At 62.6% G+C, this 55,521-nt stretch carries 57 protein-coding genes (2 of these 57 only partly in view); 33 read left to right on the top strand and 24 right to left on the bottom strand.

Features of this window, described 5'->3' with window-relative positions; genetic code table 11:
• A protein-coding gene (locus FHS49_RS10880) for a lipopolysaccharide biosynthesis protein (RefSeq protein WP_184018298.1) crosses the window boundary here: on the bottom strand, positions 1 to 163 show its 5' end (the start). 1,382 nt of this gene lie to the left of the window's left edge; 163 of the gene's 1,545 nt are visible here — the first part of the coding sequence; the start codon lies at positions 161 to 163; its stop codon lies beyond the left edge, outside the window.
• On the bottom strand, positions 160 to 1,332 hold the full coding sequence (locus tag FHS49_RS10875) for a glycosyl transferase (RefSeq protein WP_184018297.1): 1,173 nt from the start codon (positions 1,330 to 1,332) through the stop codon (positions 160 to 162). The genes FHS49_RS10880 and FHS49_RS10875 overlap by 4 nt, the downstream gene beginning before the upstream one ends.
• Before the next feature lie 61 nt (positions 1,333 to 1,393).
• Between FHS49_RS10875 and FHS49_RS10870 the strand changes: the two genes are divergently transcribed.
• A complete protein-coding gene (locus tag FHS49_RS10870; RefSeq protein ID WP_184018296.1) occupies positions 1,394 to 2,143 on the top strand; it encodes a phosphocholine cytidylyltransferase family protein in 750 nt (249 codons plus the stop codon).
• On the opposite strand, the gene FHS49_RS10865 is transcribed toward FHS49_RS10870, so the two are convergent.
• The gene (locus FHS49_RS10865) at positions 2,128 to 2,559 is read right to left on the bottom strand and encodes an HIT family protein (RefSeq protein WP_184018294.1); all 432 of its coding nucleotides are present in this window, start codon (positions 2,557 to 2,559) and stop codon (positions 2,128 to 2,130) included. The two genes, FHS49_RS10870 and FHS49_RS10865, sit on opposite strands and share 16 nt — an antisense overlap.
• The gene (locus tag FHS49_RS10860; protein ID WP_184018292.1) at positions 2,556 to 3,698 is read right to left on the bottom strand and encodes a CDP-alcohol phosphatidyltransferase family protein; all 1,143 of its coding nucleotides are present in this window, start codon (positions 3,696 to 3,698) and stop codon (positions 2,556 to 2,558) included. Before FHS49_RS10860 ends, FHS49_RS10865 begins: the two co-directional genes overlap by 4 nt.
• Before the next feature lie 91 nt (positions 3,699 to 3,789).
• Between FHS49_RS10860 and FHS49_RS10855 the strand changes: the two genes are divergently transcribed.
• The 13 genes from FHS49_RS10855 to FHS49_RS10795 all read left to right on the top strand — a co-directional run bounded on the left by FHS49_RS10855 (position 3,790) and on the right by FHS49_RS10795 (position 18,114).
• Positions 3,790 to 4,584, top strand: a complete 795-nt coding sequence (locus FHS49_RS10855; RefSeq protein WP_184018290.1) for an NTP transferase domain-containing protein — start codon at positions 3,790 to 3,792, stop codon at positions 4,582 to 4,584.
• An 83-nt stretch (positions 4,585 to 4,667) separates the two neighbouring features.
• Positions 4,668 to 5,453 carry a succinate dehydrogenase iron-sulfur subunit gene (locus tag FHS49_RS10850; RefSeq protein WP_184018287.1) on the top strand — a complete coding sequence of 262 codons (786 nt, stop codon included), beginning with the start codon at positions 4,668 to 4,670 and terminating at the stop codon, positions 5,451 to 5,453.
• Between the two features lie 35 nt (positions 5,454 to 5,488).
• Positions 5,489 to 5,941 carry a PaaI family thioesterase gene (locus FHS49_RS10845; RefSeq protein WP_184018285.1) on the top strand — a complete coding sequence of 151 codons (453 nt, stop codon included), beginning with the start codon at positions 5,489 to 5,491 and terminating at the stop codon, positions 5,939 to 5,941.
• 109 nt (positions 5,942 to 6,050) lie between these two features.
• A complete protein-coding gene (zapE, locus tag FHS49_RS10840) occupies positions 6,051 to 7,163 on the top strand; it encodes a cell division protein ZapE (RefSeq protein WP_184018283.1) in 1,113 nt (370 codons plus the stop codon).
• 164 nt (positions 7,164 to 7,327) lie between these two features.
• Entirely contained in the window at positions 7,328 to 8,404 is a 1,077-nt protein-coding gene (locus tag FHS49_RS10835) for a glycosyltransferase family 2 protein (protein ID WP_246350576.1), read from the top strand.
• A 208-nt stretch (positions 8,405 to 8,612) separates the two neighbouring features.
• Complete coding sequence (gene mdh / locus FHS49_RS10830; protein WP_184018279.1) at positions 8,613 to 9,575, top strand: malate dehydrogenase; 963 nt, start codon at positions 8,613 to 8,615, stop codon at positions 9,573 to 9,575.
• A gap of 68 nt (positions 9,576 to 9,643) precedes the next feature.
• Entirely contained in the window at positions 9,644 to 10,528 is an 885-nt protein-coding gene (gene sucD, locus FHS49_RS10825) for a succinate--CoA ligase subunit alpha (RefSeq protein WP_184018276.1), read from the top strand.
• A 54-nt stretch (positions 10,529 to 10,582) separates the two neighbouring features.
• Complete coding sequence (locus FHS49_RS10820) at positions 10,583 to 13,507, top strand: 2-oxoglutarate dehydrogenase E1 component (protein WP_184018274.1); 2,925 nt, start codon at positions 10,583 to 10,585, stop codon at positions 13,505 to 13,507.
• An 8-nt stretch (positions 13,508 to 13,515) separates the two neighbouring features.
• A complete protein-coding gene (odhB, locus tag FHS49_RS10815) occupies positions 13,516 to 14,772 on the top strand; it encodes a 2-oxoglutarate dehydrogenase complex dihydrolipoyllysine-residue succinyltransferase (RefSeq protein ID WP_184018272.1) in 1,257 nt (418 codons plus the stop codon).
• Positions 14,773 to 14,786: 14 nt separating this feature from the next.
• Positions 14,787 to 15,275 (top strand): YfbM family protein, encoded by a 489-nt coding sequence (locus FHS49_RS10810; RefSeq protein ID WP_184018270.1) that lies wholly within the window; start codon positions 14,787 to 14,789, stop codon positions 15,273 to 15,275.
• A gap of 26 nt (positions 15,276 to 15,301) precedes the next feature.
• Complete coding sequence (lpdA, locus tag FHS49_RS10805; protein ID WP_184018268.1) at positions 15,302 to 16,702, top strand: dihydrolipoyl dehydrogenase; 1,401 nt, start codon at positions 15,302 to 15,304, stop codon at positions 16,700 to 16,702.
• Between the two features lie 109 nt (positions 16,703 to 16,811).
• Positions 16,812 to 17,450: a hypothetical protein gene (locus FHS49_RS10800; RefSeq protein WP_184018266.1), complete on the top strand. Its 639-nt coding sequence runs from the start codon at positions 16,812 to 16,814 to the stop codon at positions 17,448 to 17,450.
• Positions 17,451 to 17,493: 43 nt separating this feature from the next.
• A complete protein-coding gene (locus FHS49_RS10795; RefSeq protein ID WP_184018264.1) occupies positions 17,494 to 18,114 on the top strand; it encodes a trimeric intracellular cation channel family protein in 621 nt (206 codons plus the stop codon).
• Between the two features lie 13 nt (positions 18,115 to 18,127).
• Here FHS49_RS10795 and FHS49_RS10790 read toward each other — a convergent pair whose 3' ends face one another.
• The 4 genes from FHS49_RS10790 to sppA all read right to left on the bottom strand — a co-directional run bounded on the left by FHS49_RS10790 (position 18,128) and on the right by sppA (position 21,257).
• On the bottom strand, positions 18,128 to 18,406 hold the full coding sequence (locus FHS49_RS10790) for a type II toxin-antitoxin system RelE/ParE family toxin (RefSeq protein ID WP_184018261.1): 279 nt from the start codon (positions 18,404 to 18,406) through the stop codon (positions 18,128 to 18,130).
• Entirely contained in the window at positions 18,403 to 18,672 is a 270-nt protein-coding gene (locus tag FHS49_RS10785; RefSeq protein ID WP_184018259.1) for a CopG family ribbon-helix-helix protein, read from the bottom strand. Before FHS49_RS10785 ends, FHS49_RS10790 begins: the two co-directional genes overlap by 4 nt.
• Positions 18,673 to 18,816: 144 nt before the next feature.
• Complete coding sequence (locus FHS49_RS10780; protein ID WP_184018257.1) at positions 18,817 to 19,377, bottom strand: GNAT family N-acetyltransferase; 561 nt, start codon at positions 19,375 to 19,377, stop codon at positions 18,817 to 18,819.
• On the bottom strand, positions 19,374 to 21,257 hold the full coding sequence (sppA, locus tag FHS49_RS10775; RefSeq protein WP_184018254.1) for a signal peptide peptidase SppA: 1,884 nt from the start codon (positions 21,255 to 21,257) through the stop codon (positions 19,374 to 19,376). Before sppA ends, FHS49_RS10780 begins: the two co-directional genes overlap by 4 nt.
• 301 nt (positions 21,258 to 21,558) lie before the next feature.
• Between sppA and groES the strand changes: the two genes are divergently transcribed.
• Entirely contained in the window at positions 21,559 to 21,846 is a 288-nt protein-coding gene (gene groES / locus FHS49_RS10770; protein ID WP_184018251.1) for a co-chaperone GroES, read from the top strand.
• Positions 21,847 to 21,889: 43 nt separating this feature from the next.
• A complete protein-coding gene (groL, locus tag FHS49_RS10765; protein ID WP_184018249.1) occupies positions 21,890 to 23,533 on the top strand; it encodes a chaperonin GroEL in 1,644 nt (547 codons plus the stop codon).
• 211 nt (positions 23,534 to 23,744) lie between these two features.
• Here the strand turns inward: groL and FHS49_RS10760 are convergent, their stop codons facing one another.
• Both FHS49_RS10760 and FHS49_RS10755 read right to left on the bottom strand, forming a co-directional pair.
• On the bottom strand, positions 23,745 to 23,930 hold the full coding sequence (locus FHS49_RS10760) for a hypothetical protein (protein WP_184018247.1): 186 nt from the start codon (positions 23,928 to 23,930) through the stop codon (positions 23,745 to 23,747).
• Positions 23,930 to 24,241, bottom strand: coding sequence for a hypothetical protein (locus FHS49_RS10755; protein ID WP_184018245.1), 312 nt, complete (start codon positions 24,239 to 24,241; stop codon positions 23,930 to 23,932). The genes FHS49_RS10760 and FHS49_RS10755 overlap by 1 nt, the downstream gene beginning before the upstream one ends.
• Positions 24,242 to 24,367: 126 nt before the next feature.
• Between FHS49_RS10755 and FHS49_RS10750 the strand changes: the two genes are divergently transcribed.
• From FHS49_RS10750 to metH, 4 genes are all read left to right on the top strand, one after another.
• On the top strand, positions 24,368 to 25,330 hold the full coding sequence (locus tag FHS49_RS10750; protein WP_184018243.1) for an ArsR/SmtB family transcription factor: 963 nt from the start codon (positions 24,368 to 24,370) through the stop codon (positions 25,328 to 25,330).
• Positions 25,327 to 26,268, top strand: a complete 942-nt coding sequence (gene metF / locus FHS49_RS10745) for a methylenetetrahydrofolate reductase (protein WP_184018241.1) — start codon at positions 25,327 to 25,329, stop codon at positions 26,266 to 26,268. Before FHS49_RS10750 ends, metF begins: the two co-directional genes overlap by 4 nt.
• A 97-nt stretch (positions 26,269 to 26,365) precedes the next feature.
• A complete protein-coding gene (locus FHS49_RS10740; RefSeq protein WP_184018239.1) occupies positions 26,366 to 27,424 on the top strand; it encodes a homocysteine S-methyltransferase family protein in 1,059 nt (352 codons plus the stop codon).
• A 127-nt stretch (positions 27,425 to 27,551) separates the two neighbouring features.
• Positions 27,552 to 30,161, top strand: coding sequence for a methionine synthase (gene metH / locus FHS49_RS10735; RefSeq protein WP_184018237.1), 2,610 nt, complete (start codon positions 27,552 to 27,554; stop codon positions 30,159 to 30,161).
• A gap of 134 nt (positions 30,162 to 30,295) precedes the next feature.
• On the opposite strand, the gene FHS49_RS10730 is transcribed toward metH, so the two are convergent.
• A complete protein-coding gene (locus tag FHS49_RS10730; protein WP_184018235.1) occupies positions 30,296 to 30,439 on the bottom strand; it encodes a hypothetical protein in 144 nt (47 codons plus the stop codon).
• Positions 30,440 to 30,534: 95 nt separating this feature from the next.
• Between FHS49_RS10730 and FHS49_RS10725 the strand changes: the two genes are divergently transcribed.
• Positions 30,535 to 31,470 (top strand): right-handed parallel beta-helix repeat-containing protein, encoded by a 936-nt coding sequence (locus tag FHS49_RS10725; RefSeq protein WP_184018233.1) that lies wholly within the window; start codon positions 30,535 to 30,537, stop codon positions 31,468 to 31,470.
• Positions 31,471 to 31,573: 103 nt separating this feature from the next.
• Here FHS49_RS10725 and FHS49_RS10720 read toward each other — a convergent pair whose 3' ends face one another.
• Positions 31,574 to 33,175 carry an alkaline phosphatase family protein gene (locus FHS49_RS10720; protein ID WP_184018635.1) on the bottom strand — a complete coding sequence of 534 codons (1,602 nt, stop codon included), beginning with the start codon at positions 33,173 to 33,175 and terminating at the stop codon, positions 31,574 to 31,576.
• A 109-nt stretch (positions 33,176 to 33,284) separates the two neighbouring features.
• Here FHS49_RS10720 and FHS49_RS10715 point away from each other — a divergent pair, with 109 nt between their 5' ends.
• Together FHS49_RS10715 and FHS49_RS10710 are read left to right on the top strand one after the other, a co-directional pair.
• Positions 33,285 to 35,339: a protein-disulfide reductase DsbD family protein gene (locus tag FHS49_RS10715; RefSeq protein WP_184018634.1), complete on the top strand. Its 2,055-nt coding sequence runs from the start codon at positions 33,285 to 33,287 to the stop codon at positions 35,337 to 35,339.
• Positions 35,340 to 35,364: 25 nt separating this feature from the next.
• Complete coding sequence (locus tag FHS49_RS10710) at positions 35,365 to 35,985, top strand: redoxin domain-containing protein (protein WP_184018231.1); 621 nt, start codon at positions 35,365 to 35,367, stop codon at positions 35,983 to 35,985.
• 148 nt (positions 35,986 to 36,133) lie between these two features.
• Here the strand turns inward: FHS49_RS10710 and FHS49_RS10705 are convergent, their stop codons facing one another.
• Together FHS49_RS10705 and FHS49_RS10700 are read right to left on the bottom strand one after the other, a co-directional pair.
• Entirely contained in the window at positions 36,134 to 37,744 is a 1,611-nt protein-coding gene (locus FHS49_RS10705) for an amidohydrolase (protein ID WP_246350572.1), read from the bottom strand.
• A 134-nt stretch (positions 37,745 to 37,878) separates the two neighbouring features.
• Positions 37,879 to 38,745, bottom strand: coding sequence for an NAD(P)-dependent oxidoreductase (locus FHS49_RS10700; RefSeq protein WP_184018227.1), 867 nt, complete (start codon positions 38,743 to 38,745; stop codon positions 37,879 to 37,881).
• Between the two features lie 56 nt (positions 38,746 to 38,801).
• Between FHS49_RS10700 and FHS49_RS10695 the strand changes: the two genes are divergently transcribed.
• Complete coding sequence (locus FHS49_RS10695; RefSeq protein WP_184018225.1) at positions 38,802 to 40,052, top strand: threonine ammonia-lyase; 1,251 nt, start codon at positions 38,802 to 38,804, stop codon at positions 40,050 to 40,052.
• A 105-nt stretch (positions 40,053 to 40,157) separates the two neighbouring features.
• Here the strand turns inward: FHS49_RS10695 and FHS49_RS10690 are convergent, their stop codons facing one another.
• Positions 40,158 to 40,967, bottom strand: a complete 810-nt coding sequence (locus FHS49_RS10690; protein ID WP_184018223.1) for a hypothetical protein — start codon at positions 40,965 to 40,967, stop codon at positions 40,158 to 40,160.
• 248 nt (positions 40,968 to 41,215) lie between these two features.
• On the opposite strand from FHS49_RS10690, the gene FHS49_RS10685 reads away from it, so the two are divergent.
• The gene (locus FHS49_RS10685; RefSeq protein ID WP_184018221.1) at positions 41,216 to 41,998 is read left to right on the top strand and encodes an arginyltransferase; all 783 of its coding nucleotides are present in this window, start codon (positions 41,216 to 41,218) and stop codon (positions 41,996 to 41,998) included.
• 91 nt (positions 41,999 to 42,089) lie between these two features.
• On the opposite strand, the gene FHS49_RS10680 is transcribed toward FHS49_RS10685, so the two are convergent.
• From FHS49_RS10680 to FHS49_RS10645, 8 genes are all read right to left on the bottom strand, one after another.
• Positions 42,090 to 42,695, bottom strand: coding sequence for a PEPxxWA-CTERM sorting domain-containing protein (locus FHS49_RS10680; protein WP_184018219.1), 606 nt, complete (start codon positions 42,693 to 42,695; stop codon positions 42,090 to 42,092).
• Positions 42,696 to 42,872: 177 nt separating this feature from the next.
• Complete coding sequence (locus tag FHS49_RS10675) at positions 42,873 to 43,409, bottom strand: thermonuclease family protein (RefSeq protein WP_184018217.1); 537 nt, start codon at positions 43,407 to 43,409, stop codon at positions 42,873 to 42,875.
• 113 nt (positions 43,410 to 43,522) lie between these two features.
• Positions 43,523 to 44,272, bottom strand: a complete 750-nt coding sequence (locus FHS49_RS10670; RefSeq protein ID WP_184018215.1) for a proteasome-type protease — start codon at positions 44,270 to 44,272, stop codon at positions 43,523 to 43,525.
• Between the two features lie 10 nt (positions 44,273 to 44,282).
• Entirely contained in the window at positions 44,283 to 45,107 is an 825-nt protein-coding gene (locus FHS49_RS10665; RefSeq protein WP_184018213.1) for a transglutaminase family protein, read from the bottom strand.
• Positions 45,108 to 45,256: 149 nt separating this feature from the next.
• Positions 45,257 to 46,192: an alpha-E domain-containing protein gene (locus FHS49_RS10660; protein WP_184018632.1), complete on the bottom strand. Its 936-nt coding sequence runs from the start codon at positions 46,190 to 46,192 to the stop codon at positions 45,257 to 45,259.
• 2 nt (positions 46,193 to 46,194) lie between these two features.
• A complete protein-coding gene (locus FHS49_RS10655) occupies positions 46,195 to 47,652 on the bottom strand; it encodes a circularly permuted type 2 ATP-grasp protein (protein ID WP_184018211.1) in 1,458 nt (485 codons plus the stop codon).
• 191 nt (positions 47,653 to 47,843) lie between these two features.
• Positions 47,844 to 48,563, bottom strand: coding sequence for a response regulator transcription factor CtrA (ctrA, locus tag FHS49_RS10650; RefSeq protein WP_184018209.1), 720 nt, complete (start codon positions 48,561 to 48,563; stop codon positions 47,844 to 47,846).
• 149 nt (positions 48,564 to 48,712) lie between these two features.
• Positions 48,713 to 49,633 carry a LysR family transcriptional regulator gene (locus FHS49_RS10645; protein WP_184018207.1) on the bottom strand — a complete coding sequence of 307 codons (921 nt, stop codon included), beginning with the start codon at positions 49,631 to 49,633 and terminating at the stop codon, positions 48,713 to 48,715.
• A 104-nt stretch (positions 49,634 to 49,737) separates the two neighbouring features.
• Between FHS49_RS10645 and FHS49_RS10640 the strand changes: the two genes are divergently transcribed.
• The 7 genes from FHS49_RS10640 (at position 49,738) to FHS49_RS10610 (ending at position 54,489) form a co-directional block, all read left to right on the top strand.
• Positions 49,738 to 50,436, top strand: a complete 699-nt coding sequence (locus FHS49_RS10640) for a pirin family protein (RefSeq protein WP_184018205.1) — start codon at positions 49,738 to 49,740, stop codon at positions 50,434 to 50,436.
• Between the two features lie 120 nt (positions 50,437 to 50,556).
• Positions 50,557 to 51,156, top strand: a complete 600-nt coding sequence (gene wrbA, locus FHS49_RS10635) for an NAD(P)H:quinone oxidoreductase (protein ID WP_184018630.1) — start codon at positions 50,557 to 50,559, stop codon at positions 51,154 to 51,156.
• Between the two features lie 61 nt (positions 51,157 to 51,217).
• Complete coding sequence (locus tag FHS49_RS10630) at positions 51,218 to 51,958, top strand: hypothetical protein (protein ID WP_184018203.1); 741 nt, start codon at positions 51,218 to 51,220, stop codon at positions 51,956 to 51,958.
• Positions 51,959 to 52,105: 147 nt separating this feature from the next.
• On the top strand, positions 52,106 to 52,819 hold the full coding sequence (locus FHS49_RS10625) for an RluA family pseudouridine synthase (protein WP_184018201.1): 714 nt from the start codon (positions 52,106 to 52,108) through the stop codon (positions 52,817 to 52,819).
• Entirely contained in the window at positions 52,806 to 53,222 is a 417-nt protein-coding gene (arfB, locus tag FHS49_RS10620; protein ID WP_184018199.1) for an alternative ribosome rescue aminoacyl-tRNA hydrolase ArfB, read from the top strand. Before FHS49_RS10625 ends, arfB begins: the two co-directional genes overlap by 14 nt.
• 125 nt (positions 53,223 to 53,347) lie before the next feature.
• Positions 53,348 to 53,836, top strand: coding sequence for a GAF domain-containing protein (locus FHS49_RS10615; protein WP_184018197.1), 489 nt, complete (start codon positions 53,348 to 53,350; stop codon positions 53,834 to 53,836).
• Positions 53,837 to 53,985: 149 nt separating this feature from the next.
• Positions 53,986 to 54,489, top strand: a complete 504-nt coding sequence (locus tag FHS49_RS10610) for a hypothetical protein (RefSeq protein ID WP_184018195.1) — start codon at positions 53,986 to 53,988, stop codon at positions 54,487 to 54,489.
• A 9-nt stretch (positions 54,490 to 54,498) separates the two neighbouring features.
• Here the strand turns inward: FHS49_RS10610 and FHS49_RS10605 are convergent, their stop codons facing one another.
• Positions 54,499 to 54,954: a universal stress protein gene (locus FHS49_RS10605; protein WP_184018193.1), complete on the bottom strand. Its 456-nt coding sequence runs from the start codon at positions 54,952 to 54,954 to the stop codon at positions 54,499 to 54,501.
• Positions 54,955 to 55,089: 135 nt separating this feature from the next.
• Here FHS49_RS10605 and FHS49_RS10600 point away from each other — a divergent pair, with 135 nt between their 5' ends.
• Positions 55,090 to 55,521, top strand: the 5' portion of a protein-coding gene (locus tag FHS49_RS10600) for a pyruvate dehydrogenase complex dihydrolipoamide acetyltransferase (protein WP_184018191.1). 876 nt of this gene lie beyond the right edge of the window; only the first 432 of its 1,308 coding nucleotides appear in the window; it begins with the start codon at positions 55,090 to 55,092; its stop codon lies beyond the right edge, outside the window.

Raw genomic sequence — 55,521 nt, 5'->3', positions numbered from 1 at the left:
GCCCGAAACTCGCCAGCCCGAACAGCCACACATAAAGCGGCTGGGAGACCACTTCGATCACCGCACCCATGCGCGCGAGCAATGTGGTGCCAAGCCCCCGCGCGAAATCGCGATTGGTCACTTTGTCCGAAGCTGGGTCGGGCAGTGCTGTATCGTCGCTCATGCAGACGCCTTGGCGCGGATGCGCGCGAGCGCGGCAAGCACTTGATCCGCCGCGCGATCGGGCACGCCGGCGTCGATCGGGCCGAGCTTGCCCTCGGTCTCCGCCTGTTGCAGCGCCCGGTAGCGTGCATGGCGTTCGTCGGCATGGGCGATGGCATCCACGATCTGATCCGGCGTGGTGCACACGTCGCCCAGCGTCCACATCTGATAATCCGGATTGCCGCGCCAGTTCACACCATGGGCGTCGGCGAAGAGGCACGGGCGCGGGCGATGGAGGAATTCATAGACCTGACTGCTGACATCGCCGAGATAAATATCGGCAAGCCGGGTATAGGTCATGTCCCCCAATTTTGAAGAATCGAAGTCGAAGACGATATTGGGCGCGGCCGGACGGTTTCGCCAACGCGCGCGCTCCGCCGCATCCATGCGATCGTAGAGCCGGGCGTGGGGGGCGATGATCAGATTGAACCGGCCATCCACAGCGATCCGGTCGATCAGCGCTTCGGCCATCGACCAGGAAGACAGCCGCGTATCGAAATGCGGATTGAAGAGCACGATCGGCTTGTCATCGGCAAAGGGATTGGCGGGCGGCGGCGCATCGGGGCCGGTAAGCACCGCCAGTTTGATCGATCCCGCGATCGTGCAGTTTTCAGCGGTGGCCAGCCCCTGCGCCAGCGTCCGCTGGTAAATGAGCGGACCGGCCACGAGCACATGATCGAATAAGGCAATGCGCGGATCGAAGCCCTTGGCGCGATCGCCGGCACCATGCGGGAAGTGGATCATCACCGGGCGGCGACCGGGCAGGCGCTTGAGCAAGGTGGAGGTGCGTTCGGCCGCGAACAGCGCATCATGGGTCAGCAGCTTGCGCCGCGTGGTCAGCAATTCGATCGGCTTGGCCCCGCGATTGCCGCCGAGCAGGCGGCGCAGCGCCTTGGCCCAGCGGGGCAGCACCATGGGCACCACCGGGATTCTGGGTGCGGTTTCGGCGTCGAGCTGCGCAAACATGGCGGCCAGCGCCTTGGCATCCCCGACGCTGACATAAGCGGTGATCGCGACGTCCGGTCGCCGCGCCAGCGCCAGCGCCAGCGGCGCGATATGCAGCATCTGGTGAATCCCGCCGACAAACAGGAATCCGATATCTGCCGATTGGGATTGTTGTCCGCGTGTCATTTGCCTAAGCCCTATAGCTGTTTCAGGCCACGCGCCAGATTTTCAAGCACAAGCACCGGACATGATAGAAAAAGCCATTATTCTCAGTGCCGGGCAGGGTTCGCGGCTGCTGCCGCTGACGGCCGAACGCCCCAAATGCCTCATCGATTTTTCGGGCCGATCGCTGCTCGCATGGCAGGTGGAGATGCTGGCCGCGCGCGGCGTGCGCCGGATCGATGTGGTGACCGGTTTCATGGCCGATCTGGTGGAGGCGGAACTGGAGCGCCTGAAGCGGCCAGGGCTAGAGCTGAACGCGTGCTTCAATCCGTTCTACAAGGTGGCCGATAATCTGGGCTCCTGCTGGATCGTCCGCGCGGCGATGGAGGGAGATTTCCTGATCCTCAATGGTGATACGCTGATTTCCGATGCGATCGTCGCGCGCGCGCTGGGTGCCGAGGGCTGGCCGATCACGGTGACCATCGATGTGAAGCCGGGCTATGACAGCGATGACATGAAGGTGAGCCGCGTGGGGGATCGGCTGGCGGCGATCGGCAAGACGCTGACCGCGGCGCAGGCAAATGCCGAATCGATCGGCTTCCTGGCCTTCCGTGGCGAGGGTGGCGGGCTGTTTCGCGCTATGGTGGAAAGCTATATGCGCACGCCGGTTGGCGTGGAGCATTGGTATCTCAAGATCATCGACGCGCTGGCCCCCGGCGGGAAGGTCGGCACGGTTTCGATCGAAGGGCTCGATTGGGCCGAGGTCGATTTCCTGAATGACATCGAAATCGCGACGATGCTGACTGACCGCTGGCGCGATCAGGCGGGGAAATAGCCCTTCAGCCAATCGGCGAAGGCAGCGATCTGCGCGTCATCCAGCGCCACCGCCTCGCCCAATGCGGGCGGCTTGGGCCAGCCGGCATCGACGAAGGCAATGCCCTCACGCGATCGCACGCCTTCATAGCGCGGGATCACATGGAAATGGACATGGCGGTCGACCATCATCAGCATCAGGTAATTGATCTTCTGATAGCGCATCGCCCCCGCCAGCGCGGTTTCGATATCATGCGTGACGCTCGCCAGTTCGGCGAAGGCGGCGGGATCGAGATCGCCGAACGCAGCAGCTTCGGATTTGGCCGCCAGCACGAGTGAACCGAGCGTGGGCTGGGCCGGGCGGAGCAGCACCATCCAATGCGTATATTCGCGGACCAGCGTGGCGGGATGGCCGAATTTGCGGATCGTATCGTTCATGCCGGTGCCTGCAGCCAGCTTCGGATATTCGCGCCACGCGCACGCTGCAGATAGGCCTGGCCCAGACGGACGGCATGGACGAGCAGGGAGATCAACGTCCACCAAGCCACGGCGATCAGGCCGAGATCGGGTCTTCCAAAGGCTGTTGCGGCAAAGAGGATGATCATGTTGGGATTGCGCCGTGCCGTGATCAGGCGGAATTGCGAATCGAACTTCTCCCACACATGGACGTGCATCCCGAAGCTGGAGATGAAGGCACCTTCCACGAAGCGCTGAACCACATAGCCGCCGACGATGGCGATCATCGCAAACCAGAATTGTTCGGGGCTGAGCGCCAGGCCCCAATAAGCGAGCCCCACAGCCCAAGCATACCACCAGAAGGGGGGATGGACGAGATCGATGCCATGATCGAACACATTGCCCCACCAGGATGAGGTGATCGTGCAGCGCGCCAGCTTTCCGTCCACGGTGTCCAGCACCATGAACACCAGCCCCATCGCCATGCCTGCCCAATAATGGCCATAGCCAAAGGCGAAGGTGGCCAGCACGCACAGGATCGCGCCGACCGCGGTGACCATATTGGGCGTAATGCCCAAGCGCGCGGCGATGCGCGTGATCACCAACGCCCATTCGGGCCAGAGATATTTGGTGAGAATATCGGTCACGCCCTTATACGCACCGAAATAGCTGGCGCGTTCGAGCGGACGGACCGTGTCTGCGTCCAGCCGGTCGAGGAAAGGCGTCTCGCGTTTGCGCAGTTCCTTATTCTCCAGCACGGGGCCGCTTTCATAAGCGGTCACATCGAGGCTGGATGTGGCGGGCAGGGGCGTCTTGTTGCGCATCGCGCCAGCTACCGCGCGGGCCTCATCCTCCGTGCGGGCGTAAGCGAGCACGGGGACGCCTCCGTTGGAGAGCGCTTTGCCGGGATGCGCCGCGATATGGCGCAGCCAGCCCGGATCGAAAGCGAAGCCGGCATTGACGAGGACGCAGGGAGGCGCGGGCGCTTCGCTATCCTGCCAGCCCAATGCGGCGGCGGCGGCGATGCGCCGGGTGCGTTCCTGGGTATCGAGACCCCATAGCTTCACCGGATTGGTGCCGATCACCGCAATATCCGGGCGTTTGTCTGTATCGTTGGTCATGGAGGGCCGGCCTACAGGAAAGCCGGGCTCCGCGACAAGGCCTGCGCGGCGCGGCTGGCGATTTCCTGCGGCTTGGTCTAGCGCGGCAACGATGCAGACCATCGCGCCCGTCACCGCCCTTGTCGCCGCCGGCCGCCGCCCCGGCCTGGATCCGTTTGCCGCCGAATTCGGCGTGCTGGACAAGGCGCTGATCGAAATCGACGGGCAACCGATGCTGGCGCATGTGCTGAAAACGCTGCTGGCGCATAAGGCGATCGGCGATATCGTGATCCTGGCGCAGGAACCCGATCTGCTGTCAGCGCATCCGGCGATCGGTGCCATCGTGGCGGACAGGCGGATTTCCTTTCTCTCCGGCGGCGATTCGGTGAGCCGTTCGGTGGCGGCTGGTATCGCGCCCGGCACATTCCCCTATCTGATGACGACGGCGGACAATCCTTTGCTGAATGGCGCGATGATTGATTTCTTCCTGGCCACCGCGCGTGAGGCCCAGGCTGATGTCGCCGCGGCCGTGGTAAGCGAAGCCGTCTTTCGCATCCGGTTCCCCGACGCCCGGCGGACCTGGCTGCGTTTTGCCCGCGGTGCGTATTCGGGCAGCAACCTCTTCTGGTTCGGCGGGGCAGCGGCCAATCGTGTGCTGGAGGTGTGGCAGACGATCGAGCAGGATCGCAAGAAGGGCCGCGCCGTGATCCGCGCTTTCGGTTTGCCGATTCTCATCGGCGCAGGATTGCGGTTGCTCACGCTCAAACGCGCGCTGCGCCGGGCGGGGCGGCGGCTGGGCGTTCATGTGGTCGCCGTCGAGCTTCCCTTCCCCGAAGCCTGCATCGACGTCGACAAGCGCGCAGACCATGAGATCGCGACCGCGTTGCTCCGGGAACGGGCGCGTTAGGATTTTCTGATATAAGGGACTTTCATCAAGGGGGCCGATTGACTATCGGCTTTCCGGTACACAAATCCGCGGGAACCATATTCATGGCCGAATTCACGCTGCCGAAGAATAGCAAGATCAAGCCCAAGGGCAATGTCCACAAGGCAGCCGAAGGCGCAACCAATGTGCGCCCGTTCAAGGTCTATCGCTATGATCCCGATTCGGGCGAAAATCCGCGTTATGATACGTTCGAGGTCGATCTGGACGAATGCGGGCCGATGGTGCTCGATGCGCTGATCAAGATGAAGAGCGAGCAGGATCCCTCGCTCACCTTCCGTCGCTCCTGCCGCGAGGGCATTTGCGGCTCCTGTTCGATGAATATCGACGGACGCAATACACTGGCCTGCACCCATGCGATCGAGGATTGCAGCAAGGAAGTGCAGATCACGCCGCTGCCGCACATGGATGTGATCAAGGATCTCGTCCCCGATTTCACGCATTTCTACGCGCAATATTCGTCGATCAAGCCTTGGCTGCAAACCGTGACGCCGCCGCCCTCGGGCAAGGAGCGCCTGCAGTCGCCGGAAGATCGCAGCAAGCTGGACGGGCTTTACGAGTGCATCCTGTGCGCCTGCTGCTCCACATCCTGCCCCAGCTATTGGTGGAATTCGGATAAGTTCCTCGGCCCGGCGATCCTGCTCCAGGCCTATCGCTGGCTGGCCGACAGCCGCGACGAGATGACCGGCGAGCGGCTCGACGAGCTGGAAGATCCCTTCCGCCTGTATCGCTGCCACACGATCATGAACTGCGCGAACGTCTGCCCCAAGGGTCTGAACCCGGCCCGGGCGATTGCCGAAGTGAAGAAGATGGTGGTCGAACGCGCGGTGTGATGCCGCGCCGCGCTGGATGGCAAGGTGATTTCAACATGAGCGCGGCCAGATTTCTGAGCGAACCGGATCCGGAAAATCCGGGCTGGCATACATGGGCGTTGAGCGACTCGACGCGGTTCAACAGCGTGCTTGGCAAGATGATCCTGCGCCTGGACCCTGATGGCCAGGCGCGGATCAGGATGTTTCCCGCGCACATCCACTCGAACCTGTCCAACAATGTGCATGGCGGCACGACGCTGGCGTTCATCGACGTCTCGCTCTTCGCGGCCTCGCGGCTGTTCGGTCTGATTGATCCGGGCACATCGGTGACGCTCGATCTTTCGACGCACTTCATCGGTGCGGGCAAAGTGGATGAGCCGCTTGACGCCGTGGTGGAGCTGTTACGGGAAACCGGACGATTGCTGTTTCTGCGCGGGTTGATCGTGCAGGGCGATCACACGGTGGCGAGCTTCGCCGGCACGATCCGCAAGCCGGGCAAAGCCGCATGATGGCAAAAACCCCGTTTGGGCTGAGCCTGTCGAAGCCTTTTCTCCTGACCGGTTCAGAAACAAAAAAAAATGGGGGTTTCGACAGGCTCAACCCGAACGGAATGGTGCGATGACGCGCGTTATCGATCGCTATCAGGCGCTCGTCGCCAGAGGGGAATTGCGGGAAGATGCCGAGCAGCGCTGCGCGGCGCAGCGCCTGGATGAACTGGCGGACAAGCTGCAGGCCGTGCCCAAGCGGGGCAGCCTGCTCTGGCGGCTGACGCAGGCCAAGCCGGTGCCGCAACGCGGCGTCTATATCTGGGGCGGCGTGGGGCGCGGCAAATCCATGCTGATGGATCTGTTTTACGACACGGTGAAGATCGAGCGGAAACGCCGCGTGCATTTCCACGAATTCATGCTGGAGGTTCATGCGCGCCTGCGCGAGGTGCGCAAGACCGAGGTGAGCAATCCGATCCTGCCGGTGGCCGAGGCGCTGGTGGGCGAGGCGCGCCTGCTGGCGTTTGACGAAATGGTGGTGAACAACAGCGCGGATGCCATGATCATGTCGCGGCTGTTCACCGCGATGATGGAGCGCGGTCTGACGGTGGTCGCCACGTCGAACCGCGCGCCCAAGGAACTCTACAAGGACGGGCTGAACCGCGAGCATTTCCTGCCCTTCATCGCGCTGATCGAACGCGATCTGGACGTGCTCACGCTGAACGGCCCGGTCGATTACCGGCTTCACAGGCTGGGTGGCATGGCGACCTGGCATACGCCGCTGGGCGAAGAGTCCACCGCGGCGATCCGCGAAGCCTTTTTCCGGCTGACCGATTATCCACCCGAAGACAGCGCCCATGTGCCGTCTGAAGATATCGAAATCCCCGGCGGGCGGACGATCCATGTGCCCAAGAGCCTGAAGGGCGTGGCAGTGTTTTCGTTCAAGCGACTGTGCGCGGAAGCGCGCGGCGCGGCCGATTATCTGGCGATCACGCGGCGCTATCATACCGTGATCATCGCCGGGATTCCCCGGCTCGGCCCCGAAAATCGCAACGAAGCCGCGCGTTTTGTCACGCTGATCGATGCGCTGTACGAACATAAGGTGAAGCTGCTCGCCAACGCCGCCGCGGCACCGGCGGAGCTGTATGAAAAAGGCGATGGCGCCTTCGAATTCGAGCGCACCGTGAGCCGCCTGATGGAAATGCAGTCCGAAAGCTATCTCGCATTGGGACATGGCGAGGATTAAGGTTTACGAGATATTTATTCCCTGCAATTATTGCGGCGCAGCATCTGCCAGGGGGCGGGATTGCCGGCATTTGGGGATAATGGACGATGGACACGCAATCGACGTCGTTGGACGTTGCGCCCCACATATTTGCGGCATCATCGAGCGAAGCTGCCGCGCCGGAAATGTCGATCGTTATCCCGACATACAATGAAAAGCAGAATATCCGCGTCATGCTCGCTGCGGTGGAGCAGGCACTGCCTGCCACCCGCTGGGAATTGGTGTTCGTGGACGACAATTCCCCGGACGGGACGGCGGATGAGGTGCGGCGTCTGGCGCAATCCGATCCGCGCGTACGCGTTGTGCATCGTTATGGGCGTCGGGGGCTGTCCAGCGCGTGCGTGGAAGGCGTAATGGCGACCGCGTCGCCCTATATCGCGATCATGGACGCCGACATGCAGCATGACGAGGCAATTCTGGGCCAGATGCTGCATCGGCTGAAGACCGAAGACGTCGATATCGTGGTCGGCAGCCGCTATGTCGAGGGCGGCGGTTTTGGCGAATGGAGCAAGACGCGCCTGTGGATGAGCAAGCTGGCGACGGCGATGGCCACGCGGCTGACGCGCACGCCGATCGGCGATCCGATGAGCGGCTTCATGATGTTCGATCGCGCCGCGTTCATGCGTTCATTGCCGCAGCTTTCTTCGGTGGGCTTCAAGATCCTGCTGGATATCGCGGCTAGTGCACCGGTGCCGCTCAAGGTGGCGGAGGTGCCCTATGTTTTCCGCAATCGCCAGTTCGGCGAGAGCAAGCTCGATTCGCTCGTGCTGTGGGAATATTTCCAGCTTCTGCTCGACAAGATGTTCGGCCGCTATATTCCCGTCCGCTTCCTCAGCTTCGTTCTGGTCGGCGGGTTCGGCGTGTTCGTGCATTTCGCTGTGCTGACAGCCATGTTCAAGGGCTTCGATACCAGCTTTTCCGAAGCGCAGACGGTGGCAACGATCATCGCCATCTCGAACAACTTTTTCCTGAACAATCTTCTCACCTATCGTGATCAGCGGCTGCGCGGCCGATCCATGGTCATGGGCTGGGTCACGTTCAATCTCGTGTGCGCCACGGGGGCTGCGGCGAATGTGGGCGTGGCGGATTGGCTGTTCACGCATAAATCCTATTGGGTGCTCTCCGCGCTGGCCGGGATCAGCGTCAGCGTGGTTTGGAATTATGTTATGTCGTCCTTCTTCACCTGGCGGCGCAAAAGTTGATGGCGGTGAGGCCCGCGGGGTCTATCGGGAAAGGCTTCCCATCCGCCGCTATCGCGACTGCGAATTAGTCGCAAAGATAATCGCTTTTCCGGGCATTTGGGCGGTTGCCCTGCCCGGTTTATGGGCCTAAGCGGACGCCAATCTGTATCGAGCGCGGCAGACTTTCTTGCGTGGCCGCCTTATTTTGCCGGTGAGGAGAATATACGACATGGCCCGTAAGAAGATTGCGCTGATCGGCGCAGGCAATATCGGTGGAACGCTGGCGCATCTCGCGGCGCTCAAGGGTCTGGGCGATATCGTCCTGTTCGACGTGGTGGAAGGCGTGCCGCAGGGCAAGGCGCTCGATCTGTCTCAGTGCGGTCCGGTCGAGGGCTTCGACTCCACGATCACCGGCTCGAATGATTATGCCGACATCGCCGGCGCAGACGTGATCATCGTCACCGCAGGCGTCGCCCGCAAGCCCGGCATGAGCCGCGACGATCTGCTCGGCATCAACCTCAAGGTCATGAAGGCCGTGGGCGAGGGCATCAAGGCCAACGCGCCCGACGCCTTCGTGATCTGCATCACCAACCCGCTCGATGCGATGGTCTGGGCGCTGCGCGAATTCTCCGGCCTGCCGCATAACAAGGTCGTTGGCATGGCCGGCGTGCTGGACAGCGCGCGTTTCAGCCACTTTCTGGCGGACGAGTTCAAGGTGTCGGTCAAGGAAGTCACCAGCTTCGTGCTGGGCGGCCATGGCGACACGATGGTGCCCGTGGTCGAATATTCGACCGTGGCCGGCATCCCCATCCCCGATCTGATCAAGATGGGCCGTTCCACCAAGGAGCGGATCGACGCGATCGTGCAGCGCACGCGCTCGGGCGGCGGCGAGATCGTCGGCCTGCTCAAGACCGGTTCGGCTTTCTATGCGCCCGCCACCAGCGGCATCGCAATGGCCGAAGCCTATCTGTTCGACAAGAAGCGCGTGCTGCCCTGCGCCGCTTATGTCGAAGGCAAATATGGCGTTGACGGCCTTTATGTCGGCGTGCCCGTGGTAATTGGTGCCGGCGGCGTCGAGGAAATCCTCGAAATCAGCCTGGACGATGAAGCCAAGGGCAATCTTCAGGTGTCGGTCGATGCGGTGAAGGAACTGCTGGTGGCCTGCAAGGCGATCGACGAAACCCTGAAATAATCTTGCCGATCCCGTCCGCGGCAGAACGCTGCCGGGCGGGATGACAATCATAGGACTAAGGCGGATTTATGAGCATTCTCATCAACAAGAACACCAAGGTTCTCACGCAGGGCATGACCGGCGCGACCGGCACTTTTCATACCGAACAGGCGCTGGCTTATGGCACGCAGATGGTGGGCGGTGTCACGCCGGGCAAGGGCGGCACCACGCATATCGGCCTGCCCGTGTTCAATACCGTGCACGAGGCCGTGCAACTCACGGGCGCCGACGCGACCGTGGTCTATGTGCCGCCCCCCTTTGCCGCGGACTCGATCCTGGAAGCGATCGACGCCGAAGTGCCGCTGATCGTGTGCATCACCGAAGGCATTCCGGTGCTCGACATGGTGAAGGTGAAGCGCGCGCTTTCCGGCTCCAAATCGCGGCTGATAGGCCCGAACTGCCCCGGCGTGCTGACCCCCAATGAGTGCAAGATCGGCATCATGCCCGGCAGCATCTTTTCCAAGGGCTCGGTCGGCGTGGTCTCTCGCTCGGGCACGCTGACCTATGAGGCGGTGTTTCAGACGACGCAGCAGGGTCTGGGCCAGACGACCGCCGTCGGCATCGGCGGCGATCCGGTCAATGGCACCAATTTCATCGACGTGCTCGAGCTGTTCCTGGCCGATGATGCGACCCAGTCGATCATCATGATCGGCGAAATCGGCGGCTCTGCGGAAGAAGAAGCGGCACAATTCCTGCGCGATGAAGCCAAGCGCGGCCGCAAGAAGCCGATGGCCGGCTTCATTGCGGGCCGCACGGCGCCCCCGGGCCGCCGCATGGGCCATGCCGGCGCGATCGTCTCCGGCGGTCAGGGTGGTGCGGAAGACAAGATTGCAGCCATGGAGGCCGCGGGCATCAAGGTTGCCGCCAGCCCCTCCGAACTCGGCACCACGCTTGCCGCGGTGCTCAAGGGCTGAGTTAGATTAAGCCCCTTCGCCTATAAAGGGTGAAGGGGCATCGAGGACAGTGACATGGGTTTTGAAGGCCAGGATTTCGACGATATCGCCAGTGGCGTAAGCCCTGGCTTCGTGGAGGGCCTTTACAAGGTGTTCCAGGTGAGCCCCGAAAAGGTGGAGCCCGCCTGGCGGAGCTGGTTCGAAGGCCTGGATGTGTCCGCATCCGGCCCGAGCTGGGCCAAGGCCAATTGGCCCGCGAAAGATACCGATGCGCTGACCGCGGCGCTCGATCCTACGCAGATGAGCATCGAGCCCAAGCCCGATGCGAAAAAGCCCGCAGCCGCGACGCCGGCCGTGACATCGGTGGATGTGGCGCAGGCGGCGGGCGATGCGATCCGTGCGCAGATGCTGGTGCGCACCTATCGGGTGCGCGGGCATCTGGCCGCCAATCTCGATCCGCTCGGCCTGTCCCAGCATGAATTGCCGGCCGATCTGACGCCGGAATATCATGGCTTTTCCGCCAATGATCTCGATCGTAAGGTGTATCTCGGCGGCACGCTAGGTCTGGAAAGCGCCACGGTGCGCGAGCTGGTCGATATCCTGCGCGCCAATTATTGCGGCAATGTCGGCCTCGAATATATGCACATCGCCGATATCGATGAGCGCCAGTTTCTGCAGGCACGTATGGAAGGCAAGGACAAGGCCATCCAATTCTCGCCGGAGGGCAAGAAGGCCATCCTCACCAAGGTGATGCAGGGCGAGCAATATGAGAAATTCCTCGGCCGGAAATATGTCGGCACGAAGCGTTTCGGCCTGGATGGCGGCGAATCCATGCTGCCCGCGCTTGAAGCGGTCATCAAATATGGCGGCCAGCTTGGCGTGCGCGAGATCGTTTACGGCATGGCGCATCGCGGCCGCCTGAACGTGCTGGCGAACGTGCTGGCAAAGCCGTTCCGCGTGATCTTCCACGAATTTTCCGGCGGCTCTTCCAATCCCGATGATGTCGGCGGTTCGGGCGACGTGAAATATCATCTCGGCACCTCAACCGATCGCGAGTTCGACGGCACCAGCGTGCATATGTCGCTGCTGCCCAATCCATCGCACCTCGAAACGGTGGATCCCATCGTTTTGGGCAAGGTGCGTGCGCAGCAATCGATCCGCGGTGATCTGGGCGAGCATGAACAGGTTCTGCCCGTGCTCATCCATGGCGATGCGGCGTTTGCGGGGCAGGGGATCGTGTGGGAATGCCTCGGCTTTTCGGGCATCCGCGGCTACAATACCGGCGGCTGCATCCATTTCGTGATCAACAACCAGATCGGCTTCACCACCAGCCCGCAATTCGCGCGCTCGTCGCCTTATCCAAGCGATGTGGCCAAGGGCGTTCAGGCGCCGATCCTCCATGTGAATGGCGATGATCCCGAGGCCGTGACCTTCGCGTGCAAGCTCGCGATCGAATTCCGCCAGTGCTTCAAACGCGATATCGTGATCGACATGTGGTGCTATCGCCGCTTCGGCCACAATGAGGGCGATGAGCCAAGCTTCACCCAGCCGCTGATGTATGCCCAGATCCGCCAGCATCCGCCGGTGAGCGCCATCTATGGCGAGCGGCTGATCGCGGAAGGCGTGATCGATCAGAATTGGCTCGATACGACCACCAAGGGTTTTGTCGATCTGCTCGAAGAAGAATTCGAGAGCGCCAAGGGCTATAAAGCGAACAAGGCGGACTGGTTCGCTGGACGCTGGAGCGGGCTGCATATGCCGGCCGATCCCGAAGGCGGGCGTCGCGCGGTGGAATCGGGCATCGACAAGAAATTGTTCGATAGCCTGGGTCGCACGCTGACGACGGTTCCGGGCGATCTGGAAATCCACAAGACGCTGGGCCGCATCATCGATGCCAAGCGCGAGATGTTTACGTCGGGCGTCAATTTCGATTGGGCCACCGGCGAGGCACTGGCTTACGGATCCTTGGTCTCCGAAGGCTATGGCGTGCGCCTGTCCGGCCAGGATTCGGGGCGCGGCACTTTCAGTCAGCGCCACGCCGTCTGGGTCGATCAGCGCACCGAGAATAAATATATCCCGCTGACCACCGTGCCGCATGGCAAGTTCGAGGTGCTCGACAGCCCCTTGTCTGAATATGGCGTGCTGGGCTTCGAATATGGTTTCGCCATGGCCGAACCCAAGACGCTGGTGCTGTGGGAAGCGCAGTTCGGCGATTTCGCCAATGGCGCGCAGATCGTGATCGATCAGTATATCGCGGCGGGCGAGGCGAAATGGCTGCGCGCCAACGGCCTCGTGATGCTGCTGCCGCATGGCTATGAAGGGCAGGGACCGGAGCATAGCTCGGCGCGGCTCGAACGCTATCTGCAGCTTTGCGCGCAGGATAATCTTCAGGTGTGCAACATCACCACGCCGGCGAACTATTTCCATGTTCTCCGCCGTCAGATGCTGCGCCCGTTCCGCAAGCCGCTCATCATCATGACGCCCAAATCGCTGCTGCGCCACAAATTGGCGGTCTCCAAGACCGAAGATTTCCTGGGCGATACGCATTTCATGCGCATCCTTTCGGATACCAATGCGCCCGCGGACAAGGATGTGAAGCGGCTCGTGCTGTGTTCGGGCAAGGTGGCCTATGATCTGATCGAAGCGCGCGATGCCGCAGGCGACAAGAACACCGCGATCGTCCGCATCGAGCAGATCTATCCCTTCCCCGGCGATGCGCTCGCCACGCGCATCGCGCGCATGACAAACCTCGAAAACGTGGTTTGGGCACAGGAAGAGCCAAAGAATAACGGATCGTGGTTCTTCGTCGAACCGCTGATCGAACAGAGCCTGGCCGAAGCGGGCGCGAAGCCGAAGCGGGCGCGCTATGCGGGCCGCGCGGCATCCGCTTCGCCCGCCACCGGGCTTGCGAAGCGACATGTTGCCGAACAGGGCGCGCTGATCGCCGATGCGCTCGGCCACAGCGTCCGTCAAGAAATCCGGCGCCAGAAAAAGGGTTGAGAAACGACATGGCTACCGAAGTAACAGTCCCCGTTCTGGGTGAATCGATCTCCGAAGCGACGATTGGTGAATGGCTGAAAAAGCCGGGTGAAGCGGTGAAGGCCGACGAGCCCATCGTCAGCCTTGAAACCGACAAGGTCGCGATCGAGGTGCCGTCTCCGGTGGCCGGCGTGATGGGTGAGCAGATTGCCAAGCCCGGTGACACCGTGAATGTCGGCGCGCTCATCGCGTTGATCGAAACCGGCGGTGCGGCGGCTGCGCCTGCGGCAGCCCCGGCGGCGAAGGCGGAGGCCGCTGCAACCGTACCGGCGCAGAGCGCTCCGGTGGCTGCGCCAGCGCCGGCTGCACCCGCACCGGTCGCAAGCGGCGATCAGGTCATGACGCTGTCGCCATCCGTCCGTCGTCTCGTGCTCGAATACGGTCTCGATCCTTCGTCGATCAAGGGCAGCGGTCGTGATGGCCGGCTCACCAAGGAAGACGTGCTGGCGGCCGCCAAGAACCAGCCTGCTGCCGCGCCGGCACCGGCCGCGCTGCCGACCACCGAAGATTCGGTGCCCTCGGCTGAGCGCAAGGAAGAGCGCGTGCGCATGACGCGCCTGCGGCAGACCATCGCCAAGCGGCTGAAGGAAGCGCAGGATACGGCTGCGATCCTCACGACCTTTAACGATGTGGACATGACCGAAGTCATGGCCGCGCGCGCGAAGTATAAGGATCTGTTCGAAAAGAAGCATGGCGTGCGTCTGGGCTTCATGGGATTTTTCGTGAAGGCCGCCGTGATGGCGCTGAAGGACATTCCTTCGGTCAACGCCTCGATCGAGGGCGATGAGATCATCTACCGCGATTATGCCGATATCTCGGTCGCGGTGTCAGCGCCCAACGGTCTGGTGGTTCCCGTCATCCGCGATGCGCAGAAATTGAGCGTGGCGGGCATCGAAAAGACGATTGGCGATTTCGGCAAACGCGCCAAGGATGGCACGCTGAAGATGGAAGAGATGAAGGGCGGCACCTTCACCATCTCCAACGGCGGCGTGTTCGGATCGCTCATGTCCACCCCGATCATCAATCCGCCGCAGTCCGCGGTGCTCGGCCTTCACCGGATCGACGAACGCCCCGTGGTGCGCGATGGCCAGATCGTGATCCGTCCGATGATGTATCTGGCGCTCAGCTACGATCACCGCCTGATCGACGGTCGCGAAGCGGTGACCTTCCTCGTCGCGCTCAAGAATGCGATCGAGGATCCGACGCGGCTCTTGATCGATCTTTAGTTAATCCGGTGAGCATGATTCTCTACCTGCGGCGTGCTGATGCGGTCGAAGCCCTTGCATCTGCATCAGAGGAGGATTTTGCTGATTTCATATTTGATGAAATTGCTGGATCCGCGGGTGATCTGATCCATTTCGACAAGGCTTGGCACGCTCTGCACTTTGTTTTTGCCGGGTCCGAAGCTGCAACCGGCACATCTCTTGGCTTGTTGATGAATGAGTGGCCTGAGTTTGGCGTGGACGGAGGATATGGCGCGCCGCGCTTGGCCCCGCCTGCAGCAGTAAAGGCATTTGCGGACGCGTTGGCCGGTCTTTCCGATGAGGAGCTTAAAAGTCGCTATGACCCCGCTGCAATGGAGAGAGCGGACGTCTATATAGCCGACATGCTTGTCGAGGATGGTCTGGAGGACGGATGGGGCTATGTGGCGCAGGGGTTGCCGGCGCTCCGAGCCTTTATCAAGAAATGCGTTGAACATAATTCCTCGGTAATCCTGTATCTTTCATGAGCGCGGCCCCAGCGGAGCAAAATTAAATGGCTGAATATGATTTCGACGTTCTGGTGATCGGTTCCGGCCCGGGCGGCTATGTGGCGGCGATCCGCGCGGCGCAGCTCGGCCTCAAGACCGCGTGCGCCGAGAGCCGCGAGACGCTGGGCGGCACTTGCCTCAATGTCGGCTGCATTCCGTCCAAGGCGCTGCTGAACGCCTCCGAATTGTTCCACGAAGCCAGCTCCGGTCTGCTGGAAAAGCATGGCATCAAGATCAAGGGCGTCGAACTCGATCTGGCCGCGATGTTGGCGGACAAGGACGAGGCCGTAAAGGGATTGACCGGCGGCATCGAATATCTGTTCAAGAAGAACAAGATCGAATGGCTGAAGGGCCTGGCGACCTTTGTCGACGCGCATACCGTCGAAGTGGCCGGCAAGAAGACGACCGCGAAGAACATCGTGATCGCTACGGGTTCGTCCGTGACGCCGCTTCCGGGTGTCGAGATCGACAATGCCAAGGGCATCATCGTCGATTCCACCGGCGGGATCGCGCTGCAAAAGGTGCCCGGCCATATGGTCGTGATCGGCGGCGGCGTGATCGGGCTTGAGCTTGGCTCGGTCTGGATGCGCCTGAGCGCGAAGGTCACCGTGGTCGAATATCTCGATCAGATCCTGCCCGGCATGGATGGCGAAGTCCGCAAGGAGGCCAATAAGCTGTTCAAGAAGCAAGGCATGGATATCCGCACCGGCACCAAGGTGACGGGCGTGAGCGTCAAGGGCAAGAAGGCCAGCGTTTCGGTGGAGCCGGCCGCGGGCGGCGATGCCGAGACGATCGAGGCGGACGTGGTTCTGGTCGCGATCGGCCGCAAGCCTAATACTGACGGTCTGGGCCTCGACAAGATCGGTCTCGCGCTGAACCAGCGCGGCCAGATCGAGACCGGCCATGATTTTGCCACCGCCGTGGACGGCGTATGGGCGATTGGCGACGTGATTCCCGGCCCGATGCTGGCGCACAAGGCCGAGGATGAAGGCGTGGCCGTGGCGGAGAATATCGCGGGTCTCACGGGCATCGTGAACCATGATGTGATCCCCAGCGTGGTCTATACCCATCCCGAAATCGCGGGCGTCGGCCTGACCGAAGAAGCCGCCAAAGAACGCGGCGACGTGAAGGTCGGCAAATTCCCGATGATGGCGAACAGCCGCGCCAAGGCGATCCGCGACACCGACGGCTTCGTGAAGATCATCGCCGACGCTGAGACCGACAAGGTGCTGGGCGTATGGATCGTGGCGTCTCCGGCGGGCACGATGATCGCGCAGGCGGCGCAGGCGATGGAATTCGGCGCGACCTCCGAAGACATCGCCTATACGTGCCATGCGCATCCCACGCATAATGAAGCGGTGAAGGAAGCGGCGATGGCCGTACAGGGCAAACCCATCCACATCTGAGGCGATTTGGCCGGTTCGGGGACGAGCCGAGCCGATCGCCGCGATGAAGCGCGGAACCATTCTGCTCCCGAAACGGTGAATCCTGCGAGAGATTCATCGGGAGTATAATATGCGCCAAGCCGCTTTCCTCATCATCCCCAGCCTACTCGCCATCACGGCGTGCGGCTCCAAGCCGCTCACGCTCGGCGAAACCGCTGTCGACAAGGCTGCAACGTGCGGCGTGGTCGCGGCGGCGGCCGCGCGCACAGTGGCCACGGATATCAAAGCACCGCTGAGCGTGGAGGCACGTGGCCAGATGCTGAGCTATGCGCTGCTGGCAGGGTCCGAGGGCACCCAATTCGCCCCCGAAACGACTGGCGCGGTGATAAAGCGGATGCCCGAACTGGCCGATGCCGTGACCGACACCAATTGGGAGAAACTGGTTGCCCCGTGCGCGCAGGAATTTCCGATCGCCAGTGCCTCGGCACCTCAGCTTCCCACTGATCCGCTGGTGAGTGCCTTGGGCTGCGATCAGATCGGCAGCTTCATGCGCAAAGCGCTGGCCAGCGATCCGCTTTATGAAGAGGCGCAGGTGCGCTACGGCAAATTGGATGCCAAGATGGATGGCAAGGTGGCACCACTGCTCGCCAGCCGCGGCATGGCATCCGAAGACAAGGCCAAGGCGCAGAAATTGACCGCTATGGCGACGTTCGCCAAGCTGGGGCCGCCGGACAAGCTGATGGACGCCTGCATTGCCCGTTATGGCTGAGAGCGCTAAACCGCCGGTTCGCTGAACCGCGCCGGGGATTACAATGCTTCAGACGCTCCAGACCGGCCCCTGGCTTGGGCTGTTCGATCTCTTGGGGATTGCTGTGTTTGCCGCCTCGGGCGCGCTGGCGGCGGCGGGCAAGCGGCTGACGCTTGTGACATTCGCCTTCTTTGCGCTGGTCACCGGGGTCGGCGGCGGCACAGTGCGCGATCTGTTGATCGGCGCGCCGGTATTCTGGGTTCAGGATTATCGTTTCCCCGCCGTGTGCATGGTCATGGCGCTGCTGGTGTGGATCACGCCGCAGCGGATCTGGAGCGAAAAGGCGCTGGACTGGTTCGATGCGCTGGGGCTGGCGGCTTACGCCGTTTTTGGCGCAGCGAAGTCGCTGGCGTTCGGCGTGCCGCCGCTGCCCGCGGTGATGATGGGGGTGATCACCGCCTGTGTCGGCGGTGTCATCCGCGATGTGCTGGCGGGCGAACCTTCGATCCTCTTACGCCCGGAGCTTTACGTGACGGCGGCGGCGCTCTCCGCCGCGCTTTATGTGGGGCTGGTTCTCTTCGGTATTGACGGTCCCCTGGCGGCCGGGATCGCCGCAGTCGCCGGCTTCGTGCTGCGCGGGATCGCGATCCACCGGGGTTTGGCGCTGCCGGGATATCGGCGTTAAAGGCGGGCAACTCTCAGGCGCGATTTTCCCGGCTATGCCATATCCGCAGGATCAGGATTTCGCCCTCCGCAATCTCATGCCGCATTTCATAATGTCCCACGATGATCCGCCGGACTTCATGTGGCTCATAATTATCGAGCTTTTCGCCAAGTCGAGGAAATGCTTCCAGGCGATCGGGGGCATGGCCAAGCTGATTGACGATTCGTGCAGCGGCATCCGGGGCCACGGCCGCGAGAAAATTGTGGAGACGGACCAGATCGGCCGAAGCGCTGGCGGTCCATTTGATTTTCATATCCGGGGTGGCGGCAATGGCGTGTCGGTCAAGAGGCTGTCTGCCCAGGCCACCATCGTCTGATGATCGATCAGACGTCCGGCATCACCGTCATCCAGCGCCTCAAGCGTCATCCGGTGACGCTCTTCTTCCTGATCGACCCAGGCTGCAAGCGCCTGTTTGACAATCCACCCACGTGAACGATCCAGCCGATCGGCCATGGCATCGACCTTGTCCGCAAGATGGCGCGGGACATGGGCGGTCAATACCTTGGTCTCTGCGTTCATAATAATCATCCCGATTCAGAATGATTAAAACCTAATCGATAAGGCAGCGGAACACAACGCGGCACCGTAAGCCCAAAAGCCCAAAAGCGCCTCTGGCACCTCATCGCAAGCCGCCCCCCATTTTCAAATGGGGAGGATTCAAGTTCAACTCGCCACGATTACGCCGACATCGCCGAACCGCTTCGGTTCCAGCGGCGGTTCGGCAGGTTCGGAAAGTTCGCGCTGCCACATGCCGATATCGTGCCACTGGCCGGATTTATACCCGATCTCCCGCACCACGCCCGCGCGGCGGAAGCCTGTGGCTTCGTGGAGCGCGATGCTCTGTTCATTGGGCAGCGACAGGACTGCGATCGCCTGGGTGAAATCCTGTGCGATCAGCGTGGCGATGAGCGCGGAATAGAGCAGCCGTCCCGTGCCCTGTCCCTGAACGCCGCCGCCCAGATAGATGGAGGTCTCCACGGTGTAGCGATAAGCGGGGCGCTCGCGGAACTGGCCGGCATAGGCATAGCCCAGGATCGCGTCGTCATCCTCGGTAGTGGCCACCAGCCAGGGATAGAGACCGTCCGACGCGTTCATGCGCGCGAGGATTTCCTCCGGTGTCGGTGGCTTCGTTTCGAACGAAATCGCGCTGGAGATCACATAGGGCATGTAGATCGCGGCGATCTGCATGGCATCCTTGGGCGCGGCGGCGCGGATCTTGATCATCGGGCGAGCCATGCGACGAGTTGTGCGAACACGCCCTTGCTGCTGTTGGTCATATTAACCCCTGTTTTCGGACATTCGAGACATTGAACGCGGAGCGCCGGCCCCTGGGCAAGACCCTGCGCATCCTGCACCGCCTGAAACAAAGCGAGCGTGCGTTGCTGCGAAAGGCGGCTGATGAGATCGGCAGACCCCTGTTGTTCATCGCCATCCCTGTTGCGGTCCGTCCAGCTTTTCAGGAAAGATGCGGTCAGGCTGGGTTTCTGATCGAGATATTCGGCATGGACCTTGGCCGGATCCAGCTTGGCGCGTTTGGCGGCGTCGGCAATGGCGTCTTCGATCGATCCGAACTGATCGACCAGCCCGATCTGCCGCGCTGTGCCGCCATCCCAGACCCGCCCCTGCGCGATCTGATCGACCTTCGCCACGGGCATTTTGCGTGACTGACCGACCAGCGCGATAAAGCGCGCATAGACATTTTCGATGCTCGACTGGATCAGGGCATCGAATTCCGGGCTGGTGCCGCCCAGGATATCGGGTTGACCCGAGAGCGGGGTGGTCTTCACGCCGTCAGTGGTGACGCCCACCTTGCCCAGCGCATTTTCGAAACTTGGGATGATGCCGAACACGCCGATCGACCCGGTGACGGTGGAGGGTTCGGCAAAGATGCGGTCGGCGGGGGTGGACACCCAATAGCCGCCCGATGCGGCGACCGAACCCATGGAGACGACGATCGGCAGTCCCGCCGCCTTCGCCTGAAGGATGGCCTGGCGGATCTTCTCGGACGCCAGCACCGAGCCGCCCGGCGAATCCACGCGCACGACCAGCGCCTTCAGATTTTTCTGCGAAAGCCCTTCCAGCAGCAATTTGGCGATCGTGTCTCCGCCCGCGGTGCCGGGTTTGGCTTCGCCATCCACGATCTCGCCCGCCACGGTGATCACCCCGATCGCGGGGCCGGCGGAGGGCAGGGGATTGGCAGCGACCCAGGCGTCCAGATTGGTATGCGCAAAGCTGCCCACGGGCTTGCCGGCTTCCGGCCCCACTATTTCTGCGAGACGCTGGCCAAAGGCGGTGCGATCGCCCAATTTATCGACCAGCCCGGCATCGAGCGCGGCCTTGGCCATGTCTCCGCCTGCCGCCAGGATTTTTTCCTGCGGCCGGGCGATGAAGCTGGCGAGCTGCGCCTTGGGCCGTGTGGCCGCCACCATATCCTGCCAATTCTGCCAGAGCGCGCCGGACAGCGCCTGATCGGCCTGTTTGGCCTCTGGCGATTGATCGGTGCGGGTATAGGGTTCGACGAAGCTCTTGTAGGTGCCGACGCGGTAGACATGCGTGGTCACACCCAATTTGTCGATCAGGCCTTTATAATAGAGCCGCGAACCGCCGGGGCCGGTGAACAGCGTCATGCCAAACGGATCAAGCCAGATTTCGGAGGCGTGCGCGGCGAGCTGATAGCTGTCGTCCGAATAGCCGGTGGCATAAGCCAACACTGGCTTTTTGGCGGCGCGCACCTTGTCCACCGCTTCGGCGGCGCGCGCGATGGCCGCCTGTCCGCCGCCCGCGAATTTGTCCAGATCAAGCACCACGACCTTGATCCGGCTATCCGTCGCCGCGGTTTCGAGCGCATGGACCACGTCACGCAGCCTGTGCTCGCGCATTACGGGGCTGTTGCCCAGAAGCGCTGCGACCGGATCGGCTTCCTGGGGCTGCTCCACCAGCGATCCATCGAGCGACACGAGCAAAGCGCCACCGGGAATCGCAACGGGGTTGGGCCGGCCTGAGAGCAGGCTGTAGAGGCCGGCGAAAAACAGCAGCATCAACAGGAGCACCAGCCCGTCCTTGATCGCCACCAGCAATTTCCAGGCCTTGCGCACGAACGACACGATAAGAGAGCCTTTATCGGAGAAACAATGGCCAAGCGCTATAGAAGCGGGCGAAGGCTGTAAACCGGAAGGCACCCGAATGGAGTGGCTCCCGCGCCCCGCCGCAGGGCGCAGGCGATTGGCCGCTGGACGCTTGTTTTTTTATCCGCTTCCCTTGACGGGCCTGGGCACGCGCCACATATGCGCCTCGTTAGCACTCGCGCATGTTGAGTGCTAATTCCGGTTCAAACATCGGACAAGGGGGATGCGGCCAGCCTGGCTTCATGGCCCTGTCCATAACGCTAAGGAAAGGGTGACGCCGATGACATTTCGTCCGTTGCACGATCGAGTTCTCGTCCGTCGAGTCGAGGCCGAAGAAAAGACCGCTGGCGGGATCATCATTCCCGACACTGCCAAGGAAAAGCCACAGGAAGGCGAAGTCGTCTCCGTGGGCACCGGCGCCAAGGCCGAGGACGGCACCGTGACGCCGCTCGACGTGAAGGCTGGCGACAAGATCCTGTTCGGCAAATGGTCCGGCACCGAAGTCAAGATCGACGGTGAAGACCTGCTGATCATGAAGGAATCGGATATCCTCGGGATCGTTGGTTAAGCGCCAGATTTCCTCTCAGTTTTACACATAAGGAACAGACAACATGGCAGCGAAAGAAGTAAAATTCTCGCGCGACGCGCGTGAACGCATTCTGCGTGGCGTGGATATCCTCGCCGACGCGGTGAAGGTGACCCTCGGCCCCAAGGGCCGTCACGTCGTGATCGACAAGAGCTTCGGTGCACCGCGCATCACCAAGGACGGCGTTACCGTCGCCAAGGAAATCGAGCTCAAGGACAAGTTCGAGAACATGGGCGCCCAGATGGTGCGCGAAGTGGCCTCGAAGACCAACGACATCGCCGGTGACGGCACGACCACTGCGACCGTTCTGGCCCAGGCGATCGTTCGCGAAGGCATGAAGTCGGTTGCAGCCGGCATGAACCCGATGGATCTGAAGCGGGGCATCGATATCGCCGTGACCAAGGTCGTCGAAGATCTCAAGGCGCGCTCCAAGCCCGTCGCCGGCACCGCCGAAATCGCCCAGGTCGGCATCATCTCGGCCAATGGCGACACCGTCGTCGGCGAGAAGATCGCTGAAGCCATGGAGAAGGTCGGCAAGGAAGGCGTGATCACCGTCGAGGAAGCCAAGGGTCTCGATTTCGAGCTCGACGTCGTCGAAGGTATGCAGTTCGACCGCGGTTACCTCTCGCCCTACTTCATCACGAACCCGGAAAAGATGCTCGTTGAACTCAACGATCCCTACATCCTGATTCACGAGAAGAAGCTTTCGAACCTGCAGGCGATGCTCCCGATCCTGGAAGCTGTCGTTCAGTCGGGTCGTCCGCTCCTGATCATCGCTGAAGACATCGAGGGTGAGGCTCTGGCCACGCTCGTCGTGAACAAGCTGCGCGGTGGCCTCAAGGTCGCGGCCGTCAAGGCGCCTGGCTTTGGCGATCGTCGCAAGGCGATGCTCGAAGACATCGCGATCCTGACCAAGGGCGAGCTGATTTCCGAAGATCTCGGCATCAAGCTCGAAACCGTCACGATCGATATGCTGGGCACCGCCAAGCGCGTCACGATCGACAAGGACAACACCACCATCGTCGATGGTGCCGGTGATGGCGATGCGATCAAGGGCCGCGTCGAAGCGATCCGTGCGCAGATCGAGAACACCACCAGCGATTATGACAAGGAGAAGCTCCAGGAGCGTCTTGCCAAGCTCGCCGGCGGCGTTGCCGTGATCAAGGTCGGTGGTTCCACCGAGGTTGAAGTCAAGGAGCGCAAGGATCGCGTTGATGACGCGCTTCATGCAACCCGCGCGGCTGTCGAAGAAGGCATCGTTCCCGGCGGCGGTACGGCTCTGCTCTATGCCACCAAGGCTCTCGAAGGCCTCAAGGGCATTAACGACGACCAGACCCGCGGCATCGACATCATCCGCAAGGCCATCCAGGCTCCGCTGCGCCAGATCGCGCAGAATGCCGGCTTCGACGGTGCGGTTGTCTCTGGCAACCTCCTGCGCGAAAATGATGAAACCCGCGGCTTCAACGCTTCGACCGACGTGTACGAGAATCTCGTGCAGGCCGGCGTGATCGATCCGACCAAGGTTGTGCGCACTGCTCTGCAGGATGCGGCATCCGTGGCCGGTCTGCTGATCACCACCGAAGCAGCGATCTCGGAAATGCCCGACGACAAGCCTGCCATGCCCATGGGCGGCGGCGGCATGGGCGGCATGGGCGGCATGGACTTCTAAGAAGTCCATACGGCTCGGCCACCTGGTCGGACAACATAAGGAAGGGCCGGGAGAGCGATCTCCCGGCCCTTTTTTATCCATGGACTGGATGCCGATTGTCGGATTTGTGAGTTTAAGCCGTCACCCTGAACTTGTTTCAGGGTCTATTTCAACGTCGCGACCATTGTCCGCGTGACGGAATGGATGCTGAAACAAGTTCAGCATGACGCCGCTATTTCGCGGATTTTTGGCTTTCCATTGCCCCATTCCCATCCAGCATCGCCGCCGCATCGTTCAGCGCCTGGGCTTCGTCCACGGTGACATGCTCCACCGGATCGACCTCCTGCGCACCGTCGCATCCGGTCAGCCACAGCAAAGCGGGCAGGGCCGCGACGATTGCGCGACCCCCGGCATTCATCAATGCTCGACCTTGTCAGCACCGTCCTTCAATGAATCACCGGCCCTGTCCAACGCATTGGCGGTGGCGTCCTTGGCCTTCGCCGCCGTATTCGCCGCAGCAGCACCCGTGGCATCGGCCACATTTTCCGCTGCGCCCACTGCATCCACGCTGATGTTCGCCACATCGGCCGCGGCATTGTCGATCGTCGATTGCACATCCCCGGTAATCGCATTGGCGGCTTCGGCAGCCTCATTCTGCGCATTGTCGCTGCAGGCGGAAAGGCCGAGCGCCGCGGCAAGAATGAGCGATGCCTTGATGGACGTATTCATTGAACAATCTCCTAGGGTCTGTGGCGCAAGATTAGCCTGTGCCCAAAGCAGCGCGCAATATTTATATGCCGCGCCCACGAAATCCTTGCGTTGACGACATATAAGGAAATCTTTATATGTAATTTCATGAGCGAGCCTATCGACATCTTCCGCGCGCTTGCGGACCCGACGCGTCTGCGCATATTCGCGCTGCTGCGGGCGATGGAATTGTCCGTGGGCGAATTGGCACAGGTGCTGGGGCAAAGCCAGCCGCGCGTGTCCCGCCATGTGAAGATCCTGTGCGATGCGGGCGTGGCGGAGCGCCGTCGCGAGGGGAGCTGGGTCTTTCTCGGGCTGGGCGATCCCGCATTGGTGACGCCGCTGACGCTGGCGATCGACGCATGGCAGCCCGTGCCTTCGCGCGATCACTGGCAGGCCGCGGATGCGGCGCGGCTGGCGGCAGTGCGGGCCGATCGGGCCGCGGCGGCGGCACGCTATTTCGATGCCCATGCCGAGCAATGGGATGCAATCCGCAGCCTGCATATCGCGGAGAGCGAAGTAGAAGCCGCGATGCGCGCGCTGCTCACAGACGAGGCGATCGGCCGGCTGGTGGATGTCGGCACCGGCACGGGGCGGATGATCGCCTTGTTCGGCCATGCGGCGGAAAGCGCGCTGGGCGTGGACCGCAGCCCGCAAATGCTGCGACTGGCGCGGGCGCGGCTGGCCGAGGCGGGTCTGGATGCGGCGGAGCTGCGGCAGGGGGATATGTATGCGCTGCCGCTCAGCGATGCTGCGGCCGATACGGTGATCATCCATCAGCTTCTTCATTTTGCGCATCAGCCCGAAGCCGTGATTGCCGAGGCCGCGCGGTTGATCGCGCCCAAGGGCCGCTTGCTGATCGCGGATTTCGCATCGCATGAACGTGAGGAATTGCGCACCGAAGATGCGCATGTCCGCCTGGGTTTCGCCGATCAGCAGATCGCGCACTGGTTCACCGACGCCGGCCTGGCGCTGGAGGCGGTTCAGGAATTGCAGGGCGGGGAATTGACCGTGAAGCTCTGGCTGGGGCGGCGCACGCAAGATATCGAAAATCAAAGGAAAGCCGCATGAATTTGACCGTCAACCAGCTTGAGGATGCGCGTCGCGCGCTCGATGCGCCGCTGTTCGCCGATCTTGCCGGCGATGCGCAGGTGTCGTTCGAATTCTTCCCGCCCAAGACAGCCAAGATGGAAGAGACCTTGTGGTCTGCGGTGCAGACGCTGGCACCGCTCGGCCCGCGTTTCGTGTCGGTCACCTATGGTGCGGGCGGCTCCACGCGGGAACGCACCCATGCCACGGTGGCGCGCATCGCCAGGGAGACGCCGATCGCGGCAGCGGCGCATCTCACCTGCGTGGAAGCCAGCAAGGACGAGATTCGTGAGATTGCCGAGGGCTATTGGGAGGCGGGCGTGCGTCATATCGTGGCGCTGCGCGGCGATCCCCCGGTGGAGGGCGCGCGCTTCATTCCGCATCCTCAGGGATTTGCGAGCGCGGCCGATCTGGTGGCGGGTCTGAAGGCGATCGCCCCGTTCGAAATTTCAGTGGCGGCCTATCCGGAAACGCATCCCGAAGCGCAGAGCGGCCAGGCTGATCTGGACAATCTCAAGCGCAAGCTGGATGCGGGCGCGAACCGTGCGATCAGCCAATTCTTCTTTTCGCCCGACGCCTTTTTCCGCTTCCGCGATCGCGCGGCGGCGGCGGGGATCACGGACGAGATCGTGCCAGGCATATTGCCCGTGTCCAACGTGGCACAGACGCGCAAATTCGCTGCGATGTGCGGGGCGGCGATCCCGCCCTGGATGGACCGGCTGTTCGAGGGGCTGGATGATCATCCCGCCGCACGCCAGCTCGTCGCCGCCACGATCGCGGCGGAATTATGCGGCAAGCTCTATGCCGGCGGGGTGCGCAATCTGCACTTCTACACGCTCAACCGGGCGGAACTGAGCTATGCGATCTGCCATTTGCTGGGGCTTCGGCCGCAGGTGGCGCAGAAGGAGGAAGCGGCGTGAGCGGCCCCCTGAACCGTTTGTCCCGAGCGAAGTCGAGGGACGTTTGTCGCTTCACCACGTCCCTCGACTTCGCTCGGGACAAACGGGGATATTTGTAATGCTCACCCCTTCAGAATCCGCAGCCCGCTTTCGCGCGGAAGCGGCCAAGCGAATCCTGATTTTCGATGGCGCGGCCGGCACGATGATCCAGACCTATCGGCTGGGCGAGGCGGAATATCGCGGTGCCTTCGATCTTGGCTTCGATCAGAAGGGCAATAACGATCTTCTGGTGCTCAGCCGTCCGCATGTGATCGCAGAGATTACCGAAGCCTATCTGGCGGCGGGCGCGGATATGGTGTCCACCAACACCTTCAACGCCAACCGGATCAGCCAGGCGGATTATGGCGCGGAGCATCTGGTGCGCGATCTCAATCTGGCCGCCGCGCAGATCGCGCGCGATGCCGCGCGGGCCGCGGAAGCCGCGGATGGCCGCCCCCGCTTTGTGGCGGGTGCGATCGGGCCGACGAACAAGACGCTGTCGCTGTCCCCCGACGTCAACGATCCCGGCTATCGCGCGATCGAATATGACGAATTGAAGGATGTCTATCGCGAGCAGATGGAGGCGCTGCTGGACGGCGGCGTGGATTTCATCCTGATCGAGACGATCTTCGATACGCTCAATTGCAAGGCGGGGATCAAGGCGGCGGCGGAAGTGAGCGAAGCGCGCGGGATCGAAATCCCGCTGATGCTGAGCTTTACGATCACCGACATGTCCGGCCGCAATCTGTCCGGCCATACGATCGAGAGCTTCTGGGCCTCGGTGCGTCATGCGCGGCCGATCACCGTGGGGCTGAACTGCTCGTTCGGCGCGCCGGAACTGCGCCCGCATGTGTCCGTCCTGTCCCAGATCGCCGATACGCTGGTGATGGTCTATCCCAATGCCGGCCTGCCCAATGATCTGGGCCAATATGACGAGCAGCCCGAGACGACCGGCGGCTTTATCAGGGATTGGGCAGAAACCCGGCTGATCAACGTGGTCGGTGGCTGTTGCGGCACCACACCGGCGCATATTCACCAGATGGCGCTGGTCACCCATGGCCACGCCCCGCGCGTGCCGGTGACGGTGCCGACGCGCACGGTGCTGGCCGGGCTCGATCCGATGATATTGGCGGCCTGAATTTAGAGCAGGAATTAAAACGCCGTTCGGGCTGAGCCTGTCGAAGCCTCTTCCTTCTTTTGGATCGGGAAGAAGGAAAGGGCTTCGACAGGCTCAGCCCGAACGGAAAGAAAGATCGAATGTTTCAATGACCCAAGCCTCCGCCACCTTCGTCAATATCGGCGAACGCACCAACGTCACCGGCTCCGCCGCGTTCAAGAAGCTCATCATGGCGGGCGACTACACCAAGGCGGTGGAAGTCGCGCGGCAGCAGGTGGAAAATGGCGCGCAGATCGTCGACGTGAACATGGATGAGGGTCTGCTCGACGCGCATCATGCGATGACGACCTTCCTCAAGCTGATCGCGGCTGAGCCCGATATCGCGCGCGTGCCGCTGATGATCGATTCGTCCAAATGGAGCGTGATCGAGGCGGGGCTGAAATGCGTCTCCGGCAAGCCGATCGTCAATTCGATCAGCATGAAGGAAGGCGAGGCCGAATTCCTGAAATATGCGCGGCTCGTGATGAGCTACGGCGCGGCCGTGGTCGTGATGGCGTTCGACGAAGTGGGGCAGGCGGATACGAAGGATCGCAAGGTCGAGATTTGCGAGCGCGCCTATAAGCTGCTCACCGGCATTGGCTTCCCGCCCGAGGATATCATCTTCGATCCCAATATCTTCGCGGTGGCCACCGGGATTGACGAGCATCGCCGCTATGCGATCGATTTCATCGAGGCTTGCCGCGAGATTCGCGCCCGCTGCCCGCATGTCCATATCTCGGGCGGCGTATCGAATTTGTCGTTCAGCTTTCGCGGCAATGAGCCGGTGCGTCGCGCGATGCACTCGGTCTTCCTGTTCCACGCCATCCAGGCGGGGATGGACATGGGGATCGTCAATGCCGGGCAGTTGGATGTCTATGACGCGATCGATCCGGAACTGCGCGAGGCGTGCGAGGACGTCATCTGGGATCGACGCGAGGATTCGACGGACCGGCTGATCACGCTGGCGGAACGCTATCGCGGCACCGACGTGGTGGCGGAAAAGGCGGCGGCAGAATGGCGCAGCCTGGATGTTGCCAAGCGGCTCGAATATGCGCTGGTGAAGGGCATCGACGCGCATGTGGTGGAGGATACGGAGGAATGCCGCCTGCTCTTCCCACGACCGATCGAAGTGATCGAAGGGCCGTTGATGGATGGCATGAACGTGGTTGGCGATCTGTTCGGATCGGGCAAGATGTTCCTCCCGCAGGTCGTGAAATCCGCGCGCGTGATGAAAAAGGCGGTGGCCCATCTGCTGCCCTATATCGAGGCGGCGAAGGAAGAGGGCGCGCGCGCCAAGGGCCGGATCGTGATGGCCACGGTGAAGGGCGATGTGCACGATATCGGCAAGAACATCGTCGGCGTCGTGCTCCAGTGCAACGGGTTCGAGGTGATCGATCTGGGCGTGATGGTGCCCTGGACCACGATCCTGAAAGCCGCGCAGGATAATGATGCGGACATGATCGGCCTTTCCGGCCTGATCACCCCCTCGCTCGACGAGATGGTGACCGTGGCGGAGGAGATGAAGCGCGCGGAGATGACGATGCCGCTGCTGATCGGCGGCGCGACCACGTCCAAGGTGCACACCGCATTGCGCATCGCGCCGGCCTATGACGGCCCGGTGATCTATGTGCTCGACGCCAGCCGCGCGGTCGGCGTCGCCTCCACGCTGGTGAGCGATACGCAGCGCGATCCGTTCGTGGAAAAAACCGCGGCGGATTATGAAGCGGTGCGGATCGCACGCGAGGGCAAGGGGCAGAATGAACTCGCCACGCTGGAAGAGGCGCGTGCGAACGGTTTCAAGGCCGATTTCTCCGTACCTGTGCCGGCACCAAAACATCCGGGACTGCATACATTCGACGATTGGGATCTGGCGGATCTGCGCGAAACGATCGATTGGACGCCCTTTTTCCGCGCCTGGGAATTGGCGGGCAATTATCCCGCGATCCTCACGGACAAGGTGGTGGGCGAAAGCGCCACCAGCCTGTTCGCCGATGCGCAGAAGATGCTCGACCAGATCATCGCGGAAAAATGGCTGACCGCCAAGGGTGTTGCGGGGCTGTGGCCATGCCGCCGCGATGGCGATGATGTGATCATCTCCCACCCGGATCAGGGGGATCTCAGAATCCCCTTCCTCCGTCAGCAGATCAAGAAGCGCGAGGGCCGCGCCAATATGGGGCTGGCCGATTTCATCTCCCCGGATGGCGACTGGATCGGCGGGTTCGCGGTGACTGCAGGGCACGGGATCGAGCCGCATCTGGAGCGGTTCAAGGCGGACAATGACGATTATTCCGATATTTTGCTCAAGGCGCTGGCGGACCGTCTGGCTGAAGCCTTTGCCGAGCGGCTGCACCAATATGTGCGCACCACGCTCTGGGGCTATGCCGAGGGCGAGCAATTGACCAATGAGGCGCTGATCAAGGAGCAGTATCGCGGCATCCGGCCCGCGCCGGGCTATCCCGCCTGCCCCGATCACAGCCCCAAGACGATGCTGTTCGACATGCTGGGCCGGACCCAAGTCGATGATCCGGCCGGCATCACGCTGACCGACAGCTTCGCCATGCTGCCCACCGCGGCGGTATCGGGATTTTACTTTGCGCATCCCGACAGCGCCTATTTCGGCGTGGCCCGGATCGGGCGGGATCAGCTTGAGGATTATGCGGCGCGGCGCGGGGTGGAAATGGCGCAGGCGGAACGCTGGCTGCGGCCGAATCTGGATTGAGTTTGCCCGAGAACGCCCGTTTGTCCCGAGCGTAGTCGAGGGACGTGGGAACTGTTGCCACGTCCCTCGACTACGCTCGGGACAAACGGTTCAAGGGTTTGCTGGCCGAGCGCCCTTGGCCAGCGTTGCCGGCCCTATTCGGTGACGAGCCGGTCGGCGCGCGCTTTGGCTTGCCCCGTAAGCGCGGCATAAGGCGTGCGCCTGCCGGTGTCGCTGAACCAGATATCCTCGGTATCCAGCACATATCCGCAGACGGCAAAGGTTCCGCGGTTAACCATCAAAAGAGGGTTACCGCGCCCGGTTAACCTTCAATTCCAATCGACTCCCGCGAACAGGAGGATCAAGCAAGGCGAAATTCGAAGGACCGTTAACCATGCGCATCCCCTTGGCCATGATCGGCATTGCCCTCCTCGCCAGCCCGCTATTCGCGGAAAACCCCGCCGCGCCCTTCACGATCCAGCAGACCGGGCAGGGGTTTCAACGGCTCTCCGATGCGGTGGCGGCGATCGGGGAGGGCAGCGCGACCATATTGATCGCCGCCGGGACATACCGGCAATGTGCGGTGCAGGATGCAGGCGACATCCGCTATCAGGCGGTGATGCCGGGCAGCGCGATCTTCGATGGCGTCGCGTGCGAGGGCAAGGCGGCACTGGTGCTGGGCGGGCGCGCAGCCACGGTGGAAGGCGTGGTCTTTCGCAACATCCGCGTGGCGGATGACAATGGCGCGGGGATCCGGCTCGAGCGCGGCGATCTGACCGTGCGCCAATCCATGTTCCTCAATTCGCAGCAAGGCATATTGACCGCCAGCAATCCGGCGGGACGCATCACAGTGGAGTTTTCCACCTTCGCCGGGCTTGGCCTGTGCCCCGAAGGCGGATCCTGCGCGCACAGCATCTATGTCGGCACCTATGGCGCGCTGGCTGTGCGCAATTGCCGGTTCGAGCGCGGCACAGGCGGCCATTATGTAAAGAGCCGGGCGGCGCGGATCGCTGTGACGGATTCGAGTTTCGACGATAGCGCGGGGCGGGCGACGAATTACATGATCGATCTGCCCGCCGGGGCGACGGGCGAGATTTCCGGCAATGTGTTCGTGCAGGGCAAGGACAAGGAAAATTACAGCGCCTTCATTGCGGTCGGCGCCGAAGAGATCGAGCATAGTTCCGCGGGGCTGGCGATCCGCGGCAACACGGCCTCCCTCGCATCCGGCCTGGATCGGCGAACGAGCTTCGTGGCGGACTGGAGCCATGACTCGCTAACGCTGGCGGACAATGTGCTAGGCAAGGGATTGAAGGCGTTCGAGACGCGGTAATTTTTGTTCCAAGGCCGTTCGCGCTGAGCTTGTCGAAGGGTCTTCCTCCCTCTTTCGACGTGGAAGAAGAAAGGCTTCGACAAGCTCAGCCTGAACGGGTTTGCTATTTGCAGCTATCCCCCGCGCCCGCTTCCAGATCGAGGCAGCGGCCATCGATCTCTTCGGCAGGGACGTTCAGGCCGATCAGCGCGGCAAGCGTGGGCATGATGTCCACCGTCTCGATCCCCAGCGGCTGTTCGAACCCGACATGGCCGGGGCGATAGAAGAGGATCGGCACACGGCGATCATAAATCCAGGGTGAACCATGCGTGGCGACCGAACCCTTGGTGCCATCCGCGATCGGCGTCACATTGGGTTTCAGCAGCACGATGATGTCGCCGGAGCGGCTGGGATCGAAGGACGCGCGCGCGCGCTCCGCCAGCGACCATTCCTCCACCGGTGCCTGGGGACTGGGCATCCGTGAGAGTTCGGCCGCGGTGATCGCGGCGGCAATCTGAGGATGCGCAAGCAATTTGGCCTGCACCAAGGCGATCACGCGCGCCTTCATCTCGGCGGGGACGGCGCGGGAGACATACCAGTCTCCGAACGGGCCATCCGAATAGAGCAACGGACCTTCGATCTTGAGGGCAAGTTCGCCGGCAACGCCCTTGCCGATTGCGTCCGAATTGAGGCGGGGATCGACCCGCTGCGCATCGGCGAAACCACGCTCGTCATGACGTTCGGGCAGATCATGCCCGCCGTGATCGGCCGTCAGCGCCACAGCATAAGGCACGCCGCTGGCGTCCAGCGCGGCCAGGATACGCGCGATATTGGCGTCCAGACCGGCCATTTGCGCGCACATTTCCGCGCCCTCGGTGCCAAAAGCGTGCCCCACATAATCCGTGGCGGAGAGGCCGATGGAGAGCACGTCCGGCGCGCTGCCTTGGCCGAGCTTCATCTCTTTCAGAAGACCGAGGGCGAGATCGGTGGTGGCATTGTCGAAATCAAGCGCAGCGCGAAAGCCTCTGAAATCTTCCGCCTTGCGATCAGCGAGCACCCCAACCTGCTTGCCGCCGCCCAACGGCACGGCGACGGACCGGCTACGGCATTGGGCGGGAAGGGCGGCCTTGGACGGCTTGGCGATCAGCGCGGTGACGCGCGCGTTGATTTGCGTGACGGCTGCGGGCGGCGGCGCATTGCGGTTCGCCAGCGTGACATAGGCCTTGCCGCCCCAATACCAGATCTGGTCGGTGTTGTGCCCGCCCATCATCACCGCCGCGCGATCCTTGCCCGCCACGGAGACCACGCGGCTGGCGGGATTGATCGCCTTCATCCGGTCGCCCAGCGTCGGCACCTTGAGCAATGCGGTGGAAACGACATAATCGGACGAGGAACTGCCCGGCACGCTGGCGTCTTCGGAGCAATAGATCGTCTTGTCCGCACGGGTGAGGCTCAGATCGATCCAGTTATTGGCAACAATGCCGGTGCGCGAAGGGCGCGATCCGGTCAGGATCGTGGAATGGCCGGGGCAGGTTTCGGTCGCGGCATGGCTTTGATAGCCCGATGGGAAGACCACGCCGTCCGTGGTCAGCCGCTTCATCCCCTGCGTATAAAGCTGGCGATATTCGGCAAACACGTTGGCCGAAAACTGATCGACCGAGATCGCGACGATCAGCATCGGCCGATCCGCTTCCTTGGCGGATGCCACCGGGGCGAGCGCGATCATGGCGGGAAGCAGGACGGCGCGGGTGATGATCTTCAAACGGATAACTCCTGGTCGCCATGGGGCTCAGTTGCGGCTAGTATAGCCTTCCCCCAGCGGAATGAAGATGCCGATGCCGTTTTTGCGTTACGTTTTGATGATAGTCGCGTGTCTGGCAGCCATGCCGCTCATGGCGCAGACGCCACCAACCCATATCGCCGCCTCGCTGATCGCCGAAAGCGATACGCCCGCGGCGGGCAAGACGGTGACGCTCGCGCTGGCGATGAAACCCGCGAAAACCTGGCATGGCTATTGGGCCAATCCCGGCGATGCGGGGCTTGGACCCACGTTCAAATGGACGTTGCCCGCCGGTGCGACCGCTGGCGAAGCGCAATTCCCGGTGCCGCACACGTTGCTGATCGCGGGCCTCATGAATTATGTCTATGAAGGCGATTATGCGCATCTGTTCACGATCACGCTGCCCGCGGGGCTGGCGGCCGGGACGAAGCTGACCATCGCGCTGGAGGCGGACTGGCTCGCGTGCACCGCCGAAGTCTGCGTGCCCGAAAGCGGGACATTCTCGATCCCGCTCATCGTGGGCAACGGTGCCGTGACCGCCATGCGCAAGGGGCAATTCGATCGCTGGCGCGCGGCATTGGCCAAGCCGCTGGGCAGCGCCGCGCATTATCAGGTGAGCGGCGGGACGATCCGGTTCGGCATTCCGCTCCCCGCAAGCGCGACCGTAGGCAAGGTCACTTTCTTTCCGCTGACCGATGGCGCGATCGATTATGCTGCGCCCCAGATCGTCCGCCGCAATGGCGATCTGCTGACCGTGGAAACCAAGGCGAAAGGCTCTGCGGGCGAACTGAAGGCGGTCGAAGGGGTGATATCCCTGGGCGAAGGGATGGGGCTTTCGCTGAGCGCAACGCCGGGCGCGGTGCCGGCGGGCGGCACGATCCTGGGGGAAACAGCGGGCGCACAATCGTCGGATGGGCTGGCGGTGACGCTGGCCCTTTCGTTTGGCGCGGCGCTGCTGGGCGGATTGCTGCTCAATATCATGCCCTGCGTGTTTCCGATCCTGAGCCTGAAGGCACTCAGCCTGGCCAAGGCGGGTGGCGACGAACGCACGGTGCGGCGCGAGGCGCTGGCTTATACGGCGGGCGTGGTGCTGGTATGCGTCGCGCTGGGCGTGGCGCTGCTGGCCCTGCGCGCGGGCGGGTCTGCTGTCGGCTGGGCGTTTCAATTGCAGGATCCGCGCGTGATCCTGATCCTGTTGCTGCTCACCAGCGCGATCGCCTTCAATCTTTCCGGCCTGTTCGAGCTGGGAACACTCTCCTTCGGCAACCGCTTGGCGGCGCATAAGGGCACAAGCGGCGCTTTCTGGACCGGGGCGCTGGCAGCGTTCATCGCCACGCCGTGCACGGGGCCGTTCATGGGCGCGGCGCTGGGGGCGGCGCTGGTGCTGCCGACCGCCGCAGCGATCACGATCTTTGCCGGATTGGGGCTCGGCCTGGCGCTGCCCTTCCTGCTGCTGGGCTTCGTCCCCGCGCTGCGCCGTCGCCTGCCGAAGCCGGGCGCGTGGATGGATAGTTTCCGCCGGATCCTGTCCATCCCGATGTTTCTCACCGCATTGGGCCTGGCGTGGATATTGGGGCGGCAATCGGGCGTGAACGGCATGACGCTCGGGCTGATGGCGGCGTTGCTTCTGGGCTTTGCTTTGTGGTGGCTAGGGCGGCGGCAAAGTGCGGGCGGACGCGGCTGGATCGCCTTGATCCCGGCCCTGGCAGCGATCGCCGCAATCATCGTCGCCATCCCGAGAACCCCTGCGATGGCGCAGGAAACGGCTGGCGGAATGCTGGCGGCGGAGGCTTTCAGCGCGCAGCGACTGGCCGCGCTGCAGGCAGAGGGTCGCCCGGTGTTCGTCTATTTCACGGCAGACTGGTGCCTGACCTGCAAGGTGAATGAAAAGACGGCGATCGAGCGTGAGGATGTGGCCGCGGCGTTCAAGGGCAAGCAGGTCGCGGTGCTGGTGGGGGACTGGACCGATGGCGATGCGGAGATCGGGCGATTTATCGAAACGCACGGGCGTTCGGGCGTGCCACTCTATCTTTATTACAGGTCGGGGGCGGCACCCGAAATCCTGCCGCAGGTGTTGACGGCGGAACGGTTGATGGCGCTCGCCGTTTGAGGATCACAGCGAAGAGGAGGAAGCGATGACAAGACGTTTCTGGATGACCGGCGCGGCGGTGTGCGCGGCGGCCCTTGCGGTGCCGGGCGCAGCGCAGCAGCAGACCGGCGCGCAGGCTGGCAATTTCCGGCTGAACGATCAGGATGGCAAGGTGGTGGAACTGGGCAAATTCCGCGGTAAGACGGTGGTGCTGGAATGGCATAACCCCGAATGCCCGTTCGTGCGCAAACACTATGACAGCGGCAATATGCAGAAGACCCAGGCTGCGGCGCAGGCGCAGGGCGCGGTCTGGCTCACGATCAATTCCGCCGCGCCCGGCAAGCAGGGCTATCAGAGCTTTGCCAGCGCCAAGACGCTGGTGGCCAAGGACGGCATCAAGGCGAGCCATTATCTGCTCGATTCCAAAGGCGTGGTCGGCCGCGGCTATGCCGCCAAGACGACTCCCCAGATGGTGATCATCGATCCTGCGGGCGTGCTCGTCTATCAGGGAGGGATCGACGACAAGGCCTCATCCAAGAAGGAAGATATCCCCAACGCGCGCAATCATGTGCTGGCGGCGCTGGGCGAGATGAAGGCGGGCAAACCGGTCTCGGTCAAGGAGACGCGGAGCTATGGGTGTTCGGTGAAATATGATGGGGTGAGTTGACAAGGTCCGAGCACCGTTCGGGCTGAGCGATCTTCCAAGCCGTTCGGGCTGAGCCTGTCGAAGCCTTTTCTTTTTGCTCCCCTCCCGAAAGGCCGGGAGGGGAGGCGGCAAAGCAGGGCTTCGACAGGCTCAGCCCGAACGGAATTTTTTACTTCCGCACGAACACCGGGCGGCCGCCCACCCAGGTTTCCTTCACCTTGATCGCACGGATTTCCGAAGGGGTGGCCATCAGCGGATCGGTGTCGATCAGGATGAAGTCTGCGCGCATCCCCGGCATCAGGCTGCCGATCCGGTCTTCGGCAAAGGCCGCATAAGCGCCCCAGATCGTGAAGCCCGCCAGCGCCTGTTCGCGGCTGACGCGTTCCTGCGGCATCCAGCCGCCAAACGGCTGGCCGCTGGCATCCTCGCGCGTGAAGGCGGTGGCAATGCCGGCGAAGGGATCGGCGCTCTCCACCGGTGCATCCGATCCGAACGCCAGCTTCGCGCCGGCCTTCAGCATGGATTGCCAGGCATAGGCACCGGCCAAGCGCGCCGGCCCCAGCCGGGCCTCGGCCATGGTCCGATCCGATGTCTGGTGTACCGGCTGCATCGATGCGATCGTGCCGTGCTCGCCAAAACGCGGCAGATCCTTGGGATCCACGATCTGCGCATGTTCAACGCGCCAGCGGCGATCGCCCTTATAGGTGCCGCTCAACTCGTCGATCGAATTGAGTAATTGCAGATTGGCCTGATCGCCGATCGCATGGACCGCGACCTGAAACCCGTCGAGCGCCGCGCGGCTCATCAGATTGCTGAGCTGTGAATCCGACAGCATCCCGATGCCGCGTTCCCTGGGCGCATCGGCATAGGGCTGTTTCAGCCAGGCACCGCGTGAACCCAGCGCGCCATCGGAGAGCAGCTTCACGCCGCCCATCCGCAATTTGTCGTCATAGAGCCAGGGCGTGGGGCCGGGGCCGGCGATCTTGACCATGTTGTCGACGCCCGCGGCATAAGCGAAGATGCGCAATTTCAGCGCGTCATTGTCCCCTGCGCGGCGGAAGGCCTGCCAGTCATCGAGCGTGGTGCCCATGTCGGCCACGGCAGTGACCCCGTTGGAGAGCAAAATCTGCTGCGCCTTGGCCAGCGCCAGATCGCGTTCGCGCGGTTGCGGTTCTGGCACCATCTTCTGCACCAGCTCTGCCGCGGCATCGACGAACACGCCATTGGGCAGGAGGCCCGTCTTTTCGATCCGGCCGCCCATCGGTGAAACGGTTTTGGCGTTCACGCCTGCCAGCGCCATCGCCTTGCCATTGGCCCAGCCCGCATGGCCATCCACCCTGATCATCCACACCGGACGATCCTTCACCACCGCATCGATATCGGCGGCGGTGGGGAAACGGCCCAGCCCCCAGGATTCCTGATTCCAGCCGCCCCCGAGGATCCAGCTCCGATTGGGATTGGCTGCGGCATAGTCCGCGATCATCTTCTGCGCCTCGGCCAGCGATTTCGCGGGGCTGAGATCGAGCACCAGTGCCTGAAAGCCGACCGCCATCACATGGCCATGCGAATCGATCATGCCGGACATCAGGGTCTGCCCTTTGCCGTCCACCTTGAAATCGGGGCGCTCGGGACGCTTGTCCTTGCGATCGAGCAGCTTGGAGACCTTGCCATCCGAAGTGATCTGTATGGCGCTGAAACGGACGATCTTGCCATCCTTGTCCAGCGTGACGCCGTTGATGTTGTCGATCAGGCCGTCTGCGAGCGCGGGGGTGGGGAGCAAGAGGGCGAGGATGGTGAAGGCTTTGAGGAAGAAGCCGAAGGACCCGTTTGTCCCGAGCGCAGTCGAGGGACGTGGGGACGGTCCCAACCTCCCTCGACTATGCTCGGGACAAACGGGCCTAAAACGCGCCAATCTCACTTCGGCAATCTCCGGATCAGCGCGCTCGTATCCTGGCGGCTGCCGCCCATCGCCTGCACATCGGCGTAGAATTGGTCGACCAGCGCCGCCACGGGCAGCACGGCCCCGTTCGCGCGGGCTTCTTCCAGCGCCAGACCCAGATCCTTGCGCATCCAGTCCACCGCGAAGCCGAAATCGAAACTGTCCTGCTCCATCGTCTTCCAGCGATTGGTCATCTGCCAGCTCGAGGCCGCGCCGCCGGAGATCGCTTCGAACACCTTGTCCAGATCGAGGCCCGCGGCCTGCGCAAAGCGCATCCCTTCGGACAGGCTCTGGATGATGCCCGAAAAGGTGATCTGGTTGACCATCTTGGTGGTCTGCCCCGCGCCACATGGACCGACATGGACGATGCGCGAGGAATAGGCCTCCATCAATGGCGTGGCCGCCGCCATCGCCTTTTCGGATCCGCCGCACATGATCGCCAGCGTGCCATTTTCGGCACCGGCCTGCCCGCCGGTGACGGGACCATCAACCACGAGCAGGCCCAGGCTCTTGCCTTCCACGCCGAGCTGCCGGGCGATCTTGGCGGAAACCGTGGTGTGGTCGATGAACACCGCGCCCTTCTTCATCGTGTGAAATGCGCCATCGCGGCCGAGCGTGATCGCCGCCAGATCATCATCATTGCCGACGCAGGAGATCACCGCATCCACATCCTTCGCCGCGCTGGCGGGATCGGGGGCGACCGTGCCGCCATGTGCGGCGGCCCAGCTTTCGGCTTTGGCCAATGTGCGATTGTATACGATGAGATCGTGCCCAGCCGCGCGCAGATGCCGCGCCATAGGCCCGCCCATCACGCCGGTGCCGATAAATGCTATTCTTGCCATACCCCCGCATAAGCAATGTTTCCCGCAGACGCCAGATAGGCTAGGGCGCGCACATCATGGCAAGCGAAACAATCCTCTCCGAACCCGCCCTTTCACTTCCCGTTACGCTGGACGACGTCCGTGCGGCGGCGGCGCGGATCGGCGATTCGATTGTGCGCACGCCCACTCTGGTCAGCCAGACGCTTTCGAAGCTGACTGGCGCGAAAGTGTATCTGAAGTTCGAAAATCTGCAGTTTACGGCGGCTTACAAGGAACGTGGCGCGCTCAACACCTTGCTGCTCATGAGCGCAGAGGCGCGTGCCAAGGGCGTGATCGCGGCATCCGCGGGCAATCATGCGCAAGGGCTGGCCTATCATGGCGCGCGTCTGGGGATCCCCGTGACGATCGTGATGCCGGAGCCGACGCCCACCGTAAAGGTGATGCAGACCGAAGGCCATGGCGCGACGGTCGTGATGTTCGGCGAGACGTTCGATGCCGCTTATGCCCATGCGCGCCAGTTGGAAGTGGAGCGCGGGCTGACCTTCGTGCATCCGTTCGATCAGGCGGATATCATCGCCGGGCAGGGCACGGTCGCGCTCGAAATGCTGGAGGATGCGCCCGATATCGATACGCTGGCGATCCCAATCGGCGGCGGCGGACTGATCTCCGGCATGGGAACGGTGGCCAAGGCGCTCAAGCCCGATGTTGAACTGATCGGCATCCAGGCCGAACTGTATCCGGGCATGTACAACATCATCAAGGGCGTGGACCTGCCCTGCACCGGCGATACGCTGGCCGAAGGCATTGCGGTGAAGCAGCCGGGCGATCTGACGCGCCAGTTCGTGAAGGCGCTGGTCGATGATATCGTGCTGGTGGGCGAACGCGGCCTGGAAGAGGCCGTGAGCCTGTTGCTCCAGATCGAGAAGACTGTGGTGGAAGGGGCCGGCGCTGCTGGCCTGGCCGCCCTGCTGGCCTATCCCGAGCGGTTCCGCGGCAAGACCGTGGGCATCGTATTGTGCGGCGGCAATATCGATACGCGTCTTCTGGCGAACGTGCTGTTGCGCGATCTGGCGCGCTCGGGCCGGCTGGCGCGGGTGCGCGTGCGGCTGCAGGATCGGCCGGGTGCGCTGTTCCATGTGGCGCGCATCTTTCACGAGCAGCAGGTGAACATCATCGAAATCTATCATCAGCGCGTGTTCACATCGCTCCCCGCCAAGGGGCTGATCACCGATATCGAATGCGAAACCCGTGATGGCGCGCATCTCGATCGGCTGATGGAAGGCCTGCGCGAAGGCGGCTATGAAGTGAGTTTGGTGGAACTGGCTTGAGGTGAGGCAACCCCAAGGCCGTTTGTCCCGAGCGCAGTCGAGGGACGTTGGGTCTTGGCGCCACGTCCCTCGACTGCGCTCGGGACAAACGGTTTTAGTTAGGGTTTACTCCACCCCGGCCTCATCCCGCACCACCAGCCGTCCATCGACCATCAGGCAGCGGCGGTGGCTGAAGGTGCGGTTCGCGCCGTCGCCGCGGGCGAGGACCACGGTGTTGCGGCAATTGCCGCCGGCGTCGGAATCGACCGGGCCGACCACGGCGAAGCCCTCCAGCGCGCCTTCGCTCCAGCTTTCCGTTTCGCCTGAACTGAACGCGCGGACCAATGCGGCCTGCACTGCGGCGCGCATGTCGATCGGCAGCGCAAAGGCACCCGCGGGCGCCGGGGCAAGCGTGTCGGAGGCGGGCGTGACTGCCATTGCGACGCTGGCCTTGGCGGGCTTGGCGATGCGCGATGCCGATGCGCGCTTATGAGTGGCGGGGGCAGGCTGCTCCAGCGGCACGACCAGCAGGCCGCGTGATCCGACGCGCCCAGGCGACGTGGTCCATGCGAATGTAGCGGTGGCGAGCGAGGCGGTGGCCGCGGCGATCAGGCCGATCGCGAGACGGCGGCGTTTGCGCACCTGCGGAAGCCTGCGCTGGGCGAGGTAACGCCAATGCTCATTGCTGGTGGTGCTGTCTTCGCGCCGGGCGACCAGCGCGGAGGCGGGGGAGCCATCGGGGCGCAGCACGATTTCCCATCGTTCCTCGATGCGCGTGTATCGATATTCGATGGCGGTATCGGCGGGCAGGCCAAGCCGGCGAATCGCGCTTCTGGCCCATCCGGCTTGGTGCCGATGCGCCAGGTGATTCTCGGGCAGCGATACGGGCACAAGCGCGGTGCCGCGTGCTTCCTGCTCTTCAAACCCTCCCGCCATGCCAATGCCCTCCCATCATGTTTAACAAAACTATAACATTCCTTCGGGGCTCTGCCCACCAATCCGTTCCCCTGAAAATGGGCGGCGCGACGACTTTTTTTGCGGTTCAGTCCCGATCTGATTCAGTGTGTCCCGCCGTGAATCAGTCTTAACCCTTTATACATGGTAAACGCTCTTTTCATTGTTGCGCCCCGCCTGCATATTTCAGACACAGCGGTAAGACAGTTTTAACGAAGGGGCAAAACCCGGTGAGCGCACCATTCCGCTTCCCACGATTTTTCGTCACCAGCCCCAGCCCATGCCCCTATCTACCGGGCCGGATGGAACGCAAGGTGTTCACGGAGCTGAACGGCGTCCACGCGGCGGAGCTGAACGATGCGCTCGGCCGCATCGGCTTTCGCCGCAGCCAGGGCGTCGCTTATCGGCCGAGCTGTGCGGATTGCCAGGCCTGCGTATCGGTGCGCGTGGTGGCAGACAAATTCGTTCCCAGTGCGAGCCAGCGCAAGTTGATGCGGCGCAATGCGGATCTCGAAGTCTCCGCCTGCAAGCCCTGGTCGACCGAAGAGCAATTCGCGCTGCTGCGCAGCTATCTCGGCGCGCGGCACCCCGGCGGCGGCATGGCGGAAATGGACGAGCTGGATTATGCCGATATGGTCGAGCAGAGCCCGGTTAACACCTCGGTGATCGAATATCGCGAGCCGTCCGTCGATGGTCGCCCCGGAAAATTGGTGGGCGCGTGCCTCACCGATCAGCAGGCCGACGGCCTCTCGATGATCTACAGTTTCTTCGATCCGCAGAATGAAGCGCGGCCTGGTCTCGGCACCTACATTATTCTCGATCACATCAGCCGCGCGGCGGCTGGCGGGCTGCCCTATGTCTATCTGGGCTATTGGATCGATGGATCGCAGCGCATGGCGTATAAAGCGAATTTCCGTCCGATCGAAAAGCTTACGCCCTCGGGCTGGGCCGGGTTCGATCCCTTTGCGGGGGGGGGCAAGGTGGTGCCGCCGCGGGAGACTGTGGCGGGGTAGGGAGAATGATGGCCTCAAACCGGCCTCGAATATAAGATGCCGCCAGCCATAAGCCGACGGCATCTCGCATCCTAATTCTCCAGAATTACATTCAGATGAAAGACGGCTTCATCACGCGACGGCGGCGCATCGCGCTGCCCACGGCTCCGAAACCGATGAGCATCATGCCCCAGGTGGCGGGTTCTGGCACGGCGCTCACGCCTTTAACCCGAAACTGCTTTGCATCGCTGATGCCGGGGCTGAAGGTAAAGGCAAGATTATTGATGCCCGCTCCGGTCACGGTATATTGGCCGCTCGTTTCGATTGTGCAGCAATCTGCGCCTGAAAACAGTGCGGTGCCGTTGACCAACAAACTAAATACGCTGCCGGTCCCGGCGAAATTGAATGTGACGCTGTCCCAAGATTTTTGAAAAGCAACGTTCAGATTCTCGATTTTCGGATCGCCATTGATTGTCGCTTCGCCACCGCCTGTAATGCTCAGGTTGCCGGTTGTCGTGCTGAAGGTGACGCCCGAACCATCCTTGTTAACAAAGCCGGTCAGCGTGTCGTTCGGATCTTGCGTTCCAGTCGAATGCACACCCGTTTGCGCGCCGAAGACAGTTGTATCCAGGGTGAATCCCCCAACCGTGACAGCCGCTTGGGCAGGCTGAGCAGCAATGGCTGCGGTTGCCAAAAGCAATTTTACAAAAGTTTTCATGTCATGTCTCCCTTAACGCTACCCTCGGGGCTGTTCCTGATCGATCGCCTTTTTGGCGACTCGAAGAACGATTGTCCGGGTTTAACACTTATTTAAGTGGTTCGCACCGATTCGGTTGTAATTGCGTCTAATTTCGGCACATATTTTAACAAGCCGTCGCCTAGTCGGATCTTGGCTCTAATTTCCTTCCCCTCGCGGATGCGCGTCGCGCCAGGCGCGGGGGCGCTCGAAATGGCCTTGCCATAGGCCGCGCTTCGCCGCTTCAGCAGCGGCCTCTTCGCCAAGATAATCGCTCTCTTCACCGACGCCGAACGCAACCGCCAGGCCTTCGCTGACCATCACCCTGCCGATATCCGGCACCGCATCGGTGCGGCAGGTGGCGATTTCGCGGGCGAAGCGATCGCGGGCGCGGGGCGTGCAGCCGGCACCGGGGGCGGCCATCAGCGCCTTCAGCCGATCGGTCGCCGCCACGCCGCACGGCCATGATCGGCCGGTCGCGTCCGTGCAATTCTGGTGAAGTTCAGGCGCGTCGATGCCGTAGACGCGGAATTTCGTCGCGCCGATCAACAATGTATCGCCATCGCGCACGTCCACCCGTTCGCCATTGGCCGCACGGATTTCCTGGGTGCCGATCCCGATGCGCTCGATCCAGGCATAAGCGATGAGCAGCGCGAACAGGATGAGGAGATAGATTGTGCTGCGGAGGCGGCGCATCGGTGAAGTCGCTTTCGGAAACGCCCGTTCGGGCTGAGCCTGAACGAAAGAAGTGCCCACCCCCAGCCCCTCCCGGCCTTCCGGGAGCGGCTGGGGGTGGCTCTTTCCTTAAATCAATCTGCCGGCATGAACGGCGGATCGGGGATCGTTGCGCGGGCTTCGTTGAGCAACATCCCCCAGCGCACCGAAAGATCGTTGAAATAGCGATCGTCCCAATCGATATGTCGCCGCACGATCGGCTTGGTGCGATCCGCCGGGATGGCGATCAGGTCCAGCGGGCGGCCGACGGCAAGGTTGGAACGGATCGTACTGTCGAAGGAGATCAGCCCCACCTTCACCGCTTCGCCCAAAGGGGTGGTGTAATTCAGCGCGCGATCCAGGATCGGTTTGCCATATTTGGTTTCACCGATCTGCAGGAAGGGCGCTTCGGGCTGGCATTCGATGAAATTGCCCTGACTATAAACCATGTAGAGCCGCAGCGGCTCGTCGCCCACGCGGCCCCCCAGCAGGATCGAGACGCCGGTGTTGATCGTCGATCCCTGTAGCGCGGATTCCAGATCGCTGCGGGCACGATGCACGGCTTCGCCGACGAGTTGGGCGATGCGGAACAGGGTGGGCATCTGTTCCGGTCGGCGGACCTGGCCGCCTTCTTCGATGGCAGGCAGACCTTCGCGCAACAATGCCATCGCGGTTTGCGTGACCGAAAGATTGCCCGCGGTCATGGCCACCACGATCGCATCGTCATCATCGCGCAACATGTGGAGCTTACGGTAAGTGGATATGTTATCGACACCCGCGTTCGTGCGCGTGTCGGCGATCATCACAAGGCCCGTCTCGACCAGCATTCCCACGCAATAGGTCATCGTCCCCCGATCAGTTCTGCTGCTGGCTTTGCGCCATGCGGACGCGCACACCGACTTCAAGGCTCTCGGAGCCGCCCCCGGTTCTAGCGCCAGCCAGGGGGGCAGCGCCAGAATAATCCAGACCAGCCGCCACGCGGATATAGGCATCGTCAGCGCTGATCCCGTTGGCCGGATCGAATCCGATCCAGCCAAAGCCGTCGATATGCGCTTCCACCCAGGCATGGGCTGCGGGCTGCTGCTCGGCACCGTCGCGGCGATAAAGGTGGCCCGAGATATAGCGCGCGGGCGCGCCCATCAGGCGGGCTGCGGCGCAGAAGATATGCGCGAAATCCTGGCACACACCATGCCCGGCATCGAAGGCAGTGGCGGCATCGGTATCCACCTGGGTCTTGCCCGGATCGAAAGAAAGGCTGCGGTTCAGCTCGCGATTGAGCAGGTGAAGCCGCGACAATTCATCCTTTTCAACACGCTGCAAATCCTTGGCCAGATTGCGGATCGCGGTGCTCGGCGCGCTGAGCGGGGTTGAGCGCAGGAAGACCGCGGGCGGCAGCGGCTCCGGCGCATCGCGGATCACGCCGGCGGTATCATCGGTGAACACCTCGCCCGACACCTTCACGCTGACATGATCGACCGGGCCGGGGACGTAGAGCATCGTCACCTTATTGCCATAGCCATCCACCTGGCTGCGCAGCCGCGCATCGCAATCCACGTCGAGCGCCCAATTGACCACGGTCTGCCCGGCATGGCTGCACGGCGTGACGCGCAGCAATTGGATGACGCGCGTCTGCGGCTGGGTGAACCGGTAATCGGTGCGATAGTCGATAGTCAGGTGCATTGGGAACGTGCGGCCTTCGATTCGGGAATCAGCTCTTATCCGTCATGCCCGCGAAAGCGGGAAACCGCTTCCTTTTTCGGTTTGCGGCATGGGAAAAGCGGGATTCCCGCTTTCGCGGGAATGACGGGGATGAACGGGCAGGGGCGTCATCATGTGAAGCGGAATTGTTCGGCGATGGCCGCATCCAGCTCGGCATTTTCACGAATGAAATCCGTCAGGAACTGATGGAGCCCGTTCTGGAACAAGGTGTCGGTATTCAGCCGGTCCAGCGCGGCCTCGCGCCGGCGTGCCAGCCGGTCTGCCGGACCCTGCTTGCCCACCGTGCCTGCGATCGCGCTCAGCATATGACCCGATTCCTCGACAACCGCGATCAGAGAGCGGGGCATCTGACGGCGGAGCACCAGCATTTCCGCCACCAGCCAGGGTTTCAGCCCCTGTGGATAGAGCAAATGATAAGCGGTGCGCGCCGAGACCACCTGGAGCAGCGTCAGCCATTGATCGCGATCGATGATCCCGCCGACGCGCTCGCCTTCGGGCAGCAGCAGATGATATTTCACGTCGAGCAGCCGCGCGGTGGCGTCGCCGCGCTCCACCGCCGCGCCCAGCCGCACAAACCAATAGGATTCGCTGTGCAGCATCCGGTTGATCGCGCCTTCGAAATCGCGTGCCACCGCCTTGATCTGGTCGATCAGATTGAGCGTGGCCTGCGTGCCGCCCGGGCTGGCGCGGTTTTTCAGATTGAGCCAGGCCAGGTTGATCGTGCCCCAGGCTTCCTTGGTGATCGCGGTGCGCGCCGCACGTGCGCTCATCCGCGCGGTTTCGATGCAGGAGCGCGCAGAGCTGCCATTGTGCTCGTCCAGCATCAGATAACGCGTGACGTGCATCGGGGAGAGCTTCTCCCCGGTCGCCTTGAACCCGCGCGATGCGGAGGCGACGGCCAGGGCGCTGGTCCATGCGCCCATGCCTGCCGGCCGGGCAGAGAGCGAATCCAGCCGGATCGTGGCCTCCACCAGCCGCGCGGTAAATTCGGCGCGCTCGACATAGCGGCCCATCCAATAGAGATTGGAGGCGGTGCGCGACAACATGCTCATGCGCCGCCCTCCGGGCCTTCCCCGGCAGCGCACAGAACGAAACTGTCCTTCGTGCCGCCGCCCTGGCTGGAATTGACCACCAGGGACCCTTCCTTCAGCGCGACGCGGGTGAGGCCACCGGGGGTGACCGTCACGCCGTTTGCGCCGGTCAGCACGAACGGCCGAAAATCGACATGGCGCGGGGCGATGCCCTTTTCGGTGAGCGTCGGCACGGTGGAGAGCGCCAGCGTGGGCTGGGCGATATATTTCTCCGGATTGGCGATCAGCGCGGCGCGGAAATTCTCGATTTCCTGCTTGGATGCGGTGGGGCCGACCAACATGCCATAGCCGCCCGATCCATCGACCAGCTTCACCACCAATTCGTGCAGATGATCGAGCGTGTATTTCAATGCCTGTGGTTCGCGGCAGCGCCACGTTTCCACATTGGGCAGCTTGGCCTCTCCGCCGGAATAATATTTCACGATCTCAGGCATATAGCTGTAGATCGCCTTATCGTCCGCAATGCCGGTGCCCGGCGCGTTGACCAGCGTGACATTGCCCGATTGCCAGGCCGCGATCAGCCCCGGCACACCGAGCATGGAATCGGGGCGGAACACCAAAGGATCAATGAAATCATCGTCGATGCGGCGATAGATCACGTCCACGCGCACGCGCCCGGAGATGGTGCGCATATAGACGATATCCTCGTCCACCTCGAGATCGGAGCCTTCGACCAGAGCGATTCCCATCGTGTCGGCCAGGAAGCTGTGCTCGTAAAAGGCCGAGTTGAAATGGCCGGGGGTGAGCAGCACGCACACCGGATCGCGGCTGGAGCCCTTGGGCGCGACGGACACCATCGTGCGGAACAGGCTTTCGGTATAGCTATCCACCGGCTGCACCGGATATTGTTCGAACAGTTCGGGGCAAAGCCGCAGCATCGCCTCACGATTTTCGATCATGTAGCTCACGCCCGAAGGCGTGCGCGCATTATCCTCCAGCACGAAGAATTCATCCGGCCCGGTGCGCACCAGATCGATGCCGCAGATATGCGCGAAGATCCCGTGCGGCGGCTTGGCCGCGCTGGCGGGGACGCAGAATTGCGCATTGCCGTAAATGAGTTCCGCCGGGATGATCCCGTCTTTCAGGATCCGGCGCGCGCCATAGATATCGGCCAGAAAGGCATTGAGTGTTTCGACGCGCTGGACCAGCCCTTCAGCCAGATTGTCCCATTCCTTGGCGGTGAAAATGCGCGGCAGGATATCGAAGGGGATGATCCGTTCGGCGCTGTCTTCCTCGCCATAAACCGCGAAGGTAATGCCGAGATCGCGGAAATATTGCTCAGCCGCCTGCTGGCGCCGATCGAAATCGGCCGCCGAGGTCTGCTTCGTCCATTTTGCGAGACCCGCAAATTCCGGGCGCGCCGAGCGCCGGCTGCCGAAGCCCCAGATCTCGTCGAATGTGCCGCTAGCCGCCATATCCCCCCTGAACGCTCGGGCCGCCTATCCGGTCCCCACGGATGAAGACTGCACGGGATTGTTGCGGCGCACAAGAGGGGAGGGGTAACTTATGCTGCAGGCAGATGGTGACGAATTGTTACACACAGAAAAAGGGCCAGCGGATTGCTCCGCTGGCCCTTCATCCCCCGGGAAATGGGTCGAACTTTTAGTCAGGCGACCTGCGCGTCTGGCATGTCGATAAATTCGCCGTCTTCATTCTCGTCGCGCAGCACATAGCCGCGGCCCCAGACGGTTTCGATATAATTGTCGCCGCCGCACGCCAGGCTGAGCTTCTTGCGCAGCTTGCAGATGAAGACATCGATGATCTTGAGTTCGGGTTCGTCCATCCCGCCGTAAAGGTGGTTCAGGAACATTTCCTTGGTGAGCGTGGTGCCCTTGCGCAGCGAGAGCAGCTCCAGCATCGCATATTCCTTACCGGTCAGATGGACGCGGCTGCCATCGACTTCGACCGTCTTGGCATCGAGATTCACGGCGAGCTTGCCGGTGCGGATCACCGACTGGCTATGGCCCTTGGAACGGCGGACAACGGCATGAATGCGCGCCACCAGTTCTTCGCGGTGGAAAGGCTTGGTCACATAATCATCGGCACCGAAGCCGAAGCTGCGCACCTTGCTATCCATTTCGCTGATGCCCGAAAGGATCAGCACCGGGGTTTGCACCTTGGCGACGCGCAGCTTCTTCAGCACATCATAGCCGTGCATATCCGGCAGGTTGAGATCAAGACAGATGATGTCGTAATCATACAGCTTGCCGAGGTCCAAGCCCTCCTCGCCCAGATCGGTCGTGTAGACATTAAAGCCCTCTGCCGAGAGCATAAGCTCGATGGCCTTCGCCGTCGTAGGCTCGTCTTCGATCAACAGCACCCGCATGTAAAACCCCTTTAGTGGCCTCTGTGGTCGTTGAGCGCAGCTAGCCCGCGTCGCCCATGGACATATTCAATAACCAAAGCAGGTATGAACGCAAAAGGTTAATTTGGTGTAAACCAGCCCGAGTCCACGAGTCGCGGGCGATCGAGAGGTTAAGAAAGGCTGATTTCCGACGCGCAGAGCGCCTTGAATCGCTGGCTGAGGAAATCGATCAACAGCTCCACACGCGCCGGTCTGGGGCCGCCGGGCGGGCTCAGGAGGTGCAAAGCGACCGGATCGCCACGCCATTCGCGCAGGATCGAAACCAGATGACCGGCCGCGATATCGGCATCGACGATGAAACCGGGCAGGCGCGCGATACCTAGACCGGCGCGAAGCGTGGGCATCATGGCTTCGCCGCTATTGGTGCGCAGCGGGCCTTTCAGGCGCACGGCCACTTCCTCTCCCTCCGGCCCGCGAAAGCGCCAGAGGTCAGGGGTGGCGACATAGGCATAGCTGAGGCACGCATGTTCGCCGAGCTGGGCGGGATGGGTGGGCGTGCCATGCCGCTCCAGATAGCTGGGGGCGGCTACGACATGACCCTGCACATCGCCAAGGCGGCGCGCGCGCAACGAGCTGTCTGGCAGCGTGGCGATGCGCAGCGCCAGATCGAAGCCCATATCGATGATGTCGATCTTCTCGTCACTTAGATGCAGGTCCACCCCGATGCCGGGATGTGCGCTCAGGAAATCGGCAATGGCCGGGCCGACGTGCATCAGGCCGAAGGTCATAGGGGCGGCGACGCGCACGGTGCCGCTTGGCAGGCGGGCTTCGTCGCGCGCGGCTTCCTCGGCGGCTTCGGCTTCGGAGAGGATGCGGCGCGCGCGCTCCGCCAGCGCCTTGCCGCTTTCCGTGAGCGACAAACGGCGCGACGTGCGGTGAAAGAGCGCAGTGCCAAGGCTGGTCTCCAGCCGGGTGATGGCCTTGGATACGGTGGCTTTGGAGAGACTGAGCGCCTCGGCCGCTGCGGTGAAGGAGCGGTGCTCCACCACAGTGGCGAAAATGGCCCAGGCTTCGAAATCCGGCAAGCGCATATGGAAACGATCCGTTTCAAAGGTTTCTGTTTATGATCTGATCATGATGCTTATCTTGGCCTCAAGCAAGCGGTTCATCTGGAATCGCTTCAGGAGTGAAGACGATGATCGAGAAAAGATCCTTTGAAAGCCTCGGCCATGCCGATCATGGCTGGCTGAACGCCCGCCATCATTTTTCATTCGCGGACTATCATGATCCCGCCCGCATGGGCTGGGGCGCGATCCGGGTGTGGAACGATGACGAGATCGGCCCGAACAGCGGCTTTCCGCCCCATCCGCACCGCGACATGGAAATCATCACCTATGTCCGTTCCGGCGCGATCACGCATAAGGACAGCATGGGGAATGAAGGCCGCACCGGCGCTGGCGATGTGCAGGTGATGAGTGCGGGCACCGGCGTGCGCCATGCCGAATATAATCTGGAAAGCGAGAAGACCACGCTGTTCCAGATCTGGATCGAGCCGAGCCGTCGTGGCGGCGAACCAAGCTGGGGCGCGAAGCCGTTTCCCAAGACGGACCGATCCGGCAAGTTCGTGACGCTCGCCAGCGGGTTCGAAGGCGATGAAGGCGCGCTCCCGATCCGGGCGGATGCCCGCGTGATGGGGGCTACGCTGAAGGCCGGCGAAACACTGGAGCATAAGGTGGGCCAAGGCCGCCATGCCTATCTCGTCCCCGCCACCGGCGCGATCGAGATCGATGGCGCGCCCTTCAAGGCCCGCGATGGCGCGGCGCTTGGCGGCGGCCAGACCGTTTCGATCAAGGCGATCGAAGATAGCGAGCTGGTCCTGGTGGACGCGGCGTAACCTTAAATCCCCCCTCCCGCTTGCGGGAGGGGCAGGGGGTGGGCCTTCGGCACATTCCAGATACTGACTTTCCCACCCCCAACCCTCCCGCAAGCGGGAGGGGAGCTAAGGAGACACATGATGGCAAAAGTTCTGGTTCTTTATTACTCCACCTATGGGCATATCGAGACGATGGCGAACGCCGTTGCCGAAGGCGCGCGTTCGACGGGTGCGACGGTGGACGTGAAGCGCGTTCCCGAAACGGTGCCCGAAGAAGCCGCGCGCAAAAACCATTTCAAATATGATCAGGATGCGCCGATCGCGACGGTCGCCGAACTGGCCCATTACGATGCGATCATCGTCGGCACGGGCACGCGCTTTGGCCGGATGAGCAGCCAGATGGCGGCATTTCTCGATCAGGCTGGCGGTCTCTGGGCCAGCGGCGCGCTGAATGGCAAGGTGGGTGGTGCCTTTACCTCCTCGGCCACCCAGCATGGCGGGCAGGAAACCACGCTGTTTTCGATCATCACCAATCTGCTCCACTTCGGCATGACGATCGTCGGCCTTGATTATGGCCATGCCGGACAGATGGGCCATGAAGACGTTGTTGGCGGCGCGCCTTATGGTGCCACCACCATCGCAGGCGGCGACGGCAGCCGTCAGCCGAGCGCGGTCGAACTGGAGGGCGCGCGCTATCAGGGCCGCAAAATCGCCGAGACAGCCGCAAAGCTGCACGGTTGACCGCTGGGGCGGGGAAGGTCCATTGGCACACGGCCTCGTTTTGCATAACAAAGGTCGTTCCATGCGCTTCCCCGCCCTTTCCCTTTTCGCCTCTCTCATGCTGCTGTCGGCCTGCGGCGGCGGTGACGATGCGAACAAGGCATCGGAAAAGGCGATCGACACCAGCGCGCTGCGCGTGCCGCTGGCTGAAAAGCTGAACGAACCCGCCGCGTTGCAATCCGCCTTCGCGCTGGCGTTCGAAACCCCCGCGATAATGATCAAGGATGAGCGCTATACCTTCGCGCCGGCCGGCCTGTACCGCGTGAAGGAAGGGCTTGTGCTGTTCTCCGAAGGCAGCGGGCCGGATTGCCATGCCTGTTCAGGGCTTCTCGCGGTTCATTACCTCACGGAAACGCCCGAAGGCATGAAGGTCACCAAGGGCTGGACCGATGCAATTCCCGGCTCCGAATATGGCGCGCCGCCCCAGTGGACGGTGCGCACCGATCTGATGTCCGCACCCGTGGTGCAAACCGTGTCGAACGGCATGGGGCAGGGCATTACCTGCAGCATCGCGCGATTGACCGAATTGCTGCCCGATGGACCCAAGCTCCGCGCCGATCTGGTGCCGCTTGCCTATAGCGACGAGGGCGCGATCGTGGACGATACCAAGCCCAACACCGTGGATGCGGCGATCGCGCCGGCCGACCGGGACAGGGATTTCGTGGTGAAATACAAGGGCAGCGTGACCCGCGACGTGATCTGGTCGCGGCAGGGCGAGGCGTTTGTGGCCGGCAAGGATGCGCAGGGCATTCCGCAGTGCTGAGCCTCATCTAAAGCCAGACCGTCATTCCCGCGAAAGCGGGAACCCCGCTTCGTCTTCTCCTTTCGGGTGTCTCGCGCAAAAGCGGGATTCCCGCTTTCGCGGGAATGACAGTTTCCTTCTTTCGGCAAAGGGCTCTATTAGCATCCGATGCTTTCAGATCATGTGCTCTTTATCGACGGCGAGGCGATCATCCTCGACAAGCCGGCGGGCTTGCCGGTGGACGCGCCGCGTGACGGTTCGCTCAGCCTCGAGAACCATCTTTCGCTGCTCACCTTCGGGTTCAAGCGCTGGCCTCTCGCGGTGCACCGGCTGGACCGCGATACCAGTGGCTGCCTGTTGCTCGCGCGCAATCCCAAGGCGCACAAGCGCTTCGGTCAGGCATTCGAAGCCGGATTGGTGGAAAAGCATTATCTCGCAGTGATCGAGGGCGTGCCCGAAACCGAGGAAGGCCTGATCGACATGCCCCTGCTCAAGGTGAGCACGCGCGAACAGGGCTGGCGGATGGCGATCGATCCCAAGGGCAAGGCGGCGCGGACGGCGTGGCGCACGCTGATGGTGAAGGATGGCCGCGCGCTGATCGGCTTTACCCCGCAGACGGGGCGCACGCATCAAATCCGCGCCCATGCGCTTTATGGCCTCGGCGCAGCGATCGTCGGCGATCCGGTTTATGGCAAAAGCGGCGAGCCGATGCTGCTGCATAGCCAGCGTCTCTATATCCCGCGGGAGGGTAAACCGCCCGTGGAGGCCGTGGCGCCATTGCCCGAGCGTTTCGAGGCTGCGGGCTTTGGCCATGAGATCGATCCGCCCAAGGTCGATGCTCCCGCACTCGTCCCCGAAGCAGACGGACATGGCGAAGGCTGAGACTCCGTCCATTCCCGAAGATGCGGTGATCGAGGAGAAATTCCTCGCCGCCACGGGGCCGGGCGGCCAGAATGTGAACAAAGTAGCGACCGCGGTGCAATTGCGTGTGGACGTCTATCGGCTGGGCCTTGCGCCTTATGCCTTTGCGCAATTGAAGGAGCTGGCGGGCAGCAGGATGACCGCAGCGGGCGAATTGATCGTCACGGCGCGCAGCTATCGCACCCAGGAATCCAACCGCGCCGATGCGCGCGAACGGATCGCCGAACTGGTCGCCAAGGCAAAGATCCGTCAGGCGCGCCGCGTGAAGACCAAGCCGAGCAAATCGGCCAAGGCACGACGCGTGGATAGCAAGACGGTGCGCGGGCAGATCAAGAAGGGGCGGGGTAAGGTCTCGCTGGATTGATTTTGGTTCTGCACCAACCCATCGCGTCATTCCCGCGCAGGCGGGAATCCCGCTTCTTCTTCTTTCGGATATTTCAAGGCAAAGCGGGATTCCCGCCTGCGCGGGGATGACGAGAAGGTTTGATTATGTACGAATTTCAGATCGACACCACTGCCGACAAGGCCGCGCTTTACCGCGAGATGCTGGGCGCGCTCGATGCGCTGACTGCGGGCGAGCCTGATGCGATCGCCAATATGGCCAATGCGGCGGCTCTGATCTGGGAATATTTGCCCGATCTCAACTGGGCTGGCTTTTATCGGCTGGTGGGTAACGAACTCGTTTTGGGTCCGTTTCAGGGCAAGGTGGCGTGCATCCGTATCGCCTTGGGAGCCGGCGTATGCGGCACCGCCGCCTCGACGCGCGAGACCCAATTGGTGGCGGATGTCCACGCCTTTCCGGGGCATATCGCCTGCGATGCGGCCAGCGCCTCCGAACTGGTGGTGCCGATCGTGCACGCGGGACGGCTGATCGGCGTGCTCGATCTGGATAGCCCCAGCGCTGCGCGCTTCGATGCGACCGATGCGGCGGGATGCGAGGCGCTGGCCGCGCTGCTCGGCCCGCGGATTGCCGGATAACCTGACCCGCAACGGGACACTCCAACGCTCTGTCAGCGCGAGACTCTACCAGCGCCGAAATGCTAATGTTTCGTGAATGATTGCACGAATTTCAGTCACGACATGTGTGACTGCGCAGGGAGGCCGGGACGGTGAAAACAGGCGCTTTGATGGGGCTTTTGATCATGGCTGCGGCCTTGCCATCTACGGCGGAGGCGCAGCGCGACTCAGGCGGACGTGACCGCGCTGATCGCGGCTATGATCCGTCGCGTGACTATGGCTATCCCGACGATCGCCTTGATTACGATCTCGATTATGGCACGGGCGATGATCGCGTGACCGGACCGGGTTATACCGCGGGCGCATGGTCCGATGGCTGGGACGCCCGCTATGAAGAGCGGAATGATCGCGGGCCACGCCAGCGTCCGCCGCACCCCTATCATCGCCCGCCACCGCCGCCGCATCCGGCCTATCATCATGCTTATCCGGCCGGCGGCTATTATTATGCGCCGCCCGGCGCGACCACGATCATCATCCAGCCCGCGATGGTGACCACGACTACGGTGGTGGAGGAATATTATGACCCTGCGCCCGCAAGGACGGTGTGGCGGGCGAAGGCGAAGAGCAAGGCTGCATGGAAAGCCAAACCCAAGCCGCGGTGCGTCTGCCGCTGACGGTGTGTATCAGCTCAGTCGGTCGATCGCCTCCAGCGTGAGCGATCCGGGGATGATCATCACCGGGCAGGGCATCGTGCCGGCATCCGCACCCGCGAAATAGGCGACCAGCGGGCCGGGGGCACCGCTGGCGGCCGCGCCAAGCACCAGCGCGGCTATGCCTTCATTTTCAGCCAGGACCGCACGGACCACGGCCACGGGTTCGCCCTGCTTCACGGTAATCGTCGGGCGAATGCCTGATTCCTCCATGAGCGTGCCCGCCGCGCCCGCGACCAGCGCTTCGGCGCGCAGCCGGGCCTCTTCCTCGATCGTGGCCTGAACCCCGCCCCATTGCAGAAATTCAGCGGGTGGGATCAGCGTGAGTATCTCCACCGCGCCCCCCGTCTTGGCAGCGCGGCGCGCGGCAAAGCGTAACGCGATCTCGGCTTCGGCCGTTTCGTCGACGACGACCAGATAGGTCCGCATCCTGTGGTTCCCCTCAATTTCGACAGCGTTGCGCCAATATCGCGCGTCCCGCAAGCCTACGGCCTTGACCCGATACCCCAATCGGGGCGAGAGGAGGCGCAGACCCTACGGAATCAAAAAGGTTTCACCGCGCCCATGCCGATCGAGCTCAAAATGCCCGCCCTTTCGCCGACCATGGAGGAGGGCACACTGGCCAAGTGGATGGTGAAGGAAGGCGATGTCGTCAAATCCGGCGATCTGCTCGCCGAAATCGAGACCGACAAGGCGACGATGGAATTCGAAGCCGTCGATGAGGGTGTGATTTCGAAGATCATGATCGCCGAAGGCACTGACGGCGTGAAAGTGGGCACGGTCATCGCGCTGATCACCGGCGAGGATGAGGACGCTGCGGCACCGGCATCCGCCGCCAAGGCCGAAGCGCCGGTGGCAAAGGCCGAACCGCCAGCGCCTGCCGCGAAGGAAGCAGCGCCCGCGCCCAAGCCCGCTCCGGCACCCGTCGCCCAAACGGGAGATCGCGTGAAGGTCAGCCCGCTGGCACGGCGGATCGCGGACGCCAAGGGCGTCGCG

Source organism: Sphingobium boeckii, from assembly GCF_014199215.1.
GTDB lineage: Bacteria > Pseudomonadota > Alphaproteobacteria > Sphingomonadales > Sphingomonadaceae > Sphingobium_A > Sphingobium_A boeckii.
The sequence above is the reverse complement of the archived record's forward strand: the minus strand, read 5'-3'. Positions and strand labels throughout refer to the sequence as shown.

What these genes read in the sequence shown, in the direction of transcription:
- FHS49_RS10820 (WP_184018274.1), top strand. Translation starts at nt 10,583, where the DNA reads ATGGGTTTTGAAGGCCAGGATTTCGACGATATCGCCAGTGGCGTAAGC.
- FHS49_RS10700 (WP_184018227.1), bottom strand. Translation starts at nt 38,745, where the DNA reads ATGGCAAGAATAGCATTTATCGGCACCGGCGTGATGGGCGGGCCTATG.
- FHS49_RS10760 (WP_184018247.1), bottom strand. Translation starts at nt 23,930, where the DNA reads ATGAATGCCGGGGGTCGCGCAATCGTCGCGGCCCTGCCCGCTTTGCTG.
- mdh (WP_184018279.1), top strand. Translation starts at nt 8,613, where the DNA reads ATGGCCCGTAAGAAGATTGCGCTGATCGGCGCAGGCAATATCGGTGGA.
- FHS49_RS10610 (WP_184018195.1), top strand. Translation starts at nt 53,986, where the DNA reads ATGGGGCTTTTGATCATGGCTGCGGCCTTGCCATCTACGGCGGAGGCG.
- FHS49_RS10750 (WP_184018243.1), top strand. Translation starts at nt 24,368, where the DNA reads ATGAGCGAGCCTATCGACATCTTCCGCGCGCTTGCGGACCCGACGCGT.
- FHS49_RS10795 (WP_184018264.1), top strand. Translation starts at nt 17,494, where the DNA reads ATGCTTCAGACGCTCCAGACCGGCCCCTGGCTTGGGCTGTTCGATCTC.
- FHS49_RS10660 (WP_184018632.1), bottom strand. Translation starts at nt 46,192, where the DNA reads ATGTTGTCGCGCACCGCCTCCAATCTCTATTGGATGGGCCGCTATGTC.
- FHS49_RS10845 (WP_184018285.1), top strand. Translation starts at nt 5,489, where the DNA reads ATGAGCGCGGCCAGATTTCTGAGCGAACCGGATCCGGAAAATCCGGGC.
- groES (WP_184018251.1), top strand. Translation starts at nt 21,559, where the DNA reads ATGACATTTCGTCCGTTGCACGATCGAGTTCTCGTCCGTCGAGTCGAG.
- FHS49_RS10645 (WP_184018207.1), bottom strand. Translation starts at nt 49,633, where the DNA reads ATGCGCTTGCCGGATTTCGAAGCCTGGGCCATTTTCGCCACTGTGGTG.
- FHS49_RS10695 (WP_184018225.1), top strand. Translation starts at nt 38,802, where the DNA reads ATGGCAAGCGAAACAATCCTCTCCGAACCCGCCCTTTCACTTCCCGTT.
- FHS49_RS10740 (WP_184018239.1), top strand. Translation starts at nt 26,366, where the DNA reads ATGCTCACCCCTTCAGAATCCGCAGCCCGCTTTCGCGCGGAAGCGGCC.
- FHS49_RS10800 (WP_184018266.1), top strand. Translation starts at nt 16,812, where the DNA reads ATGCGCCAAGCCGCTTTCCTCATCATCCCCAGCCTACTCGCCATCACG.
- arfB (WP_184018199.1), top strand. Translation starts at nt 52,806, where the DNA reads ATGGCGAAGGCTGAGACTCCGTCCATTCCCGAAGATGCGGTGATCGAG.
- FHS49_RS10710 (WP_184018231.1), top strand. Translation starts at nt 35,365, where the DNA reads ATGACAAGACGTTTCTGGATGACCGGCGCGGCGGTGTGCGCGGCGGCC.
- odhB (WP_184018272.1), top strand. Translation starts at nt 13,516, where the DNA reads ATGGCTACCGAAGTAACAGTCCCCGTTCTGGGTGAATCGATCTCCGAA.
- FHS49_RS10875 (WP_184018297.1), bottom strand. Translation starts at nt 1,332, where the DNA reads ATGACACGCGGACAACAATCCCAATCGGCAGATATCGGATTCCTGTTT.
- ctrA (WP_184018209.1), bottom strand. Translation starts at nt 48,563, where the DNA reads ATGCGGGTGCTGTTGATCGAAGACGAGCCTACGACGGCGAAGGCCATC.
- lpdA (WP_184018268.1), top strand. Translation starts at nt 15,302, where the DNA reads ATGGCTGAATATGATTTCGACGTTCTGGTGATCGGTTCCGGCCCGGGC.
- FHS49_RS10665 (WP_184018213.1), bottom strand. Translation starts at nt 45,107, where the DNA reads ATGCACCTGACTATCGACTATCGCACCGATTACCGGTTCACCCAGCCG.
- metH (WP_184018237.1), top strand. Translation starts at nt 27,552, where the DNA reads ATGACCCAAGCCTCCGCCACCTTCGTCAATATCGGCGAACGCACCAAC.
- FHS49_RS10865 (WP_184018294.1), bottom strand. Translation starts at nt 2,559, where the DNA reads ATGAACGATACGATCCGCAAATTCGGCCATCCCGCCACGCTGGTCCGC.
- FHS49_RS10860 (WP_184018292.1), bottom strand. Translation starts at nt 3,698, where the DNA reads ATGACCAACGATACAGACAAACGCCCGGATATTGCGGTGATCGGCACC.
- FHS49_RS10625 (WP_184018201.1), top strand. Translation starts at nt 52,106, where the DNA reads ATGCTTTCAGATCATGTGCTCTTTATCGACGGCGAGGCGATCATCCTC.
- FHS49_RS10785 (WP_184018259.1), bottom strand. Translation starts at nt 18,672, where the DNA reads ATGAACGCAGAGACCAAGGTATTGACCGCCCATGTCCCGCGCCATCTT.
- metF (WP_184018241.1), top strand. Translation starts at nt 25,327, where the DNA reads ATGAATTTGACCGTCAACCAGCTTGAGGATGCGCGTCGCGCGCTCGAT.
- FHS49_RS10720 (WP_184018635.1), bottom strand. Translation starts at nt 33,175, where the DNA reads ATGATCGCGCTCGCCCCGGTGGCATCCGCCAAGGAAGCGGATCGGCCG.
- FHS49_RS10780 (WP_184018257.1), bottom strand. Translation starts at nt 19,377, where the DNA reads ATGATCAAGATCCGCGCCGCCGCGCCCAAGGATGCCATGCAGATCGCC.
- FHS49_RS10810 (WP_184018270.1), top strand. Translation starts at nt 14,787, where the DNA reads ATGATTCTCTACCTGCGGCGTGCTGATGCGGTCGAAGCCCTTGCATCT.
- wrbA (WP_184018630.1), top strand. Translation starts at nt 50,557, where the DNA reads ATGGCAAAAGTTCTGGTTCTTTATTACTCCACCTATGGGCATATCGAG.
- groL (WP_184018249.1), top strand. Translation starts at nt 21,890, where the DNA reads ATGGCAGCGAAAGAAGTAAAATTCTCGCGCGACGCGCGTGAACGCATT.
- FHS49_RS10655 (WP_184018211.1), bottom strand. Translation starts at nt 47,652, where the DNA reads ATGGCGGCTAGCGGCACATTCGACGAGATCTGGGGCTTCGGCAGCCGG.
- FHS49_RS10790 (WP_184018261.1), bottom strand. Translation starts at nt 18,406, where the DNA reads ATGAAAATCAAATGGACCGCCAGCGCTTCGGCCGATCTGGTCCGTCTC.
- FHS49_RS10670 (WP_184018215.1), bottom strand. Translation starts at nt 44,272, where the DNA reads ATGACCTATTGCGTGGGAATGCTGGTCGAGACGGGCCTTGTGATGATC.
- FHS49_RS10605 (WP_184018193.1), bottom strand. Translation starts at nt 54,954, where the DNA reads ATGCGGACCTATCTGGTCGTCGTCGACGAAACGGCCGAAGCCGAGATC.
- FHS49_RS10870 (WP_184018296.1), top strand. Translation starts at nt 1,394, where the DNA reads ATGATAGAAAAAGCCATTATTCTCAGTGCCGGGCAGGGTTCGCGGCTG.
- FHS49_RS10755 (WP_184018245.1), bottom strand. Translation starts at nt 24,241, where the DNA reads ATGAATACGTCCATCAAGGCATCGCTCATTCTTGCCGCGGCGCTCGGC.
- FHS49_RS10835 (WP_246350576.1), top strand. Translation starts at nt 7,328, where the DNA reads ATGTCGATCGTTATCCCGACATACAATGAAAAGCAGAATATCCGCGTC.
- FHS49_RS10850 (WP_184018287.1), top strand. Translation starts at nt 4,668, where the DNA reads ATGGCCGAATTCACGCTGCCGAAGAATAGCAAGATCAAGCCCAAGGGC.
- FHS49_RS10675 (WP_184018217.1), bottom strand. Translation starts at nt 43,409, where the DNA reads ATGCGCCGCCTCCGCAGCACAATCTATCTCCTCATCCTGTTCGCGCTG.
- FHS49_RS10730 (WP_184018235.1), bottom strand. Translation starts at nt 30,439, where the DNA reads ATGGTTAACCGCGGAACCTTTGCCGTCTGCGGATATGTGCTGGATACC.
- sucD (WP_184018276.1), top strand. Translation starts at nt 9,644, where the DNA reads ATGAGCATTCTCATCAACAAGAACACCAAGGTTCTCACGCAGGGCATG.
- FHS49_RS10715 (WP_184018634.1), top strand. Translation starts at nt 33,285, where the DNA reads ATGCCGTTTTTGCGTTACGTTTTGATGATAGTCGCGTGTCTGGCAGCC.
- FHS49_RS10640 (WP_184018205.1), top strand. Translation starts at nt 49,738, where the DNA reads ATGATCGAGAAAAGATCCTTTGAAAGCCTCGGCCATGCCGATCATGGC.
- FHS49_RS10855 (WP_184018290.1), top strand. Translation starts at nt 3,790, where the DNA reads ATGCAGACCATCGCGCCCGTCACCGCCCTTGTCGCCGCCGGCCGCCGC.
- FHS49_RS10630 (WP_184018203.1), top strand. Translation starts at nt 51,218, where the DNA reads ATGCGCTTCCCCGCCCTTTCCCTTTTCGCCTCTCTCATGCTGCTGTCG.
- FHS49_RS10690 (WP_184018223.1), bottom strand. Translation starts at nt 40,967, where the DNA reads ATGGCGGGAGGGTTTGAAGAGCAGGAAGCACGCGGCACCGCGCTTGTG.
- FHS49_RS10615 (WP_184018197.1), top strand. Translation starts at nt 53,348, where the DNA reads ATGTACGAATTTCAGATCGACACCACTGCCGACAAGGCCGCGCTTTAC.
- FHS49_RS10680 (WP_184018219.1), bottom strand. Translation starts at nt 42,695, where the DNA reads ATGAAAACTTTTGTAAAATTGCTTTTGGCAACCGCAGCCATTGCTGCT.
- zapE (WP_184018283.1), top strand. Translation starts at nt 6,051, where the DNA reads ATGACGCGCGTTATCGATCGCTATCAGGCGCTCGTCGCCAGAGGGGAA.
- FHS49_RS10725 (WP_184018233.1), top strand. Translation starts at nt 30,535, where the DNA reads ATGCGCATCCCCTTGGCCATGATCGGCATTGCCCTCCTCGCCAGCCCG.